Source organism: Aureimonas sp. SK2 (assembly GCF_029813115.1).
GTDB lineage: Bacteria > Pseudomonadota > Alphaproteobacteria > Rhizobiales > Rhizobiaceae > Aureimonas.
This window is the reverse complement of the sequence record NZ_JAPZDS010000008.1, coordinates 166,783-218,221: the sequence shown is the minus strand read 5'-3', so window position 1 is coordinate 218,221 and position 51,439 is coordinate 166,783. Positions and strand designations below refer to the sequence as shown.

The 51,439-nt window shown below is 69.1% G+C and carries 42 protein-coding genes and 1 riboswitch (1 of these 43 cut by a window edge); of the genes, 14 read left to right on the top strand and 28 right to left on the bottom strand.

The features are described 5' to 3' along the window. Window positions 1–76: 76 nt before the first annotated feature. Entirely contained in the window at window positions 77–706 is a 630-nt protein-coding gene (locus O5O54_RS12415) for a thiamine diphosphokinase (protein WP_279482093.1), read from the bottom strand. Window positions 707–804: 98 nt separating this feature from the next. Continuing rightward, window positions 805–909: riboswitch (TPP riboswitch) on the top strand. 53 nt (window positions 910–962) lie between these two features. On the opposite strand from O5O54_RS12415, the gene thiB reads away from it, so the two are divergent. The 4 genes from thiB to O5O54_RS12395 all read left to right on the top strand — a co-directional run bounded on the left by thiB (window position 963) and on the right by O5O54_RS12395 (window position 6,005). Further along, a complete protein-coding gene (gene thiB, locus O5O54_RS12410; protein ID WP_279482092.1) occupies window positions 963–1,976 on the top strand; it encodes a thiamine ABC transporter substrate binding subunit in 1,014 nt (337 codons plus the stop codon). Further along, a complete protein-coding gene (locus tag O5O54_RS12405) occupies window positions 1,952–3,595 on the top strand; it encodes an ABC transporter permease subunit (protein ID WP_279482091.1) in 1,644 nt (547 codons plus the stop codon). The genes thiB and O5O54_RS12405 overlap by 25 nt, the downstream gene beginning before the upstream one ends. Further along, window positions 3,592–4,308, top strand: a complete 717-nt coding sequence (gene thiQ / locus O5O54_RS12400) for a thiamine ABC transporter ATP-binding protein (protein ID WP_279482090.1) — start codon at window positions 3,592–3,594, stop codon at window positions 4,306–4,308. The genes O5O54_RS12405 and thiQ overlap by 4 nt, the downstream gene beginning before the upstream one ends. A 149-nt stretch (window positions 4,309–4,457) precedes the next feature. Beyond that, window positions 4,458–6,005, top strand: a complete 1,548-nt coding sequence (locus tag O5O54_RS12395) for a M48 family metalloprotease (RefSeq protein WP_279482089.1) — start codon at window positions 4,458–4,460, stop codon at window positions 6,003–6,005. A 73-nt stretch (window positions 6,006–6,078) separates the two neighbouring features. Here O5O54_RS12395 and O5O54_RS12390 read toward each other — a convergent pair whose 3' ends face one another. The 9 genes from O5O54_RS12390 to O5O54_RS12350 form a co-directional block, all read right to left on the bottom strand. Continuing rightward, a complete protein-coding gene (locus tag O5O54_RS12390) occupies window positions 6,079–6,945 on the bottom strand; it encodes an RNA polymerase factor sigma-32 (protein WP_279482088.1) in 867 nt (288 codons plus the stop codon). Between the two features lie 298 nt (window positions 6,946–7,243). Continuing rightward, the gene (locus O5O54_RS12385) at window positions 7,244–7,834 is read right to left on the bottom strand and encodes a CarD family transcriptional regulator (RefSeq protein WP_279482087.1); all 591 of its coding nucleotides are present in this window, start codon (window positions 7,832–7,834) and stop codon (window positions 7,244–7,246) included. A 418-nt stretch (window positions 7,835–8,252) separates the two neighbouring features. Beyond that, the gene (gene fdxA, locus O5O54_RS12380; protein WP_279482086.1) at window positions 8,253–8,591 is read right to left on the bottom strand and encodes a ferredoxin FdxA; all 339 of its coding nucleotides are present in this window, start codon (window positions 8,589–8,591) and stop codon (window positions 8,253–8,255) included. Between the two features lie 197 nt (window positions 8,592–8,788). Continuing rightward, window positions 8,789–9,097, bottom strand: coding sequence for an RNA-binding S4 domain-containing protein (locus tag O5O54_RS12375; RefSeq protein ID WP_407061699.1), 309 nt, complete (start codon window positions 9,095–9,097; stop codon window positions 8,789–8,791). A 9-nt stretch (window positions 9,098–9,106) separates the two neighbouring features. After that, on the bottom strand, window positions 9,107–12,349 hold the full coding sequence (locus O5O54_RS12370; RefSeq protein ID WP_407061703.1) for a helicase-related protein: 3,243 nt from the start codon (window positions 12,347–12,349) through the stop codon (window positions 9,107–9,109). Between the two features lie 60 nt (window positions 12,350–12,409). Then, window positions 12,410–12,754, bottom strand: a complete 345-nt coding sequence (locus O5O54_RS12365) for a PepSY domain-containing protein (protein ID WP_279482085.1) — start codon at window positions 12,752–12,754, stop codon at window positions 12,410–12,412. A gap of 143 nt (window positions 12,755–12,897) precedes the next feature. Further along, on the bottom strand, window positions 12,898–13,230 hold the full coding sequence (locus tag O5O54_RS12360; protein WP_279482084.1) for a PepSY domain-containing protein: 333 nt from the start codon (window positions 13,228–13,230) through the stop codon (window positions 12,898–12,900). A gap of 184 nt (window positions 13,231–13,414) precedes the next feature. Further along, the gene (phbB, locus tag O5O54_RS12355; protein ID WP_279482083.1) at window positions 13,415–14,140 is read right to left on the bottom strand and encodes an acetoacetyl-CoA reductase; all 726 of its coding nucleotides are present in this window, start codon (window positions 14,138–14,140) and stop codon (window positions 13,415–13,417) included. Window positions 14,141–14,312: 172 nt separating this feature from the next. Next, window positions 14,313–15,500, bottom strand: a complete 1,188-nt coding sequence (locus O5O54_RS12350; RefSeq protein ID WP_279482082.1) for an acetyl-CoA C-acetyltransferase — start codon at window positions 15,498–15,500, stop codon at window positions 14,313–14,315. Between the two features lie 302 nt (window positions 15,501–15,802). On the opposite strand from O5O54_RS12350, the gene phaR reads away from it, so the two are divergent. Then, on the top strand, window positions 15,803–16,396 hold the full coding sequence (phaR, locus tag O5O54_RS12345; RefSeq protein WP_279482081.1) for a polyhydroxyalkanoate synthesis repressor PhaR: 594 nt from the start codon (window positions 15,803–15,805) through the stop codon (window positions 16,394–16,396). A gap of 84 nt (window positions 16,397–16,480) precedes the next feature. On the opposite strand, the gene rpmF is transcribed toward phaR, so the two are convergent. Next, entirely contained in the window at window positions 16,481–16,666 is a 186-nt protein-coding gene (rpmF, locus tag O5O54_RS12340; protein ID WP_279482080.1) for a 50S ribosomal protein L32, read from the bottom strand. Between the two features lie 236 nt (window positions 16,667–16,902). Further along, on the bottom strand, window positions 16,903–17,586 hold the full coding sequence (gene mtgA, locus O5O54_RS12335; protein ID WP_279482079.1) for a monofunctional biosynthetic peptidoglycan transglycosylase: 684 nt from the start codon (window positions 17,584–17,586) through the stop codon (window positions 16,903–16,905). Window positions 17,587–17,755: 169 nt separating this feature from the next. On the opposite strand from mtgA, the gene O5O54_RS12330 reads away from it, so the two are divergent. From O5O54_RS12330 to O5O54_RS12320, 3 genes are read left to right on the top strand one after another with little or no spacing between them, the layout of a single operon-like run. Next, window positions 17,756–18,670 carry a polyprenyl synthetase family protein gene (locus O5O54_RS12330; protein WP_279482078.1) on the top strand — a complete coding sequence of 305 codons (915 nt, stop codon included), beginning with the start codon at window positions 17,756–17,758 and terminating at the stop codon, window positions 18,668–18,670. Then, window positions 18,667–19,380, top strand: coding sequence for an AzlC family ABC transporter permease (locus tag O5O54_RS12325; protein WP_279482077.1), 714 nt, complete (start codon window positions 18,667–18,669; stop codon window positions 19,378–19,380). Before O5O54_RS12330 ends, O5O54_RS12325 begins: the two co-directional genes overlap by 4 nt. Next, on the top strand, window positions 19,377–19,673 hold the full coding sequence (locus O5O54_RS12320) for an AzlD family protein (RefSeq protein WP_279482076.1): 297 nt from the start codon (window positions 19,377–19,379) through the stop codon (window positions 19,671–19,673). The genes O5O54_RS12325 and O5O54_RS12320 overlap by 4 nt, the downstream gene beginning before the upstream one ends. Here O5O54_RS12320 and O5O54_RS12315 read toward each other — a convergent pair. From O5O54_RS12315 to ispG, 3 genes are read right to left on the bottom strand one after another with little or no spacing between them, the layout of a single operon-like run. Then, window positions 19,670–20,122 carry a GNAT family N-acetyltransferase gene (locus O5O54_RS12315; protein WP_279482075.1) on the bottom strand — a complete coding sequence of 151 codons (453 nt, stop codon included), beginning with the start codon at window positions 20,120–20,122 and terminating at the stop codon, window positions 19,670–19,672. The two genes, O5O54_RS12320 and O5O54_RS12315, sit on opposite strands and share 4 nt — an antisense overlap. Window positions 20,123–20,130: 8 nt before the next feature. After that, a complete protein-coding gene (locus O5O54_RS12310) occupies window positions 20,131–20,979 on the bottom strand; it encodes a lytic transglycosylase domain-containing protein (protein WP_279482074.1) in 849 nt (282 codons plus the stop codon). After that, window positions 20,976–22,241: a flavodoxin-dependent (E)-4-hydroxy-3-methylbut-2-enyl-diphosphate synthase gene (gene ispG / locus O5O54_RS12305; protein ID WP_279482073.1), complete on the bottom strand. Its 1,266-nt coding sequence runs from the start codon at window positions 22,239–22,241 to the stop codon at window positions 20,976–20,978. Before ispG ends, O5O54_RS12310 begins: the two co-directional genes overlap by 4 nt. Before the next feature lie 203 nt (window positions 22,242–22,444). Between ispG and O5O54_RS12300 the strand changes: the two genes are divergently transcribed. Together O5O54_RS12300 and O5O54_RS12295 are read left to right on the top strand one after the other, a co-directional pair. Then, window positions 22,445–22,603 (top strand): hypothetical protein, encoded by a 159-nt coding sequence (locus O5O54_RS12300; RefSeq protein WP_279482072.1) that lies wholly within the window; start codon window positions 22,445–22,447, stop codon window positions 22,601–22,603. A gap of 89 nt (window positions 22,604–22,692) precedes the next feature. Beyond that, complete coding sequence (locus O5O54_RS12295) at window positions 22,693–22,851, top strand: DUF3309 family protein (RefSeq protein ID WP_279482071.1); 159 nt, start codon at window positions 22,693–22,695, stop codon at window positions 22,849–22,851. A gap of 28 nt (window positions 22,852–22,879) precedes the next feature. Here O5O54_RS12295 and O5O54_RS12290 read toward each other — a convergent pair whose 3' ends face one another. The 11 genes from O5O54_RS12290 to O5O54_RS12240 form a co-directional block, all read right to left on the bottom strand. Further along, a complete protein-coding gene (locus O5O54_RS12290; RefSeq protein WP_279482070.1) occupies window positions 22,880–24,091 on the bottom strand; it encodes an MFS transporter in 1,212 nt (403 codons plus the stop codon). Further along, window positions 24,088–24,933 (bottom strand): DeoR/GlpR family DNA-binding transcription regulator, encoded by an 846-nt coding sequence (locus tag O5O54_RS12285; RefSeq protein WP_279482069.1) that lies wholly within the window; start codon window positions 24,931–24,933, stop codon window positions 24,088–24,090. Before O5O54_RS12285 ends, O5O54_RS12290 begins: the two co-directional genes overlap by 4 nt. Before the next feature lie 54 nt (window positions 24,934–24,987). Next, window positions 24,988–28,452 (bottom strand): pyruvate carboxylase, encoded by a 3,465-nt coding sequence (gene pyc, locus O5O54_RS12280; protein WP_279482068.1) that lies wholly within the window; start codon window positions 28,450–28,452, stop codon window positions 24,988–24,990. A gap of 118 nt (window positions 28,453–28,570) precedes the next feature. Continuing rightward, window positions 28,571–28,966, bottom strand: a complete 396-nt coding sequence (locus O5O54_RS12275; RefSeq protein ID WP_279482067.1) for a VOC family protein — start codon at window positions 28,964–28,966, stop codon at window positions 28,571–28,573. Window positions 28,967–29,085: 119 nt separating this feature from the next. Beyond that, window positions 29,086–29,979 (bottom strand): DMT family transporter, encoded by an 894-nt coding sequence (locus tag O5O54_RS12270; RefSeq protein WP_279482066.1) that lies wholly within the window; start codon window positions 29,977–29,979, stop codon window positions 29,086–29,088. A gap of 287 nt (window positions 29,980–30,266) precedes the next feature. Beyond that, entirely contained in the window at window positions 30,267–31,343 is a 1,077-nt protein-coding gene (locus tag O5O54_RS12265) for a Gfo/Idh/MocA family oxidoreductase (RefSeq protein WP_279482065.1), read from the bottom strand. Beyond that, a complete protein-coding gene (locus tag O5O54_RS12260) occupies window positions 31,340–32,125 on the bottom strand; it encodes a ThuA domain-containing protein (protein WP_279482064.1) in 786 nt (261 codons plus the stop codon). Before O5O54_RS12260 ends, O5O54_RS12265 begins: the two co-directional genes overlap by 4 nt. Window positions 32,126–32,179: 54 nt before the next feature. Further along, window positions 32,180–34,888: a malto-oligosyltrehalose synthase gene (gene treY, locus O5O54_RS12255; protein WP_279482063.1), complete on the bottom strand. Its 2,709-nt coding sequence runs from the start codon at window positions 34,886–34,888 to the stop codon at window positions 32,180–32,182. After that, entirely contained in the window at window positions 34,885–36,747 is a 1,863-nt protein-coding gene (gene malQ, locus O5O54_RS12250) for a 4-alpha-glucanotransferase (RefSeq protein WP_279482062.1), read from the bottom strand. The genes treY and malQ overlap by 4 nt, the downstream gene beginning before the upstream one ends. Then, window positions 36,747–38,666, bottom strand: a complete 1,920-nt coding sequence (treZ, locus tag O5O54_RS12245; RefSeq protein ID WP_279482061.1) for a malto-oligosyltrehalose trehalohydrolase — start codon at window positions 38,664–38,666, stop codon at window positions 36,747–36,749. Before treZ ends, malQ begins: the two co-directional genes overlap by 1 nt. A gap of 147 nt (window positions 38,667–38,813) precedes the next feature. After that, a complete protein-coding gene (locus O5O54_RS12240; protein ID WP_279482060.1) occupies window positions 38,814–39,965 on the bottom strand; it encodes a putative zinc-binding peptidase in 1,152 nt (383 codons plus the stop codon). A gap of 199 nt (window positions 39,966–40,164) precedes the next feature. Between O5O54_RS12240 and O5O54_RS12235 the strand changes: the two genes are divergently transcribed. From O5O54_RS12235 to O5O54_RS12220, 4 genes are all read left to right on the top strand, one after another. Beyond that, a complete protein-coding gene (locus tag O5O54_RS12235) occupies window positions 40,165–43,488 on the top strand; it encodes a transglutaminase family protein (RefSeq protein WP_279482059.1) in 3,324 nt (1,107 codons plus the stop codon). Next, on the top strand, window positions 43,478–45,865 hold the full coding sequence (locus O5O54_RS12230) for a circularly permuted type 2 ATP-grasp protein (RefSeq protein WP_279482058.1): 2,388 nt from the start codon (window positions 43,478–43,480) through the stop codon (window positions 45,863–45,865). Before O5O54_RS12235 ends, O5O54_RS12230 begins: the two co-directional genes overlap by 11 nt. Before the next feature lie 8 nt (window positions 45,866–45,873). Next, the gene (locus O5O54_RS12225) at window positions 45,874–46,773 is read left to right on the top strand and encodes a transglutaminase family protein (RefSeq protein WP_279482057.1); all 900 of its coding nucleotides are present in this window, start codon (window positions 45,874–45,876) and stop codon (window positions 46,771–46,773) included. Window positions 46,774–46,882: 109 nt separating this feature from the next. Further along, window positions 46,883–48,025 (top strand): GGDEF domain-containing protein, encoded by a 1,143-nt coding sequence (locus tag O5O54_RS12220; protein ID WP_279482056.1) that lies wholly within the window; start codon window positions 46,883–46,885, stop codon window positions 48,023–48,025. A gap of 4 nt (window positions 48,026–48,029) precedes the next feature. On the opposite strand, the gene glgB is transcribed toward O5O54_RS12220, so the two are convergent. Beyond that, complete coding sequence (gene glgB / locus O5O54_RS12215) at window positions 48,030–50,255, bottom strand: 1,4-alpha-glucan branching protein GlgB (protein ID WP_279482055.1); 2,226 nt, start codon at window positions 50,253–50,255, stop codon at window positions 48,030–48,032. Then, window positions 50,252–51,439, bottom strand: partial view of a phosphotransferase gene (locus O5O54_RS12210; RefSeq protein ID WP_279482054.1) — the 3' portion only. Its footprint extends 300 nt past the window's final position; 1,188 of the gene's 1,488 nt are visible here — the last part of the coding sequence; its start codon lies off the right edge, out of view; its stop codon occupies window positions 50,252–50,254. The genes glgB and O5O54_RS12210 overlap by 4 nt, the downstream gene beginning before the upstream one ends.

Sequence of the window (51,439 nt, the reverse complement as noted above, 5' to 3'; positions counted from 1 at the left end):
CGCTCTATCCTGCTGAGCTATGGGACCCTGCGGCGAAGCATAGTCGATCGGTTGCGGGAGGGCCAGTGGCCTTGGCTCAGCGGCGCGCGGGGTCGGCCTGGAGGAGGAGAAGGGCTCGCCCCTCCCCGAGGTCGATCTCGATCTCGCCGGTGACCTCGTTGCTCTGGGTCAGGATGGAGGTGAAGGGGATATCGACGCGGTCGAGCGGGAAGCGCGCACCGCGGATCGAGAGACCGCGGAGGTCGGAGAACTTCAGGATCGAGAACTGGGCGCCGGCTTCGGCGGGCAGGGACTGCGAGCCCGGTCGGAGGGGCACACCCCATTCGAGCCCGTCGAACAGCAAGACGGGCCGTCCGGCTTCGCTTTCGCGCAGCGCGACGACGAGGTGGGAGAACACATGATCCGTGCGACCGCCGAAGGCGCCGACGAGCAGCACCGAGCTCGCTCCGCGCGCGAAGGCCTCGTCGATCGCGATCTCGCCGTCCGTCCGATCCTTGTCGCGCGGCCATTCATGCCGGGGCACGCCCTCGCCCGCGCCGCCCTCGTGCGAATCGAAGTCGCCGACCCAGAGCTCCGGATGAAGGCCAAGCCGGGCGGCATGGGCGATGCCGGCATCGGCCGCAATCGCGCGCGTTCCGGCGACCTCCGACAGGAGGCGGGGCGTGACGTGGATCGGACCGGCGAGAAGGACGGTGAAGCGGCTCATGGCCCTTGCGCATAGCCGATCGCGCCCGGGCTGGGGAGAGCGCCGCGCGACGGGCCTTCCGCCCCTTGCCCTCGCGCCCCGATCCGGGCAACGTGGCGCCCGCTTACACGGGGTGCCCAGACGGGCTGAGAGGCGCATGGCCGCGCCAACCCGCAGAACCTGATCCGGGTCGTACCGGCGGAGGGATGGGGGAGCTTTCGCGACGGATCGTCCGGCGAAAGGTGCTTCGGAACTCCGGCCAAGAGGAGTTCACGCCATGCGCCGTTTCCCCTGCTTCCTTGCCGCTCTCGCGCTCAGTGCCCCGCCCGTCGCGGCTTTCGCGCAAGGGACCGAGCGCCCGGTTCTCACGGTCTATACCTACGAAAGCTTCACGCCGGACTGGGGGCCGGGGCCGCGTATCGAGGCGGCGTTCGAGGCGGTGTGCGGGTGCGACCTGCGCTTCGTCGGGCTGGACGACGGCGTCGCGATCCTCAACCGGCTGAAGCTCGAAGGCGAAGGCACGCAGGCCGACGTCGCTCTGGGCATGACGGCCGAGCTGGTGCCCGAGCTGAAGGCGACGGGCCTCTTCATGCCCTCGAACGTCGACCTCTCGCCCCTCCAGGTGCCCGGCGGCTTTACGGACGACACGTTCGTGCCCTTCGACTATTCCTACCTCGCCTTCGTCTACGATTCGGAGACGATCGCCAATCCGCCGACGAGCCTCGCCGAACTGGTGTCCGGCGATCCCGAACAGAAGATCGCGATCCAGGACGCGCGCACCTCGACGCCCGGCCTCGGCCTCCTTCTTTGGATGAAGGCGGTGTTCGGCGACGAGGCGGAGGCGAAATGGTCCGAGCTGTCGCGCCGCATCCTGACGGTGACGCCCGGCTGGAGCGAATCCTACGGGCTGTTCACCAAGGGCGAGGTGCCGATCGTCCTGTCCTACACGACCTCGCCCGCCTACCATGCGATCGAGGAGGGCACCGAGCGCTACAAGGCGGCGAGCTTCTCGGAAGGACACTATCTCCAAGTGGAGCTGGCCGGCGCGCTTCGCACCTCGCGCCATCCCGAGCTCGCGCGGCAGTTCCTGGCCTTCATCCTGACGCCCGAGTTCCAGCGCATCATCCCGACCGGCAACTGGGCGCTGCCCGCCGCCCCGACCGGCGAGCCCCTGCCGGAGGCCTTCGGCGCCCTGGTCCAGCCTTCGCGCCCGCTGGAAATTCCGGCGGACGAGGTCGCCGCGAACCGCGCCGCCTGGACGGCCGAATGGCTTCGGGGCCTCGGCCGCTGAGCGAGGCGGCCATCAGCCCGACGGTGACGCCGGCGGACGCATCCGCCCGTCGGCGGCTGGGCCTTGCGGCGGCCGGGCTGGTGCTCGGCTTCTGCTTCCTGCCCTTCGTCCTCCTGCCGCTCCTCGCCGGCATCGTGCCGGCCTCGCCGCTGGAACTGCTGGCCGATCCCTATCTGCGCTCGGTCACCGGCTTCACCCTCCTCCAGGCCGCGCTCTCCACGCTTCTCTCGGTCCTGTTCGGCGTGCCGCTGGCGCTGGCGCTCCATCGGATGCGCTTTGTCGGGCGAGACATGATCCTGCGCCTGTTCTTCCTGCCGCAGGCGCTTCCCGTTCTCGTCGGCGCGCTCGGCCTGATCACGGTGTTCGGGCGCAATGGGATCGTCGCCGATACCTTTGCCGCCTTCGGCCTCGCCCGTCCCTCGATCTACGGGCTGACGGGCATCCTGATCGCCCATGTCTTCTTCAACATGCCGCTCGTCGCGCGCATCGTTCTCGGCGGGCTGTCGAGCGTGCCGGCGGAAAGCTGGAAGCTGGCGGGCCAGCTCTCGTTGTCGCGCTGGGCGACGTTCCGCATCATCGAACTGCCGGCGCTGGCACGCACGCTGCGGCCCGCCGCCGGCCTGGTGTTCATGCTTTGCGTGACGAGCTTCACGCTGGTTCTCGTCCTGGGCGGCGGCCCCGGCGCCACGACGCTGGAGGTCGCGATCTACCAGTCGCTGCGCTACGACTTCGATCCGGCGCGGGCCGTCACCCTGTCGGTCCTCCAGATCCTGCTCGTCGCGCTCCTGCTGCTGCCCTCCTTCGTGCGCGGCGGCACGGGCGACGTCGGCTTCGGCCTGGCGCAGGGATCGCGGCGCTTCGACCGCCCGTCTCTGCCGGCGCGGCTGTTCGACGGGATCGTCGCGACGCTCGCCATCGCCTTTCTTCTGGCGCCGCTCCTGGCCATCCTCTGGGCGGGGCTGCAGGCCGATCTCGGTCGCCTCCTCATCGATCCCGCTTTCCAGGCCGCGCTCGGGCGCAGCCTCGCCATCGCACTCCTCGCCTCCGCTCTGGGTCTAGCCTTGTCCCTGTGCCTCGCGCTGGCGGCGGCCGGCGCCGGGCGCGGCGGCGGGCTGTTTCTGGCTTTGTCCGGCAGCCTCGTCCTGGTCGTGCCGCCCATCGTGGTCGGTGCCGGCTGGTTCCTGACGCTGCGCGCGTTCGGCGACGTCGCGCGCTTCGCCCCGGCCATCGTCGTGATCGGCAACGCGATCCTCGTCGTGCCCTATGCGACGCGCATCCTGTCGCCCGAGATCGCGGCGGTCGGGGCACGGCACGGGCGCCTCGCGCGCGGGCTCGGCCTTCAGGGCCTGGCGCGCCTGCGGCATGTGGAAGGTCCGGCGCTTCGCCGTCCGCTGGCGCTGGCCGGGGCCTTCGGCATGGCTGTCTCGCTCGGCGATCTCGGCGTGGTCGCCCTGTTCGGCAATGCCGACCTCGTCACCCTTCCCTATCTCCTCCTCCAGCGCATGGGCTCATACCGATCCACGGATGCGGAAGGGCTCGCGCTTCTCCTCGCGCTCCTGTGCCTCGGGCTGATCCTCCTTGCGGAGCGTGGCCTCGGCGGACGAAAGCGTATGCCATGAACGCCATCGAGCTCGACGCCGCGACCTTCCGCCATGAAGCGGAGGAGATGCGCTTCGACCTTCATGTCGAGGCGGGCGAATGGCTGGCGGTGATCGGCCCGTCCGGCGCCGGAAAGTCGACGCTTCTCGACATCCTGGCCGGCTTCCTCGCGCCAAGCTCGGGGATCGTCCGGCTGGACGGGCGCGACGTGACGACCGTTCTCCCTGCCGAGCGGCCGGTCAGCATGGTGTTCCAGGACGACAACCTGTTTCCGCACCTCTCGGCCGAACGCAACGTGGCGCTCGGCCTCAGCCCCACATGGCGCCTGCCCGCCGCGGTGAGGGCCAGGGCGCGCGAGGCCCTCGCCAGAGTCGGCCTCGCGGGTCTGGAGGAACGCCGCCCGAGCGAACTGTCGGGCGGCGAGCGCCAGCGCGTGGCGCTCGCCCGCGCCTTCCTGCGCGAGCGCCCGATCCTGCTTCTCGACGAGCCGTTCGCTGCACTCGGGCCGGCGCTGCGCGGCGACATGCTGGATCTCGTCGCCGCGCAGCGGTCTCGGCTTTCGCGCAAGCCCACGATCGTCATGGTGACCCATCATCCGCAGGACGCCGCCGGCCATGCCGATCGCGTCGCCTTTCTGGAGGGCGGGCGGATCGTGCTGACGGGATCGCCGGCGGACGTCCTGTCGGGGCGCCATCCCAGCGTCGCCGCCTATCTCGGGCGAACGGAATCCTAATTTGGTCCCTTTCATGCCCCAGGGGACAGCGTGGAATCCGACGGCGTTTCCCGACGTCCTGTGACGTGGCGGCCATTTCACGGTTCCGCGATAATCGGGTAGACCGGAGGCGATCCCGAGCGGATCGGCATCTTGGGGGAAGATCGGGAATGCGGCACGAGGCGCGGCCTGACAGGACGGCACGGGGGGCACACGGGAACCGGCGCGGCTTGCGCGCGGGGCTCGCGCTGCCGCTCGCCGCGCTTCTAGCCGGCTGCACCACGCTGGGTGGCGGGCTGGAGGAGGTCGCGTCCGGCGCCGGCACCGAATCGAGCCTCGTCGCGCCAGTCAACCGCAATCCCGTCTCGTTCGAGGCGGTCCAATCCAACGACCCCCAGTCCACCATCGGCAAGTCGCAGCACCCGCGGATCCTGGCCGCCTATGGCGGGGCCTATTCGGACCCGAAGCTCGAGCGCATGCTGGCCGGCATCGTCGGCAAGCTGAACGCGGTGTCGAGCGATCCCGGCCGCGCCTATTCGATCACGGTCCTCAACTCGCCCAACATCAACGCCTTCGCTCTGCCGGGCGGCTATCTCTACGTGACGCGCGGCCTGCTCGCGCTCGCCAACGATTCAGCCGAGGTCGCGGCCGTGCTCGCGCACGAGATGGGGCACGTGAAGGCGAACCACGGCATCGAGCGCCAGCAACGCGAGGAAGCGGCGGAGCTCGCCGGCCGCGTGGTGACGGAAGTGCTCGCCAGCGACACCACGGCGGCGCGCGCCGCGCTCGCGCGCGGGCGGCTGAATCTGGCCAGCTTCTCCCGCAACCAGGAGCTGCAGGCCGACGCCATGGGCATCAAGCAGACGGGCGATGCCGGCTACGACCCCTATGCCGCCGCCCGCTTCCTGAAGGCGATGGACAGTTTCTCCTCGTTCCGCAACGCCTTCCAGGCCAGCAACCCGAACCTCGACTTCCTGGCCTCGCACCCGGCCGCGCCCCAGCGCGTGGAACTCGCGCGCCGCCATGCGTCCGCCTTCGGGCCGCCAGGCACGGGCGTTACCGACCGCGACCGCTATCTCGACGGCATCGACGGCATGCTGTTCGGGGATACGGCGTCGGAAGGCTACGTGCGCGGGCGGACCTTCTTTCATCCGGGCCTCGGCATCACCTTCAGCGTGCCGGACGGTTTCGTGATCGACAACACCGCCGAGGCGGTGCTCGCCACCGGACCCGGGGACACGGCGATCCGCTTCGACGGCGTCGCCCTGCCCGCCACGACCTCGCTCACCGACTATATCCAGAGCGGCTGGGTCGGCGGGCTCGACGCCGCCACGATCCGCCCCTTCCGCATCGGCGCTCTGGAAGCGGCCTCGGCGCAGGCCGTCGGCGGTTCCTATGTGTTCAACGTCACGGTGATCCGCGTCGGCGGACAGGTCTACCGCTTCCTGACGGCGCTTCCCGCCGACGCTTCGGCGCGCCTGCCGCAGATCGCCAACGGCATCGCCGGCTCGTTCCGCATGCTCGGGCCGGAGGAACGCGAGCAACTCAAGCCCCTGCGCGTGCGCATCGTCACGGCCCGCCCCGGCGACACCGAGCGCTCGCTCGCCGAGCGCATCCAGGGCATGGACCGCAAGGTGGAGATGTTCCGCCTCCTCAACGACCTGGAGGACGGCTCGGGCATCCGGACAGGCGGACGCTACAAGATCATCGCCGAATAGGCGGGTCGACACGGCACATGAAAAAGGCCGCTCCCGGGAGCGGCCTTTTTCATGACGGTTGCTATCGCCGCGATCAGGCGATGAAGGCCGCCTCGTCCGGGTTCGCCTGGAGGAGCGCCACGCGCAGCTTCTCCATGGCACGCGTCTCGATCTGGCGCACGCGCTCCTTGGAGATGCCGAGCTTGGAGCCGAGAGCCTCCAGCGTCGCGCCGTCGTCCTGGAGGCGGCGCTCGCGGATGATCTTGAGCTCGCGCTCCGACAGGACGCCGAGCGCCGAACGCAGCCACACCACGCGGCGCTCGTCGTCGATCGAGGCCGAGACCATCTCGTCCGGCAGCGGGTCGTTGGAGACGAGGAAGTCCTGACGGTCGGCGGAGCCGGACTCGTCCTCCATCAGCGGCGCGTTGAGCGAGGAGTCGGGACCCGACAGGCGCGAATCCATCAAGGCCACGTCGCCTTCGGAAACCTTCAGCGCCGTCGCGATCTCGCGATACATCTCGGTGGAGGAAATGCTCTCGGTGCCCTGATTGAGGCGGGCGCGCAGGCGGCGCAGGTTGAAGAACAGCGCCTTCTGCGCCGAGGACGTGCCGCCGCGCACGATCGACCAGTTGCGCAGGATGTAGTCCTGGATCGAGGCGCGGATCCACCAGGTGGCGTAGGTGGAGAAGCGAACCTCGCGTTCCGGCTCGAACCGGGCGGCCGCTTCGAGAAGGCCGACATGGCCCTCCTGGATCAGGTCGTTCATCGCCAGCCCGAAGTGGCGGAACTTCGCGGCCATGGAGATCACGAGGCGCATGTGCGCGGAGGTGATCTTGTGGAGGGCGGCCTGATCCTGATGCTCCTTCCAGCGCACCGCCAGTTCGTATTCCTCTTCCCGCTGCAGATAGGGAGCCGCCATGGCGGCCTGGATGAGGTGGCGACGCGTGGATTGGGATTTCATGGGTCCGGACCTTCCATGTCACGCAGGAACGCGATCGATTTCGGGCGCCGCGCCCCGACGGGACACCGCGCTCTCAGGCCGGTAACGGGTGGTTCGCGGAAACGTTCCCGAGGGGGCAAAGTTTTTTTTGCGAAATAGGCAGGGTCCCTTCCGAGGAAAGGGGCATTTGAAAAAAGTGGGGAATCGGCGGGAGTTACGGCTCGACCGCTTGACGATTCCTAGCACTGCCGCAGCGCAAAGAAAAGCCGGCCACTGAAAACAGGGGCCGGCTCAGCATTCGGTATCGAGGATCCGGAAATCAGGCGGCCTGTTCGGCCTCGACCTCGTCCTCTTCGTCCACGTCCGCCTCGTCGGCAACCTTGGCGCCGCGCTTCGGACCCTTGTTGAGGTTCAGCTCGATGAGGCGGACCGCCTCGGTCTCGCTCACCTCGTTGACGGCCGCGAGCTCGCGCGCCATGCGTCCCAGCGCCGCCTCATAGAGCTGACGCTCGGAATAGGACTGCTCGGGCTGCGAATCGGCGCGGTAGAGATCGCGCACCACCTCGGCGATGGAGATCAGGTCGCCCGAGTTGATCTTGGCGTCGTATTCCTGCGCGCGGCGGCTCCACATGGTGCGCTTCACGCGCGCGCGGCCTTGGACGACCTTGAGAGCGCGCTCCACGAAGTCGGTCTCGGACAGCTTGCGCATGCCGACGGCCTCGGCCTTGGCGACCGGCACCTTGAGGCGCATCTTGTCCTTCTCGAAGTCGATCACGAAGAGTTCGAGCTTCATGCCCGCGACCACCTGCTCCTCGATCGCAACGATCTGGCCCACGCCGTGCGCGGGATAGACGATGCTTTCGCCGGTCTTGAAACCCTGGCGCTGGGAGGTCTTCTTCTGAGTGCTCATACGCTGCGTAACTCCCTGTTGTGCAGAGCGGGGAAGATCGCTATGCACGAAACGACCCGAAGGCCGCGGATTGAGCATTCCGGTTTGGAGGCCGGCCGCAGTCCGGGACTTCGGGAAACTCCTTCGCAAACCCCATCGACGCCCGAAGCGGGCGCGAAGACGGGATGGAGCGGGAGGGGAGCCTTTCAGAAGCACCTTGGCCGCCGGATCAGGTCCTTCGACCTTCATCCGACGTTCGACTGTTGCACAAATAATACCCTATCGCGCTGGAAATTTCAACCGAAATGCGCATATGGCGTGCCGCGTCCTGCAACCCTTGCGGTGCAGCGCTTTGCCGCGCGCAATCCGGGCGAGCGACGGCGGGGCGACGCCGATATCCCTTGTGCGGGCAACGGCTTAATCGGAAATTTTGGGAGAATCAGTCGCCCTGGCCTGGCTCGGGCGAGAAGAACTTCTCGAACTTGCCCTCGACGCCGTCCATGGCCTTGGCATCCTCCGGCGCGTCGCGCTTCACGGTGATGTTGGGCCACTTCTCGGCATACTCGGCATTGATCTTCAGCCAGCTGTCGAGATTGGGCTCGGTGTCCGGCTTGATCGCCTCGGCCGGGCATTCGGGCTCGCACACGCCGCAGTCGATGCATTCGTCCGGGTGGATGACGAGCATGTTGTCGCCCTCGTAGAAGCAGTCCACCGGACACACTTCGACGCAGTCCATGTACTTGCAGCGGATGCAATTGTCGGTGACGACATAGGTCATGGCGAATTCCCGGAACTGATGGCCCGCAACGCCGGAAACAGGCGGATCGTTGCGGACGGCGGGCGCGGCCGGCCCCTCCGGACCTGGAACCGCTCCAAGGCGGGACGTATCGCCTCGCACTCCATGTTGCAAGAGCGAGAAACAGCGCCTCTTGCGCAAGGTGGAGAATGTCTTTCTCAGCCTGCACCTCGCGCGGTTCAGCCCTCCTCGGTCGAAGGGCCGGCAGGCGCCAGGGCGCGCGTCGGTGTCAGATCCTCGAACAGGAGCGCCGCTTCGGGCGCCGGTCCGCGACGCTCGCCCGAATCCAGCACCTTCAAGACCCGGATACGATCATGGACGGAGATCGTCAGGACGTCGCCCGGCCGAACCAGCCGGGCCGCGTGCGAGATCTTCTCGCGGTTGACGCGCACCGCGCCGGATACGGCGAGTTTCTGGGCGAGGCTGCGCGATTTGACGACGCGCGCGAAGAACAGCCACTTGTCGATGCGCTGCTCGCCTGCCGCCATGCGCCTGTCCTACTTGCCCAGCTTGTCCTTGAGCGCGGCGAGCTTGGCGAAGGGCGAATCAGGATCGATCGGCTTGTTTGCCCGCTCCGGCCGCCGCGCGTCGGCGGCGGGACGCGATCCCTCGCGCTCCTTGCCGAAGGGCGGACGTCCGCCCCGCCCCTGGCCGCCGCGATCCTCGCGCCGCTCCTCGCCTTCGCCACGCTCGCGCCGACCCTGGCCCGGCTTGCCGCCGTCGCGGCGCGGGAAGCGGCGCTCGCCGCCCTCCCCGTCCTCGCGCCGGCCGCCCCCGCCACGGTTCTGGCGTTGGCCGTTCCGCTCGCCCACCGTCTCGCCTCCGGCCGCAGCCTCGCCGCCGCGCCCGCCCTGGCCACGCCCTTGCGGACGCCCGTTGCCGCGCCCTTGCGGGCGTCCGCGATTCTCGCCGCGCGACGGCTTCCAAAGAAGCACCATCTTGACCGGCTCAGCCGCGGCACCGTCCTCGACGGCGGAAGCGGCCACTTCCGAAACCGGCTCGGCCTCGCCGGCCGGCGCCTCCGCCACGGGCTCAGGCGCCGTCTCGTCGGCCGCCTCCGGCTCGGGGGCCGCGTCCTGCGCCGGGGCCGGCTCGTCCTGAACGGCAGTCTCGGCCGTCGCCTCTCCCGGCTCCGCTGCCGCCGCTTCGCCCGGCACCGCCTCGGCGGGCGGCTCGGCCGAGGCCATTTCCCCCGCGGGAGCCGCCTCACTCGCAGCCTTGGCCACCTGCGCCTCGTCCTGGCGGCGCAGTTCCGCCTCGACGTCGGCCTGCGGCACCGCATGCGAGCGGTATCCGAGACCTTTGAGGATTTCGTCCATGTCGTCGGCCGTGGCGCCGAGGATCGACATCATGGCCGGCGTCACGATGAACTCGCGGCCGTTATAGGCGCCGTCCGGACGCTTCGGCACCGAAGGCGTCCAGGCAAGCGCCGGACGGATGAGGTCGGCCAGGCGCTCCAGGATATCGACGCGCACGGCGCGTCGGCCGAGCGGGCGATAACCCGACAGGGCGTAGAAGATGGGATCGAAGCTCGGGTCCGGCGCGACGGAGGTGCGGCCGGTCGCCAGGAGCTGCGTCACCTCGCCGAAGCCCGGCTTGTCGCGCCCGTCATGGGCGATGCCCCAGAGCAGCGTCATCAGCGCAGCGGGCGCCGGCTTCACGAGCGCCGGCACGAAGATGTGGTACGCGCCGAAACGCACGCCCAGACGACGCAGCGCCGCGCGCGCGTCCTGATCGAGGCCGCGCACTTCCTCGGCGATGTCGCGCCGCTGAAGGAGGCCGAAATTCTCGTAGAGGCGATAGGCGATGCCCCGTGCCGCCCCCTCGACGCCCTCGGCGTCGCGCAGATCGGCGAGCGGCTTGAGCACCGTCGACACCTGATAGGTGACGAAGCGCTCGGCGCGCTGGACCACCTTGTCGCGCGCAGGGCCCGCGAGCTGCTCGTCGGCCAGGAGCACGACGCGCGGCTTCAGGGGATCGTCGCCGGCGGTGAGCGAGGCGACGGGCGCGCCGAGCCAGCGCAGCAGCGCATCGGACCCGATCGCCAGATCGCCGTTCGGCGCGTTGGCGAAGCGCTCGGCCCGCTTGTCGTATTCGCCGCCCAGCGCCTTTTGCGCTGCGGCGCGAACGGCCTTGGCATCCGGGCCGTCGGACTTGGTGTCCGGCGTGAACCTGAACCCCTGCAGCTCACCGACCTCGTGGCCTTCAACGCGCACGGTGCCGTCGCTGCCGATTTCAGCTTCCATGAATGCGCTCTCTCTCAGCCGCCTCATCAGAACGCTTGTCCTGCGATCTACGAAGCGTTTCGTCAACCGCTCGTGCAGCGCGTCCGACAGACGGTCCTCGATTGCCTTGGTCTTTTCCTGCCAGTGTGTCGGATCGGCCAGCCATCCCGGACGGTGGGAAATGTAGGTCCAGGTCCGGATTTCGGCGATGCGCTGGGACAGGGTGTCGATGTCGCCCTCGGCCAGATCCGCCCGCCGGACCTGCTCGGCCATGTAGTCCTCGGCCACATGCCCGCGACGCACGAGGTCGCCGTAGATCGAGGCGATGATCTCGGCATGCTGGGCGGGGGCGATGCGTCGGTAGTCCGGCAGCTTGCAGGCCTCCCAGAGAAGCTCGACATTCCTGGCGCCTACGGCCTTCCCCATCACCGCCTCGTCGCGCGACAGGAACTCAAGCGCCCGCTGGTCCACGGCCGGCAGCGAGCGGGCGAGTTCCGGGCTCGGCGGAGCGGCGTCAAGACTGGCCTTCAGCGCATCGACCGAGGCGAAGTCGAGCGCGCGCGAGCGCCATTGGACGACCTTCACCGATGCGAAGTCGTGGGCCTCGATCGATTCGGCCAGCTCCTGCGGCAGCGGATCGACTCGGCCCGTCACGCCGAACGTGCCGTCGCGCACGTGCCGCCCCGCGCGGCCGGCGATCTGGCCGTATTCGGCGGGGTTGAGCTGACGATACTGGAAGCCGTCGTATTTCCAGTCCTGCGCGAAGGCGACGTGATCGACGTCGAGATTGAGCCCCATGCCGATCGCGTCGGTCGCCACCAAGAACTCGACCTCGCCGTTCTGGTAGAGTTCGACCTGCGCGTTGCGGGTGCGCGGGCTCAGCGCGCCGAGCACCACCGCCGCCCCGCCCCGCTGGCGGCGAATCAGCTCGGCGATCGCATAGACCTCCTCCGTGGAGAAGGCGACGATCGCCGAGCGGCGCGGCAGGCGAGTGATCTTCTTGGAGCCGGCATAGAGAAGCTGCGACATGCGCGGCCGCGTGACGCACTGGATACCGGGCAGGAGGCGCTCCAGCGCGCCGCGCATGGTGGAGGAGCCGAGAAGCAGCGTCTCCTCGCGCCCGCGCGCATGGAGGATGCGGTCGGTGAAGACATGGCCGCGCTCGAGGTCGGCGGCGAGCTGCACCTCGTCGATGGCCACGAAGGCGGCGCCCGGCTCGCGCGGCATCGCCTCGACGGTGCAGACCTGGTAGCGCGCGTTGGGCGGCTTGATCTTCTCCTCGCCGGTGATCAGCGAGACGGCGCCAAGGCCAACCCGCTCCACCACCCGTTGATAGACCTCGCGGGCGAGGAGCCGCAGCGGCAGGCCGATGACGCCCGACGAATGGGCCACCATCCGCTCGATCGCCAGAAAGGTCTTGCCGGTGTTGGTGGGGCCGAGCACGGCGGTGACGCCACGCCCGCCCGCCCCGGCTTCGGTTCGGCGCATCGGCTTGGCGGGGAAATGGCTGTCCATCATGATCGCACCATAGGTGGGTCGCGATGGACGAAACGCAAACTCCCCGCCGAACTTGTCTTAACGAACGTCGATCACGTCGCCCGTGCGGGCATCGATGATCACGGTCAGGTCGTCGCCGCGGCGGTCGGCTCCCTCGACGCGGAACGTGCGCCGCTGGCGGAACACGTCGTCCACCTCGCGCATGCCCTCGGAGCGGGCGATGCGCACGGCCTGCCGCTCGCTGATGCCCGGAGGTCCGCGGCGCGGCGGGGGCGACCGGTCGTAGTCGAAGTCCGGACCGCGCCGGTTGTCGGGCAGGACCCGAAGCCCGTTCGGCCCGAGTTCGAGGGTCTGCGCCGCGGCGGGCGCGGCCGCCGCCAGAAGCCCGGCGGCCAAGAGAATGGAAAAGCGCAAAGGCTTCATCACGGATGTCTCGCGAAACGGTGTCCCATAGGCGGCAAATTTGCCGGAACGCGTGGCGGCTTCAAGACCATGTGAAGGGCGTCGTGAAAAAAGGACGGGCCGCCGATGCGACCCGCCCTTCTCACTCTGCCTCGATGTCGGGATCAGCGGACGCCGATCACGTCGCCGCTGCGGCGATCGATGTCGACCTGGATGTCGTCGCCGCGGCGATCGACGCCGATCACGCGGTAGGAGCGGCTGGTGCGGCGAACGTCGTCCACCTCGCGCACGCCCTCGGCGCGAGCGATGCGCACCGCATCGCGCTCGCCGATCTCGCGGCCGCGACGGTCGTCGCGACGCACGTCGTCGCGGCGGCTGTTCGGGTCGACGATGCGCACGCCGTCGGGGCCGATCTGGATGCCCTGTGCCATGGCCGGAGCGGCGGAAGCGATGGCGGCAGCCGCCATGACGGCGATGGTGAGATGCTTGCGGATCATAAGAAATCCTCCACGAAACGGGAAGGCGCCCGGGATCGAAAATAAGTCGTGCGCCCGTTATCGCGGGGAAGAACACGGGAGAAACGCTTCGGTTCCTCCCGTGCGGCATCGAAGTCTCGGCGCGTCTCAGAGCTTGCCTGGAAAGTCCACCGGGTCGGCTCGCCGGGGACTTCCCGACGGGCTCTCAGTGGAAGTACTGGCCGCCGTTGATGGTCAGGGTCGAGCCGGTGATGAACCCGGCCTCGTCGGCCACGAGATAAAGGACGCTGCGGGCGATCTCCTCCGGTTCGCCGAGCCGTCCGACCGGGATGTGCGGCAGGATGCGCTCGTTGAGCACCTTCTCGTCGATCGCACGGACCATCTCGGTGCCGATATAGCCCGGGCAGATCGCGTTGACGGTGATGCCGGCGCGCGCGCCCTCCTGCGCCAGCGCCTTGGTGAAGCCGATGTCACCGGCCTTGGCCGCGGAATAGTTGGCCTGGCCCGCCTGCCCCTTCTGGCCGTTGATGGAGGAGATGTTGACCACGCGCCCGAACTTTCGCGTGCGCATGCCCTCCCAGACCTGCCGCGTCATGTTGAAGACGCCCGTCAGGTTGGTGCCGATGACTTGGTTCCACTGCTCCGGCGTCATCTTGTGGAACATGGCGTCGCGGGTGATGCCCGCGTTGTTGACGAGGATGTCGATCGGCCCGAGCGCGGCTTCCACGGCGGCGATGCCCTCGCCGCAGGAGGCGTAGTCCGACACGTCCCACTTGAAGACGTCGATGCCGGTCTCGGCCTTGAAGGCGTTCGCGGCATCCTCGTTGCCGGCATAGTTGGCGGCCACCTTGTAGCCCGCCGCCTTCAGCGCCTTGGATACCGCGGCGCCGATGCCGCGCGAGCCGCCCGTCACGATCGCAACCCTGCTCATGCACTTTCCTCCCTGGATCGATGCCCTGATGGTCGAAGCCCCGGCCGCGGCCGGAGCATCCATGTATGCGCGACAACCTGCCGGGTCCCGGAAGGGATCCGCGCCGGGTCGTCCGATGCGATTGTCGGAGAAGGAGGCCGCCCCGCGATGGGGCGCGGCGGCCGTCGATGGGTCAGCCGCGCTCGAAGCACATGGCGACGCCCATGCCGCCGCCGATGCAGAGCGTCGCGAGGCCGCGCTTGGCGTCGCGGCGGGCCATCTCGAAGAGCAGCGTGTTGAGGACGCGAGCGCCGGATGCCCCGATCGGATGGCCGATCGCGATCGCGCCGCCGTTGACGTTGACGATGTCCGGGTTCCAGCCGAGGTCCTTGTTGACCGCGCAGGCCTGGGCCGCGAAGGCCTCGTTGGCCTCCACGAGGTCGAGGTCGTCGATCGACCAGCCGGCCTTCTCCAGCGCCTTCCGCGACGCCGGGATCGGGCCGGAGCCCATCACGGCGGGGTCGACGCCGACCGTCGCCCAGGACACGATGCGCGCGAGCGGGGTCAGCCCCCGGCGCGAGGCTTCGGCCTCGCTCATCAGCACCGCCACCGCCGCGCCGTCGTTGATGCCGGACGCGTTGCCGGCCGTGACCGTGCCTTCCTTGTCGAAGGCGGGCTTCAGCTTCTGGACCTTGTCCAGCGTGGTGCCGGCTTTGATGTACTCGTCGTCCGACACGACCACGTCGCCCTTGCGGCTCTTCACCGTGAAGGGCGCGATCTCGTCCTTGAAGCGGCCGGCCTTCTGGGCCTCCTCCGCCTTGTTTTGCGATGCGACCGCGAACTCGTCCTGCTCGTCGCGCGTGATCTGCCACTGGCGGGCGACGTTCTCGGCTGTGTTGCCCATGTGATAGCCCTGGAAGGCGTCGATCAGGCCGTCCTTGAGCATGGAATCGACGAGCTTGAGGTCGCCCATCTTGGTGCCCACGCGCATATGCGCGACGTGCGGCGCCATGGACATGGACTCCTGGCCGCCGGCCACCACGATGCGCGCGTCGCCGCCCGCGATCTGCTGCAGGCCGAGCGCCACGGCGCGAAGGCCCGAGCCGCAGAGCTGGTTGAGACCCCAGGCCGTCGCCTCCTTGGGCACGCCCGCCGCCATGGCGGCCTGGCGCGCCGGGTTCTGGCCCTCGCCGGCGCTCAGCACCTGGCCCAGGATCACCTCGTCCACCTCGCCCGGCTCGACGCCGGCGCGCTGGAGGGCGGCGGTGATGGCGGCAGCCCCGAGCTCGTGCGCCGGCACGGAGGCGAAGGCCCCGTTGAAGGAGCCGACGGGGGTGCGCGCGGCGCCGACGATCACGATGGACTGTCCAGAAGAGCTCATGGAATGCCTTTCCTCCCAAAAGGATGCCTGCGGGCCTCGCCGCGCCGGCCGGACCTTATCTCGCAGACCCGTTCGGCGCCTGTCAAACCTTGCAGCTTCAGATTGCGGAGCCGCTCCCGTCCATTCGGCACACGTGCGACTCGTCCCCGGACGCAGGGTCCGACGATGAACGGCGAATGGTCTGCGGACAAACGAGGATGTGCGCTGCGGAACGTTTGGAAACGCAGCGAAACTGTGGCTAAGTCTTCGCAGAGGCAGCACGGCCACGGTCGGCTCGCCTGCCAGCATGTGGGAGAGAGCGGATGGCGCGCAGCAACGAACCGACGGTCATCAAGAAGTACGCCAACCGGCGCCTCTACAACACCGGCACGTCGATGTACGTCACGCTCGAGAACCTCGCCGCCATGGTCAAGGGCAACGAGGAGTTCGTGGTGCAGGACGCCAAGACCGGCGAGGACATCACCCATGCCGTCTTGACGCAGATCATCTTCGAGCAGGAGAACAAGGGCGGACAGACCCTCATGCCCATCACGTTCCTGCGCCAGCTCATCCGCTTCTACGGCGACCAGATGCAGATGGTGGTGCCCGCCTATCTCGAACAGTCGATGGCCGCCTTCCAGCGCGAGCAGGAAAGCTTCCGCGGCACGGCGGCCAACCCCTTGCAGATGATGGAAACCCAGGTGCGCCGCAACACGGAGATGTTCCGCGAGGCGATGGCCGTGTTCAACCCGTTCATGGCCAACGCGCTGGGTCCGACCGACGGCGCCAAGGGCTCGAATTCCGCCGCCGCCCCCGCTCCAGCCACGGCGCCGAGCCAGGACGATCTGGCCGCCATGCGCGAGCAGCTCGCCGAAATGCAGCGCCGGCTGGAAGCGCTGGACGCCAAGAAGGGCTGACGCCCGACCGGATTTCGCGAACAGAAAAGGGCCGGCGCGCGAGGCGACCGGCCCTTTTTCATGCGTGGAAGGCGCCTGAGACGATCAGGCGTTTTCCTTGACCGTCAGGATCTGCTTGCCGCGGTACATGCCCGTCTTCAGATCGATGTGGTGCGGACGGCGCAGCTCGCCCGAATTCTTGTCCTCGATGTAGGTCGGCGCGACGAGCGCGTCGGCAGAGCGGCGCATGCCGCGCTTGGAGGGGGAGGTCTTTCGCTTGGGGACGGCCATGGGTCTCTCCGTTCAGGTCGTCGGCTCGAGGCTCCGCGAAGGCGCCCGTGCCGTTCAATAGGTTCATCTTTGGCGAGCCGTCGGCGCGACGTGCGCCCGGCCCTTCCCGAACCGACGACCGGCGCCCGACCCTTGCCTCGGATCGATCCTGCCCTTCGCACTGACGGGAAATCGAGGGCTCGCATAGCAAACCCGGCCCGGTTTGCAAAGGGGCGGCCCCGCGAAAACCGCCAAGCTCATACGCCGTCGATGCAGCCGATATACTCGCCGGAGGCGCGTGCGCGCGCCTCCACCGTCCCCGCCAGGCGCCGCAGGCCGGCCGAGGGATTGGCGGGATCGCGGGTCAGTGGCGACGGCAGCGAGACGGCCAGGAGCGCGGCCTGCCGGGGGGTGAGCTCCGAGGGCGGCCGGTTGAAGTAGAAGCGCGAGGCCGCGCCAATGCCGTAGATCCCGTTCCCCCATTCGGCGATGTTGAGATAGATCTCCATGGTCCGGTTCTTCGACCAGACGAGATCGGCATACATCGCGAGCGGCAGCTCCAACCCCTTCCTCAGGTAGGACCGGCCGTTCCACAGGAAGAGGTTCTTGACCGTCTGCATGGGGATGGTGGAGGCGCCGCGGCTCGCCTCCCCGTCGCCGATCGCCTGATCCACGACGGTGCGCATGGCGTTCCAGTCGACGCCGCCGTGGAAGCAGTACTGCCCGTCCTCCGACATCATCACCGAGCGCACCAGCACGGGCGAAATCTCGGACAGGGGCACCCATTCGCGGTCGAAGGGCTGGAAGCTGAAATGCTCGGCCAGCATCAGGGTGGATACCGGGCGCACGAAGGGCAGCGCGTAGATCGGCACCAGCACCAGCGGGATGGCGGCCAGGAGCACGATCACGAACGCGGCGGCATGGATCATGCGTCGGATCATTCGTGTCCTGTCATCCCTGGAGCGCGACGGGCGGTGTCCGCCCTCCTTAGCAAAGCACGGGAAAGCGCGGCAACAACGCAGCTTTTCCCCTTGCCGCCTTGCGCGGGGATGGGCACACACAACCGCGCGAGCGAAAGACAGCCTGACGGCCGCAAAGGATGCGCAGATCATGAGGCAGACCGTGGATCCGTCCTTCGAGGAGCGCCTGTCGCAGGCCGCCGCGCGCACCGAATCGGGTCTGGCCGCCGCCCTGTCCGGCACGTCCTTGCTTCTGGCCGGCGCACCGGAACGGCTGCTCGCGGCCATGCGCCACGGGGCTCTCGACGGCGGCAAGCGGCTGCGTCCCTTCCTGGTGGAGGAGGCGGCGCGCCTCTTCGGCGCCGAGCCCGCCCAGGCCGCGCCCGTCGCACAGGCGCTGGAATGCATCCACTGCTATTCGCTGATCCACGACGACCTGCCGGCCATGGACGACGACGACCTGCGCCGCGGCCGCCCCACCGTCCACCGCGCCTATGACGAGGCCACCGCGATCCTGGCCGGCGACGCGCTTCTGACCCTCGCCTTCGGCCTCCTGGCGGAAGGCGAGGCGTCGATCGAACCCGCCGCGCGCCTGACCCTGATCCGCCTCCTGTCGCGCGAGGCGGGAGCGGCCGGCATGGCGGGCGGCCAGGCGCTGGACCTTGCGGCCGAGACGACCACGCTGGACGAGGCCGAGATCGCCCGCATGCAGGCCATGAAGACCGGCGCGCTGATCGCCTTCGCGGCGGAGGCGGGGGCGGTGCTGGCCGGTGCGGCGCCGGCCGACCGCCGGGCGCTGCGCCGCTTCGGTGAGATCGTCGGCCTCGCCTTCCAACTCGCCGACGACCTTCTCGACGAGACGGCCGATACGGCGACGCTCGGCAAGGCAGCCGGCAAGGACGCCGCCCGCGGCAAGAAGACCCTGCCAGCCCTTCGCGGCATCGACTGGACCCGCGCCGAGCTCGACCGGCTGGTGGCGGAAGCCGAGGCACTGCTCGAACCCTTCGGAACGCGCGCCGATACGCTTCGCCAGACCGCCCGCTTCGTCGCATGGCGAGCCAAATGAGCGAGAGCCCAGCGCCGGACGCCCGTGGCGGCGAGATCGCCGACGCATTGCGCGAGGTTCTGCCCGTCCTCGTCGCCATCGTCCCCTTCGGCATGGTGTTCGGGGCACTGGCGATCGACGCGGGGCTGACGGCCCTTCAGGCGATGGGCTTCTCCGCCGCGATCTATGCCGGGGCCTCGCAGCTCGTGATCCTCCAGCTCGTGGCGCTCGGCACGCCGCTCTGGTCGATCCTCGTCGCCGTGGTCGCGCTGAACTTCCGGCACGTTCTTTATTCCGCCTCCATCGGGCGGCGGCTCGGGCGCTTCGACACGGCCGAAAAGGCGCTCGCCTTCTATCTTCTGGTGGACCCGACCTTCGCCGCCGCCGAGGAGCGCGCCGCCCGTCGCCCGCTCACCAAGCGGTTCTACTTCGCCTATGCCGGGGCGCTCTACCTCGTATGGCTCGTCGCCACCTATGCCGGCATCGTCTTCGGCAAGCTGATCGGCGACCAGCGGGCGATCGGGCTCGACGTGCTGCTGCCGATCTACTTCCTGGCGCTGACGCTCGGCTTCCGCAGGCGGGACGGGTTTGGCGTCGTCTTCGCATCGGCCGCCATCGCATCGGTCGCGGTGTACCTGACGCTCGGCTCGCCCTGGCACGTGACGCTCGGCGGCCTTGCCGGCATCGCGGCGGCGGTTCTGCGCACCCCGTCGAAAAGGGCCGCGCCGTGAACGACATTTGGCTCCTCGCCCTTCTGGCCGCCGTCCTCACCTACGGCACGCGCGTCGCCGGCCATCTCGTCCTGTCGCGCTTCGAGCGGATTCCGCCGCGTGTCGAGGCCGCGCTCGACGCCGTGCCTCCGGCCATGCTGATCACCATCGTCACGCCCGTCTTCGTCGACGGCGGCTGGCCCGAGCGGCTGGTGATCGTCGGTTCCGGTCTCCTCTCGCTGCGCCTGTCGGTTCTGGCCAGCGTCACGATCGGCGTCCTCGCCATGGCGCTCCTGCGCCATTTCGGGCTCTAGCTCGGCATCCAGCCATAGAACACGATCGGGTCACCGAAGCGGGGATGGGTGTCCGTGCGCAGAAGCCTGAGGCCGTTGGCCTCGTAGAACCGGCAGGCGCGGGTGTTGGTCGGACGCGTGAAGAGGGTGAAGCCGCCGGGCATCGCACGCTTCGCCTCGTCCAGAAGCCGCCGGCCGATGCCGCCGCCGAGCGACGCCGTGTGCACGAAGAGTTCGGCGAGCACCTGCTCGTCCGGGGTCATCGCGACGAAGCCGACGATCAGTCTCGAGCGCTCGGCGACGACGATCCGGCAAAGAACCGCAAGATGGGTCGCGACACGCGGCGTGAATTCGGATCGAGGCGGCAGCGAAGGCGGTCCGACACCGGGCAGGCTCGCGCCGGCGTGCCATATCTCGGCGACCGCATCGACGTCCTCCGACCGATAGGCGCGCAAGGAGACCTCGACCATGCCGCCTCCTACCGGTTGCGCGTGACGACGCAGGAGCCGCCGACGCCGCGATATTTCGCGCAGAAGCTTTCCGCCTGACCGCGCGTATCGGCGCCCACGCGAACGGCCGTGATGCGCCGCGGCCCGGAGATCGGCCGCGTGCGCATCACGATCGGCTCGACGCCGCCGAGCACGCCCGGATACTGGTCCTGCAGCTTGCGATAGATGCGCACCGCGATGGCCTCGTTCGGGTGGCCCGCGACCTGAGCGCCCCAGGGCCGCATCGGCGCGCTCTCGGCCACGGCGAAGACCGCGCGGGTCGGCAGGATCGGCAGGCGGCGGCAGGCGCTCGCAAATTCCAGATCGGCCACCAGCGGCTTTACCTCGGCCTCACGCTTCTCCTCGCGGAACCAGGCAGCAGGTTGGGCCGTGATCGACAAGACGTAGTCCTCGGTCTCGTAAGGCAGGCGCCCGCCTGAGACCATCCAGCGCTTCACGCGGTTGATGCCGCCGTTGTAGGCCGCCGCGGCCAGGCCCCAGGAGCCGAGCTCGGCGCGCAGGTCGCGAAGGTAGGTCGCGGAATGGCGCAGCGCCTGTTCCTTGTCGTAGGGGTCTGCGAGGCCCCGCTGCTTGGCGGTGTAGGGCATGAACTGCGCGATGCCCTGCGCTCCGACCGGCGAGCGCGCGCCCTCGTCGAAGCGCGATTCCTTCCAGATCAGCCGGGCGAAGAAGTCGGGCGCCATGCCGACGGCCGCCGCGTTCTCGGCGATCAGGTCGCAGATCCGCCCGACACGCGGGTCGGTCTTCGGCTCGGCGGCCGAGGCGCCGGCGAGACCCAAGGCCAGAACGGCCGCGACGAGGCCGAAGCGCCGCCTCATTCCGCCGCGGCGGCCCGCCCGAAGCGGCGGTCAATATAGGCGAGCACCATCTGGTGGAACTCCGCGGCGATGTTGGCGCCGCGCAGCGTCGCGACCTTCTCGCCGTCCATATAGACCGGCGCGGACGGCACCTCGGCGGTACCGGGCAGCGAGATGCCGATATCGGCGTGCTTGGATTCGCCCGGACCGTTCACGATGCAGCCCATCACCGCCACCGACAGCGCCTCGACGCCGGGATAGCGTTCGCGCCAGACCGGCATGTTCACGCGGATGTCGGTCTGGATCGTCTCGGCGAGTTCCTGGAAGAGCGTCGAGGTCGTGCGCCCGCAGCCGGGGCAGGCCGCGACGATGGGGATGAACTGCCGGAAGCCCATGGTCTGCAAGATCTCCTGCGCGACCTGCACCTCCTTGGTGCGGTCGCCGCCGGGCTCGGGCGTCAGCGACACGCGGATCGTGTCGCCGATGCCCTCCTGCAGGAGGATGCCGAGCGCCGCCGACGAGGCGACGATCCCCTTCGACCCCATGCCGGCCTCGGTCAGGCCGAGATGCAGGGCGTGGTCGGTGCGGCGCGAGAGGTCGCGATAGACGGCGATGAGGTCCTGCACGTTGGAGACCTTGGCCGAGAGGATGATCCGCTCGCGGGCGAGGCCCGTCTCCTCGGCGAGCGCCGCCGAATGGAGGGCCGACTGGATGATCGCCTCGCGCATCACCGCGCGCGCGCCGAGCGGCTGGTCGAGCTTCGAGTTCTCGTCCATCAGCCGCGTCAGCAGTTCCTGGTCGAGCGAGCCCCAGTTGACGCCGATCCGCACCGGCTTGTCGTGCCGGATCGCCATCTCGATGATGTCGACGAACTGCCGGTCCTTCTTGTCCTTGAAGCCGACATTGCCGGGATTGATGCGGTACTTGGCCAGCGCCGCCGCGCAGTCGGGATGGTCGGCGAGCAGCTTGTGGCCGATATAGTGGAAGTCGCCGACCAGCGGCACGTCGATCCCCAGCCGGGCCAGCCGGTCGCGGATGCGCGGCACGGCGGCGGCCGATTCGTTGCGGTCCACCGTGATGCGCACGATCTCCGAGCCCGCCTTCGCAAGCTGGGCGACCTGCGCCACCGTCGCATCGACGTCCGCCGTGTCGGTGTTGGTCATCGACTGGACGACGACCGGAGCCGGGCCGCCGACGACGACGCCGCCGACATCGACGCCCACCGTGCGGCGGCGCGGAAGGGGGTCGGCCAGGACCGGTTCGACGGGGGCTTGCAGCGTCATCGGAATCCGTCTCGAGGGTCGTGGGGCGGAGGCCGTGCGACGGCCCGCCCGAGGCAAGGGAGATCGAGGCCTATATCGCCGTTCGGAGCGCCCAAGAAAAGAGGATCATCGTGTCGCGACCGTGACATGGGCCATGCGGGGCTTGCGGGACGCTCGCCCTCCCCCTATCCCGGCCGCCGAATGCCCCTCACCTAGGAGATCCGATGACGCCCGGCGCCGCCTTTGCCCTGTTCGCGCTCGTGATGCTGGCCGCCTTGGTGCCGGTGTGGCCCTGGTCGCGGAGCTGGAGCTACCGCCCCGCCATCGCCTTTGCCATGCTTTTTACGTTCTTTGTGGTGATCTGGGTCACCGTGCTGATCTGAACCGTGATGGTTCCGTCACGGAACTGCGGAACCCCTGCGACATAACGTCGTTGTGATGAGGTGCAGTCTCGCGTCACAGGGAGTTTCGCATGTCTCTCGGCACCATTCTCCTCATCATTCTAATCCTGCTTCTGATCGGCGCCTTTCCGGGCTGGGGCTATTCGCGCGGCTGGGGCTATGGCCCGAGCGGCATCCTCGGCTTTCTGCTCGTCGTCGTCCTGATCCTGATCCTTCTGGGACGGATCTGACCATTCCCCGTTCAGCCGTCGGCGGACGTCAGTGTGCCGACGGCCGATCCGCGCCTCGCGCAAGAGGCGACAGCGCGAGAATGGCGAGAAGGCAGATGCTGAGGCCCAGAAAGACCGCCTGAAAGCCGAAATGCTCGGCGAGATAGCCGATGGCCGACGGCGCGATCAGAATGCCGGAATAGCCGATCGTGGTCGCCATCGAGATCCCGACACCCGGCTTCAGCCCCGGCACGTTGCCGGCTGCCGAGAAGGCGATCGGCGCGATGTTGGACAGGCCGATGCCGAGCAGGGCGAAGCCGAGGATGGCCACCGCGAGGTTGGGCGCCAGACCCACCACCTGGAGCGCGCCGATGCCGGCGAGCGCCGAGAGGCGCAGCGTGCGCACCGCGCCGAGCCGGTCGCGGATCCCGTCGCCGAGGAACCGGAACAGCGCCATCACCGCCGAGAAGGCCGCAAAGGCGAAGCCGGACATGGCGACGTCGGCGCCGAGTTCGGAGCGCAGGTAGATCGCGCTCCAGTCGATCGTCGCGCCCTCCGGCACCATGCCGAACAGAGCACAGAAGCCGATGCCGAGCACGGCCAGCCGCGCTGCAGAAGGCGCAGGGCCGGCCTCTCCAGCCTCGGCCGTCGGCGCCGCCGGGCCGCTCGCCTCGCGGTCTTCCAGCATGACCCGTCCGATCGGTACGAGGGCGACCAAGAGGATGGCGGCGACGAGCAGGAAGTGTCCGACGCTTCCCAGCGCCACGATCAGGAAGCCGCCGGTCGAGGCGCCGATGAAGCCGCCGACCGACCAGAAGCCGTGGCAGGACGACATGATCGCCCGCGAGCCCCGCCGCTCGACGGACACGGCATTGGCGTTCATCGCGACGTCCATGCCGCCCATGGCGGCGCCGAAGAGAAGAATGGCGACGGCGCCGACCGCCACGCTCGGCGCCAGGACGAGGACGGGCAGCGACAGGGCAAGGATCGCGTGCATGGCGAGCGTTGGCATGCGCGAGCCGAAACGCGCGGTTGCGGCGCCGAGAAGCGGCATGGCGAGCACGGCGCCGATGCCGAAAGCCAGGATCATCAGGCCGAGCTGCGCCTCCGACAGGCCCAGCCGCTGCTGGAACAGCGGAATCTGCGGCGTCCAGTTGCCGAGCACGAACCCGTTGGCGAGGAAGGCGCCGGCCACGGCCAGCCGCTCGCGCGGCCAGGCGTCGCGCCAGGATGCGGGGCGACGAAGCGCGTCGGCGGTCATGAGCGTGTTCCCAGGCTGGCGCGCGCCGTCTCGGCGCGGGTGATGGCGGTGCCGAGCGCCTCGAAGGGCGCAAGCGCGTCGGCGGGGCAGTCGTGTTCGACGAAGAGGTGCACCCGCCGATCGATCGGCGCGACGAAGAAGGATGCGGCCGTGCCGATCTTCTCGTTGGTGGCGGCGAGCGCGATCTCGCCGGCCCGCGCGGCGAGCAATGCCTTGAGGTCGGCCTCCTCGAGATCGTGGGAGGTCACGCCCGCCTCGGCATCCACGCCGCAGACCCCCAGCACCAGGACGGAGGGCCTCATCCGCTCCGCCTCGCGCAGCGTCTGCGCGCCGAGACAGGCGCCGCTCGCCGGATCGAGCCGACCGCCGAGCAGCACCACGGAGATGCCCGGCCTGTCCTGCAGGGAGCAGGCGATCGACGGCGCATTGGTGATGACGGTGATGCCGGAATCCGCCGGCAGGGCCTCGGCGACGGCGAGATTGGTGGAGCCGGCGTCGATGAAGACGGACGAACCCGGCATGATCGTGCGCGCGATCGCACGACCCAGCAGGGTCTTGCGGTCCCTGCCCTGCGCCCGGCGCTCGCTGAGCGATCCGTCCAGCGGAGCCGGCGGCAGCGCGCCGCCATAGACCCGGCGGCACTCGTCCCGGGCGGCGAGTTCGCGAAGATCTCGGCGCACCGTATCCTCGGAGACGCCGAAGTTGACGGCGAGCTGCGCCGCCAGGACGCGCCCGTCCCGCTGCAGCCATTCGCGGATCACGGCCTGGCGCTGTTCGGCCAGAAGGTTCGGCAGAATTTCGCCCATGAGGCCCCCTTCCCCGGAGACCTCATGCACGTTCATGCACGTTTCGTCAAACGGGACAGACCCGGCAGAAGGCCGGGTCGCCCTGCATCGTCAGGCCGCCGCGAACACGACGAGGAGGTCCTTGGCGTCGATCTGGTCGCCGGCCCTGACGTGGACGGCCTCCACCGTGCCGTCGGCTTCGGCGTGGAGCGCGGTTTCCATCTTCATCGCTTCGATGGAGAGGAGGACGTCGCCGGCCTTCACCGTTTGTCCCGGCCGCACGGCGAGCGTCGAGACGACGCCGGGCATCGGGGCCGCGACATGGGCCGCGTTGCCGGGTTCGGCTTTCGGGCGAGCCGCGCCCGAGCCCGAGCCCTTGGCCCGATCCGGCACCTTGATCCGGCGCGGCTGGCCGTTCAGCTCGAAGAACACCGTCTTCTTGCCCTTCTCGTCCGTGTCGGCCGAGCCGAGCGAGCGGATGACGAGCGTCTTGCCGGGTTCGAGGTCGACGAGAATCTCCTCCTCCGTCTCGATGCCGTAGAAGTAGTTCGGCGTCGGCAGGGTCGAGACCGGGCCGTAGGTGTCGGCGGCCATGGCGAAGTCGGTGAAGACCTTCGGATACATCAGGTAGGAGGCGAACTCCTGATCCGTGACTTTCCGACCGAGCTTCTCCTCGATCTTCGCACGCTCGGCCTCGAGATCGGCGTCCGGGATCAGCGAGCCGGGGCGCTCGGTGATCGGGGCCTCGCCCTTCAAGGCCTTGCGCTGCAGCCCTTCTGGCCATCCACCCGGCGGCTGGCCGAGATCGCCGTGCAGCATGGAGACGACGGAGTCCGGGAAGGCGATGTCGCGCGACGGGTTCTCGACATCGGCGACGGACAGGTCCTGCGCCACCATCATCAGCGCCATGTCGCCGACGACCTTGGAGGACGGCGTCACCTTGACGATGTCGCCGAACATGAGGTTCGCTTCCGAATAGGCCTTGGCCACCTCGTGCCAGCGCGTGTCGAGACCGAGCGAGCGGGCCTGTTCCTTGAGGTTGGTGAACTGGCCGCCCGGCATCTCGTGGAGATAGACCTCGGACGCCGGCCCCTTCAGGTCGCTCTCGAAGGCGGCGTACTGGTTGCGCACCGCCTCCCAGTAGAAGGAGATGCGGCGGATCGCGTCCTGGTCGAGGCCGGGGTCGCGCTCGGCCCCCTTCAGCGCCTCGTTGAGCGAGCCGAGGCAGGCCTGGGAGGTATTTCCGGAGAGCGCGTCCATCGCCGCGTCCACGGCATCGACGCCGGCATCTACGGCTGCAAGGATCGTCGCCGCCGCGATGCCGGACGTGTCGTGCGTGTGGAGGTGGATGGGCAGGCCCACCTCCTCCTTCAGCGCCTTGATCAGTGTGCGCGCGGCGGCGGGCTTCAGGAGGCCCGCCATGTCCTTCACGCCGAGGATGTGGGCGCCCGTGCGCTCCATCTCCTTGGCGAGATCGACGTAGTATTTGAGGTCGTATTTCGAGCGGGCGGGATCGAAGAGGTCGCCCGTGTAGCAGATCGCGCCCTCGCACAGCTTGCCGGATTCGATCACCGCGTCGATCGAGACGCGCATGTTCTCGACCCAGTTCAGGCAGTCGAAGACGCGGAAGAGATCGACGCCCCCGCTCGCGGCTTCCGCCACGAAGCGCTTCACCACGTTGTCGGGATAGTTGGTGTAGCCGACGCCGTTGGAGCCGCGCAGCAGCATCTGGAGAAGGATGTTGGGCGCATTTTCGCGGATCAGCGCCAGCCGCTCCCACGGGTCCTCGGTGAGGAAACGCATGGCGACGTCGAAGGTCGCCCCACCCCAGCATTCGAGGCTGAGGAGCTGCGGCAGCGCGCGGGCGTAGGCATCGGCGATGCCGACGATGTCGTGGGTGCGCACGCGCGTCGCGAGAAGCGACTGGTGCCCGTCGCGCATCGTCGTGTCGGTGACGAGCACTTCCCGCTGCGCCCGCATCCAGTCGGCGAAGCCCTTGGCTCCGAGTTCTTCGAGCTTCTGGCGCGTGCCAGGCTGGATTGGCCTGTCGAAGCGGGGTGCGACGGGCTTTCGCGCATCCGCCGGCGGCTTCGGGCGTCCGCGCGTTTCGGGATGGCCGTTGACGGTGACGTCCGCAAGATAGGTCAGGAGCTTCGTCGCGCGATCCCGGCGCTTCACCTGTGCGAAGAGTTCCGGCGTCGTGTCGATGAAGCGCGTGGTGTAGCTGTTGTCGGCAAAGGACGGGTGCGTGATGATCGCTTCGAGGAAGGTGAGGTTGGTCGCCACACCCCGGATGCGGAACTCGCGCAGCGCGCGATGCATCCTCGCGATCGCCTCTTCCGGCGAAGGCGCCCAGGCCGTGACCTTCTCCAGAAGCGGGTCGTAGAAGCGGGTGATGACGGCGCCGGAATAGGCCGTGCCGCCGTCGAGCCGGATGCCGAAGCCCGTCGCGCCACGATAGGCGGTGATGCGGCCGTAATCCGGAATGAAGTTCTGCTCGGGGTCCTCCGTCGTGATGCGGCACTGGAGGGCGTGGCCGTTGAGGCGGATGTCCTCCTGCCGCGGAACGCCGCTTTCGAGCGTCCCGATCGCATGGCCGTCGAGGATGTGGATCTGCGCCTTGACGATATCGATGCCCGTCACCTCCTCGGTGACGGTGTGCTCGACCTGGATGCGCGGGTTCACCTCGATGAAGTAGAAGGCGCCCGTGTCGGCATCCATCAGGAACTCGACGGTGCCGGCGCCCACATAGTTCGTCGCCGCGCAGATCGTCCGGGCATATCCGGCGAGTTCGCGCCGCCTGGCGTCGTCGAGATAGGGCGCGGGCGCGCGTTCCACGACCTTCTGGTTGCGGCGCTGGATCGAGCAGTCGCGCTCGAAGAGGTCCACCACCGTCCCGTGCGTGTCGCCGAGGATCTGCACCTCGACATGGCGGGCGCGCTCGACGAGCTTCTCGAGATAGACCTCGTCCTTGCCGAAGGCGGCCTTGGCCTCGCGCTTGGCCTCCGTCACCTCGCGCGCGAGGTCCTCCGCCTTGCGGATGGCACGCATGCCGCGCCCGCCGCCGCCCCAGGACGCCTTCAGCATCAGGGGATAGCCGATCCCGTCGGCCAGCCGCTTCACCTCTTCCATGTCGTCGGGTAGCGGATCGGTCGCGGGCACGACCGGCACGCCGACCTCGACCGCGAGGTTGCGCGCAGCCACCTTGTTGCCGAGCCTGCGCATCGTGTCCGCCGTCGGGCCGATGAAGGTGATGCCGGCCTCGCGACAGGCGTCGGCAAATTCCGGGCTTTCCGACAGAAGGCCGTAGCCCGGATGGATCGCGTCGGCGCCGGACTCCTTGGCGACGCGGATCACCTCCTCGATCGACAGGTAGCTCTCGATCGGCCCGAGATCGCGGGAAAGGTGCGGCCCCCGCCCGACCTGGTAGCTCTCGTCCGCCTTGAAGCGATGGAGGGCGTACTTGTCCTCCTCCGCCCAGATCGCCACGGTCTTCAGACCGAGTTCGTTGGCCGCGCGGAACACGCGAATGGCGATCTCGGAGCGATTGGCAACCAGAATCTTGGATATGGGCACGAGCGCTCCCCCCGGAACGAGTCACTTGATGGTCGGCGAGCTAATTACAGAACGGCGCCGGTTGCAATGCAACAACGCGGCGCCGCACCGCGCCGAGGGAGAACGCGTCCTTTCGCCGTCAGGCGAAACGCCAGCTCCGCTCGAGCACCTCGATCTTGTAGCCGTCGGGATCGCTGACGAAGAAGAAGCGCGCCTTGCCTCCGGACGAATGCGACAGTTCGCGAATGGGTTGCGGCTGGAGGCCTTCCGCCTCGAAGCGCGCATGTTCCGCGCCGAGGTCGGCCACGCTGACCGCCAGATGACCGTAGCCGTCGCCGAGATCGTAGGACCGGTCGCGATCCTTGTTGATCGTGAGTTCCAGCTCGAAGCCGCTTTCCGGGTTGGACACGTAGACCAGCGTGAAGGTTTCGAAATCCAGCCGGTCGGCGACCGCCAGCCCGAAGGCGCGGGCGTAGAAGTCCACCGAGCGCGCTTCTTCGCGGACACGGATCATCGAATGAATGAGCTTGGCCATGATGCCTCTCCTGCAGAACCGGTTCGGCTGCGGGAGATAGGCCGGTCACCCCACAAGAAGAAGCCCGCCGGCGCGGAGACGCGGGCGGGCTCGGGTTTCATTTCCAGAGGGCGGGCGTGTCAGGCGCGCAGCAACCGGGCACGCCAGCTTCGGGCGGGCGACTTGGCGTCGGCCGAGCCCGCGCCAAGCGTCGAGAGGCCGCAGAAGCCGACGAGCGCCATGCCGGCGACGGCGATCGGGTCCGGCACCTCGCCGAAGAACAGGGCGCCGAGCACGGCGGCCCAGACGATCTGACTGTACTGCGTGGGCGCGATCCGGCTGGCCTGGGTGACGCGCGCCGCCATGACGATCGCGATGTGGCCGATGCCGGCGCACAGGCCGCCGAAGACGAGGATCGGCACGTCCGCGACGGACGGGACCACGAAGTTCGGGATCATCAGGACGCCGTTGACGCCGATCGCCGCCAGAAGCACCGCTCCGACCAGCGTCAACCGCTTCTCCGTCGGTCCCAGCGTGCGCAGGATGATGACGGTGAGCGCGCCGACGAAGGCGCAGGCGAGCGCCGCCAGATGCCCGAGCGACAAGGCGTTGAAGCCCGGCCGAACGACGAGGAGCACGCCGGCAAGGCCGCCCAGCAACGAGGCCCAGCGCCCGAGCCCGACGACCTCCTTCAGGAACAGCGCCGACAGCACGGCCACGAAGACCGGCAGGAGGAAGATCAGCGCGTAAGCCTCGGCCAGCGGCAGCGAGACGAAGGCGTAGGTGGCTGTGATGCCGCCGATCGTGCCGGTGGCCATGCGGGCCAGCACCAGCCAGGGGCGCTTGGGGCAGACGATCGAGCGCCAGGTGTCCTCCGGGCGCTTCGAAAGCAGAGCCGGAAACAGCGCGAAGAGGGAGATGAAAAAGCCGATCTCGAAGACCGGCATATGGGAGGCGCCCAGCGCCTTGGCGGCGGCGTCCGAGCAGGAATAGGCGAGGTACGCGAGGAACGCGAGAAGGATTCCGGTATGCATCGCAGTGCGGCTTCGAGGGTGCGGGAACAGGGACGAGCCGGCGTCGCGATCTGGCGATCGTTTGCCCCGGAGGGCGCGTATTCGTGTTGAGGGCGGTCGGCATGCGCAACATCGCGCATGTCGGTTGATAGTCCGTTTATGTGCACCGCCGCAACGGCGCCAAATCCCTGTTTTCGATCATCTTCTTTTACCGGCGGGCATGCCGCGTGATGGTGGTTCGATGCCATCGCCCATTGCGGCGAAATCGTGAAACCGGCGTGACGCGCAAAAGATTTTCGCGCTGTTGCTCAACCTGCCGAGTGCGGCCGCTCGACCTCCAGCCAGCGTCCCTCCGCGTCGGAGACGAAGCACAGGTCGAGCAGTTTCTGAACCTCCGCCGCATGGTGGAAGTCCGGCTGCCCGTTGACGCCCGACATCAGTGCCATGGCGAAGCGATGCTCGTTGCGCGGGGTGACCGGGCAGTCCACGAGGCGCCAGGTCTGCGTCTCGATATCGGCTCCGAGACAGGCCTCGAGGCGCGAGTCGAGATGGTTGGCCCAGATGCGCAGGGCGCCCGTCTCGCCGTAGATGGCGAGGTTCAGGTCGTTGAGCTTGCCCGTAGCGTAGCGCGTCATGTGGACGGTGCCGAGCGCGCCGTTCTCCATCTCCACCGTCATCGCCACGCTGTCGTTGACGTCGAACGCATAGGCGCCGATCCGGCCCCCTTCGGCCTTGTCGTAGGTCTTCATCCGGGCCTGGAGCGCGGCGACGCCGAGACCCGTGCCGAAGCAGGCGAAGTCGAGAATGTGGATGCCGATATCGCCGAGCACGCCCTTGGAGCCGTGGGCCGACGACAGGCGCCAGAGCCACCGCTCGTCGCTGCGCCAGTCGCCCCAGTGCGGGCTGGTCAGCCAGCTCTGGAGGTAGCTCGCCTCGAAATGGCGGATCGTGCCGATGCGCCCCTCCTCCACCATGCGCCGTGCCATCTGGAGCGCATGGGCGTTGCGGTAGGTGAGGTTGACCATGTTGACGAGACCGGCGCCCTCCGCCGCCTTCGTCATTTCCAGCGCATCCGGGTAGTTCACCGCCAGCGGCTTCTCGCAGAAGACCGGCTTGCCGGCGGCGATCAGCTGGAGGCTCGTCGCCTTGTGCACGCCGTCCGGCGTGGAGTTCACGGCGGCGTCGAACTCACCCCAGGCGATCGCCTGGTCGAGCGAGCCGAAGGCTTCCGGGATCGAATGCTCGTCGGCGAAGAGGCGGGCGCGCACCTCGTTGGTGTCGACCGCCGCCGCGAGCCTGCAGCCGGGGATGGTGGCGAAGTGCTCGGCATGACGATGCGCGATGCCGCCCGTGCCGAGGATCAGGATCCGCTTCTCGGCGCTCACCGGAAGCCCTCCTCGCCGGCCTCGTGCAGCGAGAGGCCCTTCTTCTCGATCCTCTCTCGCGCCTGATCGATCGGAACGTTGGGCGCGTTGGAGACGTCCTTCCAGGGCTTGGCCGGGTTGTAGGCCCAGCGCACCGCATTTCGCAGGACGGTCTGGATCTGGGCGTCATGATAGATCGGATAGGTCTCGTGGCCGGGCTCGAAGTAGAAGATGCGCCCCGCCCCGCGCTGGTAGGTGAGGCCCGACCGGAACACCTCGCCGCCCTCGAACCAGGAGACGAAGACCGTCTCCAGCGGCTCCGGCACCAGGAACGGCTCCCCGTACATCTCGGAGTTCGGCAGCTCGATCGCCTTGTCGATGCCTTGGGCGATCGGGTGCGAGGGGTTGATCACCCAGAGCCGCTCGCGCTCGCCCGCCTCGCGCCAGCGGAGCGAACAGGGCGTGCCCATCATCCGTTTGAAGATCTTTGAGAAATGGCCGGAATGAAGGACGAGGAGCCCCATGCCCTCGTTCACGCGCTGCTGCACGCGGTCGACGATCTCGTCCGACACGCGTCCGTGCGCCTTGTGCCCCCACCAGACGAGGACGTCCGTCTCGTCGAGCCGCGACTGCGGCAGCCCGTGCTCGGGCTCCTCGAGGGTCGCCGTCGTCGCCTCGATCCCGCCGTCCTGCGACAGCGCGTCGGCGATCGTGCGGTGGATGCCGTCCGGATAGATGGAGCGGACTGCCGCGTTCTCGTGCTCGTGGAGGAACTCGTTCCAGACGACGGTGCGGATCGGCATGGCGTGCTTCCTTCGCGCGGTGCGGGAAGCGGGCGGATCGGCCCGCCCGCTCGTTCAGTCGGCTATCAATAGCGCGACCGGAAGGTCCGCCAAGAGCGCCGACAGCGGCAGTGACGCCGCGCCGGAGACCGATTTCAGGTTGAGGATGTCCTCGAAGCGCGCGCCCGAAAGCTGCGAGGGCAGGCGCACGGCCGTGTCGCCCCAGGCCTCGGGACTGGGCATCGGCACCTCGGCGCCCTCGCCGAGGAGCCCGAGCGTCAGGCGCGGCGCGACCGTGATCGCGAAGCGCCCTTCCCCGTCGGCCCGGGCGAAGGCCACCACGTGGTCGCGCTTCTCGCCGGTCACGTCCAGCGGCAGATAGCGGCCGGTGGTGAAGAGCGCCGGCGCCTTGATCCGGGCCTTCAGCGCCGCGGCCGTCAGCTTGGCCTTCACCCGTCCGTCGCGCCAATCGGGCAGAGCCTCGGCGATGCCGTGTCCGTCGGTCATGGCGGCTTCGCGCGCCTTGAAGTCGATCTTGCGCCGGTTGTCGGGATCGACCAGGCTGAGGTCGTAGAACTCGGTGCCTTGGTAGATGTCGGGCACGCCCGGCGCCGTGAGCTTGATCAGCGTCTGAGACAGCGAGGTCAGCGCGCCCGCGACGACGAAGGGCTGAACCTCCCGCCAGAAGCTGGCGAGGAAGGTGCCGCTCTCGGCCTTGGAGAGAGCCGCCTCGACGAAGCCCTTGAGCGCCCCCTCGTAGGCTTCGTCGGGCGCCGTCCAGGTCGTGTAGCGCTTGGCCTCGCGCGCGCCCTTCTCGGCGAAGGCCGCCAGACGTTCGGACAGTTCCCGGCGCATCGCCTCGTCGGCGGGATCGAAGTCGGCGGGGATGACGCCGAGCAGCGCCTGGTAGAAGCCCCATTCGATGGCCGGGTCGGGAGAGACCAGCCCCTCGCGCACATCCTTGCGCCACGGGGCCATCGCCTTCGCCGCCTTCGCGACGATCCCGGCCCAGCGCTCCGGCGCCTCGCTGATCGCGTATTGGCGAGCTCGGGCGTCCTCGCCGCGTTTGGTGTCGTGGGTGGACGAGGCCATCAGGCCTTCCGGCTGGTCTTCCAGACGGATCGCCATCTGTTCGTGGAAGGCGGGAACGTCGGCGCCGTAATGGTCGGGCTCGCCGCCCACCTCGTTCAGCGCGATCAGGCGGTTGTAGCGGTAGAAGGTCGTGTCCTCGACGGCCTTGGCCATCACCGCGCCCGTCGTCTGCTGGAAGCGCCGGGCGAAGGTCAGCGCGCCGGTCACGTCCGGGCCGTCCTCGAAGTCGAGCTTGAGAAGGCGTCCGACAAAGGCGACCGGCCGGTTCGCCTCCACCTCGCGCCGCGCCTGCGCAAGCGCCACCGCATCGTCGATCACCCGGATGTCGGGCTCGGGCACGCCGTCGACGCTCGCATAGGTGCGGTAGACGGGCAGCGCCGCAGCCACTTCCACGATCGAGCGCGTCATCGCATCCCGGCCGAAATCGCGCGTGTCGAGATCGCGCGCGGCGACCGAAAGGGCGGTGTCGGTGAGGAAGGCGAGCTCGCCCGCGAGGTTGTGGCTGAAGATCAGCCGCTTCTGCTCGACGATCATCTGGCGGAGGTCCTCCTCCGTCCCGACGAAGTCGGCATAGCCTTGCGTCATCGCCGCCTCTTTCGAGGCATCGATGTAGAGGCCCGAGAGCGCGGTGATGAACTCGTAGCCCGTGGTGCCGGCGATGTTCCAGGAGCGGCGCAGGCGCTCGGGGCCGGTCAGGATCTTCTCGACATGGATCTTCACGTCGCGCCCGATCGTCTCGAAGGCGCGGGCGAGGTCGGCGAGGTAGTTCTTCGGATCGGCGACGCCGTCGACATGGTCGATGCGGATGCCGTCGAGGCGCCGCTCGCGGGCCAGCCGCAGGATCGTGCGGTGCGACTCGCGGAAGACCCGGCGCATCTCCTGACGCACGCCGATGAGGTCGGCGATCTCGAAGAAGCGGCGATAGGACAGCTTTTCGCGCGCCAGCCGCCACCAGGCCAGGCGCCAGGCCTGCGCCTCGTGCAGCTTGTGGAGCGCATCCCGGTCGGCATTGATCGCCTCGACGCCCCGCTTCAGCGCGGCGAGGAAGCCGGGGTCGGCGACATGCTCGGCGAAGCGCTCGGTCAGTTCCTCGCCGTCGGCCGGCACGGCGGCCGAGAAGCGTCGGACCATGCGCTCGCGCTCCTCGTGCTCGACGAAGGCGAAGAGATGGCTCAAGGATCGCGGATCGAGCGGCAGCTCGTAGCCGCCGGCCGAGAAGCGCAGCTCCCGGCGCTCCTCGTTGTAGACCACCGACAGGTCGCCGTCCTTCAGCGCCTCGCCGTAGGGTTTGCCGAGCGTGGGCACGAGGATCTTCTCGGCCTCCCAGGAAATGTCGAAGGTCTCGGCGAAATGGCTGTCCCGCCCCCAGCGGAGGACGTCCTCCCACCAGGCGTTGGCCGGCGAGACGCCCATGTGGTTCGGCACGAAGTCGAGGATCAGGCCGAGATCGGCCGCGCCCAGCGCGTCGGACAGCCTGGTGAAGCCCGCGTCGCCGCCGAGATCGTCCTCGAAATGGTTGTAGTCGACGACGTCGTAGCCGTGGGTGGAGCCGGGCGATGCCTTAAAGATCGGCGAGGCGTAGAGGTGGCTGACGCCGAGCGTGCGGAGATAGGGGATCAACCCTTCGGCCTCCCCGAAGCCCGTGCCCTCGCGAAACTGGAGGCGATAGGTTGCGACGAGGGGTCGGCTCATGCGGTCTCCGGTCTTTCCTGGCGCATCGCGCGCGCCATCGCCTGGAAGCGCTCGTCCGAGCCGAGGTCCTCGAGGGGGACATCGGAGCGGATGCGCCAATTGGGATATTCGTCCATCGTGCCGGGCAGGTTGGGCTGGCGCTCGGCGAGCACCATGTCCTCGACCTGCATGGCGAAGAGCATGGAGCCCGTGCGCGCCCCGAAGCGGTGCACGGCGAGCGCGAGGTCCTGGCCGAGGTCGGGCGGCAGTTCGCCCTCGTCGCGGGCGGCCGCCATCAGGTCGGGCGGCAGGAGGTTCTCGTATTGGAGGGCCGCGAGCAGGGTCTTGCGCTCGCGGGCGCGGGAGGCGAGGTCGCGCTGTGTCGCCTTCTCGTCCTGGCGCCCGGTCTCCGAGCGCAGCTTGATGTCGGCGCCGCGCCACCAGCCGGCGAGCGTCGCGAGATCGTGGGTCGAGATACAGGCGAGCGAGCGCTCGGGATACTCGCCCGTCGCCTTGAACAGCCCGTCCTCCCAGCGCTCGAAATAGAGCACCTTGTAGGCGAGGATGTTGGCGTCGTGCATCACGTCGCGGAAGCCCTCCGGCACGGTGCCGAGATCCTCGCCGATGACGATGCAGCCATTGTCCTGCGAGACGCGCGCGACGGCATCGACCATCGCGCCGAGCGGGTAGCGCATGTAGCCCCCGCCTCCGGATCGGGCCTCCTCGGGGATCCACCAGAGCCGCGCGAGGCCCATCGCGTGGTCGATGCGGATCGCGCCGGCATGCTCCATCAGCGCGGCATAGGCGGCGCTGAGCGGGGCGTAGTTGCGCTCGGCCAGCGCACGGGGCGAGAGGGGCGCGAGACCCCAGTCCTGCCCGTCCGAATTGAACATGTCCGGCGGCGATCCGACCCGCGCCTCGCGCACCGTCAGGTCCGGATCGGCCCAGGTCTCCGCCCCGTCGGGCGAGACGCCGACAGCGAAGTCGAGATAGAGGCCGATCGCCATGCCCGCGGCCTTGGCGCGGCGCTGCGCCTCCGCGAGCTGGCGGTCGCACTGGAACTGCAGCCACTCGTGGAAGCGCACGTCGTCGGCGTGGCCCGCCTCGAAGGCGCGAACGGCCTCGCCCGAGCGCTTGTGGAAGGCGTCGGGCCACTGGTGCCAGCCGGCGCTGCCGCCCTCGGCCCGCATGTGCGCCGAGATGGCCTCGAACAGGGCGAAGTCGCGAAGGGCGTCGCCGCCCTTTTCGAGGAAGGCCCGGAAGTCGGCATCCGCGTCGAGCCCGCCCCGCGAGGCCTCATAGACCGCCCGCAGGAGGCGAGCTTTCAGCGCGCCCATCGCCCCATAGTCGACGAGATCGCCACCCAGCGCCTCGAACGCGTCCGGCATCTCCTGCCGCGCCGCCTCGATCGCCTGCGCGCCGCCCGGCAGGGCATCGACCGCGAGGTAGAACGGGTTGAGGAAGCGACGGGTGGAGGGCGAATAGGGGCTGTAGCGGCCGGCATCCGACAGGAACAGCGCGTGGAGCGGGTTGACGCCGACGAAGCTCGCCCCTTCCGCGCCCGCGATCTCGGCGAGGTGGCCGAGATCCACGAAGTCTCCTATGCCGAGGCTCCGGGCCGAGCGCAGCGCGTAGAGCTGGCAGGTGACGCCCCACCGCTTCCGCCGGTCGGCGCCCTCCGGCAGCGAGCAGGCCAGCGACGGCCGATGCTCGGCCTCGGCGAAGGAACCCGCCTCGCCCGTTTCCGGATCGACTTTCAGCACCTTGAGGAGCGCCGCCTTGGCGGCGTCGGGGATCTCCTTCGCCTCGCCGAGTTCGGACTTGTAGCGGATCTGGATGCCGTGGCTTTCCGCCAGCCGGTCGAGCGCGTTCCCGGCCATCAGCGCACTCCCGAGAAGAGCTGCGCGTCCGACAGGGCAAAGAGCACGGTCATTCCCGGCAGTTCGCCCGTGCCCAGCGTCTCCGGCGCCGACTTGTGGTTGGTGTAGACGATCTCCGAGCCTGCGATCCTCGATGCTTCCGCGCTGTCGGGCATCGTCCAGGCGTCGTCCGACAGGTTGGCGAAGAGGTGGTAGACGCGGCCCGGCTGCAGCTCCCACGACACCACCAAGCGAAGGCCCTCGGCGAAGAAGCGCCCGCAGCCCCCTCGCGCGCCGTCGAGGAGCGGCATCAGCACGTCCTGTCGCTGCTTCAGAAGCTTGGTCGTCACCTGCATGCGGCGGCGCTGGATCGGGCGGGTCACGAGATCCCAGTCGATGCGCGAGATCTCGAAGGTGCGTTCGAGGTTGGGGTCGGGGAACACCTCGGCGGCCTCCTCGTCCTCGAAGGCCGCGAACTTGCGGAACTCCTTGCGCCGCCCGAGCGACACCGCGCTCGCGAGCTCGCCGTCGAAGTCGGTGAAGAAGCAGAACGAGTTGCAGTCGCCGAACTCGTCGCCCTGAAACATCAGCGGGATTTGCGGCGACAGGAGGAGGATCGCCTGCACGCAGTCGTAGACGCGCGCCGAGGAGAGCGAGCGGAGCCGATCGCCGAAGGCGCGGTTGCCGATCTGGTCGTGATTCTGGATGAAGTTGACGAAGGCCGTCGGCGGCAGGTGGCCGGACGGGTTGCCGACTTCCCGGTCGCGATGCTCCGACATGTCGCCCTGGAACACGAAGCCGGTTGCGAGCGAGCGCGCCATCTGCTCCGCGCTCTTGGGTGAGTAGTCGGTATAGTAGGATTCCTGCTCGCTCGTCGCGATCACGTGGGCCGTATGATGGAAGTCGTCGTTCCATTCGCCCGACACGAGGGGAATCGAGCCGTCGTCCGCGCGCTCGATATGCCAGGTGATGTTGCGGTCGTCTTCCGTCGTGATGTGGACATGGCGGTCCGTGACGACCTCCCGCACGCGGGCGGCCAGTTCCTTCACCAGCGGCACGTCGGTCGTGTCCTTGATCGAGTCGATCGCATCCAGCCGCAGCCCGTCGATCCGGTATTCGGTGAGCCAGTAGAGTGCGTTCTCGATCATGAAGTCGCGAACCGGCTTCTCGTCATAGGCGATGGCGGCGCCCCAGGGGGTCGAGATCTCCTCGTGGAAGAACTCCGGGATGTAGGACGGGATGTAGTTCCCGTCCGGCCCGAAGTGGTTGTAGACGACGTCGAGGAACACCATCAGCCCGCGCTCGTGCGCCGCGTCGACGAGGCGTTTCAGCCCTTCCGGCCCGCCATAGACCTTATGCGGACAGTAGAGCAGCACGCCGTCGTAGCCCCAGCCGCGCTGGCCGCCGAACTGGGCGACGGGCAGGAGCTCGATCGCGGTGACGCCGATGTCGCGCAGGTGTTCGAGCTTGGGGATGATGGCATCGAACGTGCCTTCCTCGGTGAAAGTGCCGACATGCAGCTCGTAGAAGACGCATTCGTGCCAGGGCCGGCCCTTCCAGTCGGCCGTGCGCCACTGGTGCGAGCGCGGATCGACCAGGCGCGACAGCCAGTGGACGTCGCCGGACTGGGCGCGGGCGGCGGGGTCGGCCACCAGCTTCTCGCCGTCGATCCGGTAGCCGTATGACATGCCGGGGCCGACGGAGGTCGCCACCGTCTCCCACCAGCCGTCGTCACCCTTCGTCAGCGGCTGGAAGTGGTCGGGCTCGTTGCTGTCCACCTCGGCGACCGCGAGTTCGACGCTTTGGGCGCTCGGTGCCCAGAGCCGGAAACGGCTGCCCTCGGGCGCATAGCGCGCGCCCCAGCTCGTATCGAAGGAGAAGGTGTCGCCGCCGCTCATGCCCGCCGTGCCCCATGCCGATGCGAAGAAGCGGGCAGCCATGCGCGCCCGCGTGGGTGGCGCCCTTTCGAGCCGTTGCCGGCCGTCGAGGCGCCGTTGCGTTAAGTGGAGCGGGGGAGCCGTCCGGCAGGGGCCGGACGGCGGTTTATTGCATAGCGGGATGACGATGCCGCAGCCGGCTGCGCCGGATCAGGCGGCCGCCGGCTGCTCGGCCGATGCCGCCGCGCCGCCCGCCTGCGTCACGACCGGCGCCGCCCGCTCGGCGGGACGGGCGGCATGGCCGACCCGGCCGTGGACGAGGTCGTGGATGAAGCCGAGCTTGGCGACCACCGTCGGCGACAGCACGAAGGGGTAGAGGTCCTGCAGGCCCATGGCGCGGTTCATCGAGTTCAGCGCCTGACTGACCGCCAGCCAGCCGTCGTTGATCTCTTCGATCGTGGTGGCGTCGTCGTAGACCTTGAAGTCGAGATCCGTCGTCAGGATGCCGTCCCGGTCGAGCCGCGGGTGGATGGTCATGCCCCAGGATCCGGCGACCTCCAGCGAATCCACGATGTGGAGATAGTGCGCCCAGGTCTCGGCGAAGTCCTCCCACGGGTGCACCGCGGCATAGGACGAGACGTATTCCTCCTGCCAGTTGGGCTTCGGCCCGTTGGCATAGTGGGTCTTGAGAGCCTCGCCGTAGTCCTGGCTGTCGTCGCCGAACAGGGCGCGGCATTCGTCCAGCGCGCCGCCGTCGCGCACCAGGATGTCCCAGTACCAGTGGCCGACCTCGTGACGGAAATGGCCGAGCAGCGTGCGGTAGGGCTCGCCCATGGCCGTGCGGCGCTTCTCGCGCTCGGCGTCGTCGGCTTCCGCCAGCGCCACGGTGATGACGCCGTCGGCATGGCCGGTCATCACCTTCTCGCCCGTCGCCGGGTCGTCGGCGAGGAACTTGAAGCCGAGGCCTTCCGGGTACTCGGCGCGCGTGTAGAGCGGCAGCCGGAGCCGCAGGAGCGTGTAGAAGAGCCGGTGCTTGGCCGCCTCCATCTTGGCCCAGAGCGCCTGGTTGTCGGGGTTCGACAGGTCCGGCACCATCATGTTGTGCCGGTCGGCGAGGCAGAGCAGTTCCTCGCTGTCGGCCGGCACCAGCCAGTTGCAGACGCCGTACTGGTAGTTGTCGCAGTAGCGCCAGTGCGAGCCGTCGCTGCCGCGCCCGACCGAGACGAAGTCGGTGCCCGTCGGCTCCAGCGCCAGGACGCGGTTGGCGCGCGGCTCATAGCCCAGCGCATGACCGCAGCGCTCGCACAGCACGTTGTTGAAGAACACGACCTGATCGCAGGACGGGCAGGAAAACAGCTTCATGTCGATCCCTCGCGGCGCCCGATGTCGGGCGGGGCGGTTGTGTGGCGCGGTAACACGGTCGCGCACAAAGGGTTCCCGCGACCGGAAGAGAGGGAATCGCCGGTGAAATCGAAATCTGCCGCATTGCAGCAGTTCCAGAGGGCGCGGGCTTTGCATAGACTGGCGGACGGTCGAATCCACCAGCCATGTCCGGGAACCGATGCCGATCCTCGCTGCGCTCCGTCACCTGACCCACTATCGATACGACCGGCCGGTCACCTTGGGGCCGCAGACGATCCGGCTCCGGCCCGCTCCCCATTCGCGCACCCGCACGCCGGCCTATTCGCTGAAGATCGAGCCGGCCGGCCACTTCATCAACTGGCAGCAGGACCCGTTCGGCAACTGGCTGGCGCGCGTCGTCTTCCCCGAAAAGGCGCGCGAGCTGCGCATCGAGGTCGACCTCCTCGCCGACATGACGGTCTACAACCCGTTCGACTTCTTCGTCGAACCCTGGGCGGAGACCTATCCCTTCGCCTACGGCGACGATCTGGCCACCGACCTCAAGCCCTATCTTCAGACGGAAGCGGCGGGGCCGCGCCTCCAGTCCTTCCTCCATTCGGTGGACCGCAGCCCGACGCGCACGATCGACTTCCTGGTCGCGCTGAACCGCCGCGTCGAGGAGGCGATCGACTACACGATCCGCATGGAGCCGGGCGTCCAGACGCCGGAGGAGACGCTGGAGAAGGCGTCGGGCTCCTGCCGCGATTCCTCCTGGCTCCTGGTCCAGGCCTGTCGGCATCTCGGGCTCGCCGCCCGCTTCGTGTCGGGCTACCTGATCCAGCTCAAGCCCGACCTGGTGGCCCTCGACGGCCCCGCCGGCACGGCCTACGACTTCTGCGACCTCCATGCCTGGGTCGAGGTCTACGTGCCCGGCGCCGGCTGGATCGGCTTCGACCCGACCTCGGGCCTGATGACCGGCGAGAGCCACGTGCCGCTGGCGGCAACGCCGCATTACCGCTCGGCTGCCCCCATCGTCGGCGGCGTCGACCCCGCCGAGGTCGAGTTCGACTTCGACATGAGCGTGACCCGCATGTCGGAGGCGCCGCGCGTCTCCAAGCCCTTCTCCGACGAGAGCTGGGAGGCGCTGGACGCCCTCGGCCGGGCGGTCGATGCCGATCTCGAGGCGATGGACGTGCGCCTCACCATGGGCGGCGAGCCGACCTTCGTCTCCATCGACGATTTCGAGAGCGAGGAATGGAACGCCGAGGCGACGGGTCCGAAGAAGGCGGGCCTCGCCGACGGCCTCCTCCGCCGCCTCCAGGCGCGCTTCGCGCCGGGCGGCTTCCTCCATCACGGCCAGGGCAAGTGGTATCCCGGCGAATCGCTGCCGCGCTGGACCTATTCGATCTACTGGCGGCGCGACGGCAAGCCGATCTGGCGCGATCCCGCCTTGCTCGCCGCCGACGGGGCGCCGCCGGCGGGCGCCACCGTCGAGGGCGCCGAAACGCTGATCCGCGGCGTCGCCGAGCGGCTGGCGATCGACCCGGCCAACGCGCTGCCGACCTTCGAGGACCCGTCCTACTGGCTGGCCCGCGAGGCGCAGTTGCCCGAGAACGTGACACCCGGCGATTCCCGCCTCGACGACGCGGAGGAGCGCTCGCGCATCGCCAAGGTCTTCGACCGGGGCTTGGGGAGGCCGGTCGGCATGGTCCTGCCGGTGCAGGCCTGGCAGGCGCTGCCCTCGCGCTGGATGTCGGAGCGCTGGTCGACGCGGCGCGGCCACGTCTTCCTGGTGCCGGGCGACAGCGCCATGGGCTACCGCCTGCCGCTCGCCTCGCTCGCCTATCTCCCGCCGGGCCGCTACCCCTACACCCATCCCGCCGACCCGCAACAGTCCTTTCCGCCGCTTCCCGAGCCGGAGGCCCTCGGCCAGGTCCAAGCTCGCATCGAGAAGCAGGATCCAGCGCCGGTCTGGAATCCGCCCGAAGCCTCCGCGCAGGGCGAGATCGGCGGCTCCGTGCGCACCGCGCTCGGCATCGAGCCGCGCGACGGGATCCTCCACGTCTTCATGCCGCCGCTCGAAACGGTCGAGGCCTATCTGGACCTTCTCGCGGCCGTCGAAGACGCCGCACGGGCGCTCGGCCAGCCGGTCCGCATCGAGGGTTACCCGCCGCCCTTCGACCCCCGGCTCGACGTCGTGCGCGTTGCGCCCGATCCCGGCGTCATCGAGGTCAACGTCCATCCGGCTCGCTCCTGGAGCGAAGCCGTCGAGATCACGACGGCGGTCTATGACGCGGCGCGCCAGTCGCGGCTCGGCACCGACAAGTTCATGGTGGACGGGCGCCATGCCGGAACGGGCGGCGGCAACCATGTCGTCGTCGGCGGCGCGACGCCGGCCGACTCGCCCTTCCTGCGCCGCCCGGACCTTCTGAAGTCGCTGGTGCTGCAATGGCAGCGCCACCCGTCGCTCTCCTATCTCTTCTCCGGCCTCTTCGTCGGACCGACGAGCCAAGCGCCGCGCATCGACGAGGCCCGCCACGACCAGCTCTACGAGCTGGAGATCGCCATGGCGCAGGTGCCCGGCCCCGGCGAGGGCGCGCCCCCGCCGCCCTGGCTGGTGGACCGTCTGTTCCGCAACCTCCTGGTAGACGTGACCGGCAACACCCACCGCTCCGAGATCTGCATCGACAAGCTGTATTCGCCCGATGGCCCGACGGGCCGGCTCGGCCTCGTCGAGTTCCGCGGCTTCGAGATGCCGCCGGACGCGCGCATGAGTCTCGCCCAGCAGCTCCTGATCCGCGCCATGGTCGCCGCCTTCTGGCGCCGCCCCCTTTCGGGCCGCTTCGCGCGCTGGGGCACGCAGCTCCACGACCGCTTCATGCTGCCCGAGTTCATTTGGGCCGACTTCCTCGCCGTCCTCGGCGAACTTGGGGCCGAGGGCTATCCCGTCCGCTCCGAATGGTTCGAGGCGCAATGGGAGTTCCGCTTCCCCTTCTGCGGCAAGGTCGAGCGCGAGGGCGGCGTCTCGCTGGAAATCCGCCAGGCGCTGGAGCCCTGGCACGTCATGGGCGAGACGGGCGCGATCGGCGGCACGGTGCGCTTCGTGGACTCCTCCGTCGAGCGCCTGCAGGTGAAGCTGTCGGGCTACGATCCGTCGCGCCACACCGTCACCTGCAACCGGCGGCCGGTTCCCCTCGCCCCCGGCATCGACGGCGGCACGGCGGTCGGCGGCGTGCGCTTCAAGGCTTGGCAGCCGGCGTCCGGCCTCCACCCGACGATCCCCGTCCACGCGCCGCTGACCTTCGACATCTTCGACCGCTGGTCGAACCGCTCGCTCGGCGGCTGCGTCTACCACGTCGCCCATCCCGGCGGGCGCAACTACGACACGTTCCCCGTCAACGCCTACGAGGCCGAGGCGCGGCGTCTGGCCCGCTTCGAGGACATCGGCCACACGCCGGGCGGTTTCCGCCCGGCGCCCGAAATCCCCGATCCGAGCTTCCCGACGACGCTCGACCTCCGGCGGCCGGCCTTCCTTGCGCTCTGACGCGTCCCAGCGGCAGTCGCAGTCGCAAGGCGTGCGGACGTCCGACAGCGGGCCGCCCTGGCGCCCCCTGCCCGGCGCCTTCGACGAGATGGCCACTCCGGACGGCCGCCTTCGCCCCGCCTATCGGCCGGTCATGGAGGCGCTCGGCGAACTCACGCGGCCAGAGCGCGAAGCGCGGTTCGCAACGGCCGAGCAGTACCTGCGGGAGGCCGGCGTCTACTACCGCGCCGGCGAGGACGGCGGCGCTCGCCTCTGGCCCCTCGCCTTCCCGCCCTTCGTCATCGACCCCGGCGAGTGGCGCACCTTGGAGCGCGCGCTGGTGCAGCGCGCGACCTATCTCGAGCGGCTGATCGCCGACCTCTATGGCCCGCGTTCGCTGGTCCGCGAGGGCGTCCTGCCGGCCCGCCTCCTCGGCCACAATCCGGAGTTCCTTCGGCCACTGGCAAACCAAGGACTGTCGGGCAAGTCGCTCGTCCGCTTCATCGCGGTGGATCTCGGCCGCGGGCCGGACGGCAGCTGGCGCGTCCTCGGAGACCGGGCGCAGGCGCCGTCCGGCGCCGGCTTCGCCCTGGAGAACCGGGTCGCCACCGCCCGCGCCCTGCCGGACCTTGCCCGCCAGCTCCACCTGCGCCGTCTTGCCGGCTTCTTCGCCCGGTTCCGGGAAGCGCTGGAGGCGCTCAACGACCAGGAAGGCGCCCGGATCGGCCTCCTGACGCCCGGCCCGTTCAACGAGACCTATTTCGAGCACGCCTATCTCGCCCGCTATCTCGGCTTCCATCTCCTGGAGGGCGGCGACCTCGTGGTGCAGGGCGACGAGGCGAAGCTGCGCACCGTGGAGGGGCTGAAGCCCGTCTCCGTCCTGTGGCGGCGTCTCGACGCCGACTATGCCGACCCGCTGGAACTCCTGTCGCAATCGCGGATCGGCACGCCGGGCCTCCTGCGCGCCGTGCGCGCGGGCCATCTCGACCTCGTCAACGCACTCGGCTCCGGCATCCTCGAAACCCCCGCTTTCGCCGCCTTCGAGGGCGCGATGGCCGAACGGCTGCTCGGCGAGCGGCTGGCGCTCCCTTCGGTCGACACGCTCTGGTGCGGCGATGCCGGGGGTCACGCCGAGGCGCGATCCGACGGCGACTGGAAGCTCGGTCCCGCCTTTCCCGGACAGGCCGGTCTGTCCCCGTCCGATCTCGATCTGCCCTGCACACCGGACGACGCGGTCCATCTCGTCGCGCGCCGGGTTCCGCCGCTTTCCTGCGTTCCGATGGAATCGGACGGTGTGTTCGTCGCCCGGCCGGTCACACTGCGCGTCTTCCTGTCCCAGTCCGCGACGGGATGGGAGGTCATGCCCGGCGGTTTCGCCCGCGCCTCCAACGCGCCCGGCGACGCAGTGCCGGCGATCGGCACCGGCGGGCGGTCGATGGACGTCTGGATTCCCGGTGACGAGCCGGATGCGCCGATCACGCTTCTGTCGCCGGGAAACACCTTCCGCCGCCGCCTGCCGGGCTCGCTCCCGGCGCGCGCGGCCGACAACCTCTTCTGGCTGGGCCGCAGCGCCGAGCGGACGGAGATCGCGATCCGCCTCTGGCGCGCCACACTGGAGCGGGGCGCCGAGGAGCGCGAGACCCCCGTCGATGTCGCGCGCCGTGCCCTTCTGACACGGTCCGGGGTTACGGCCGACGATCCGCTCGCCGGTCTCCACCGGATCGCCCGCTCGGCCTTCGACATCGCCTCGCGCATCCGCGACCGCTTCTCGCCCGATGCCTGGCGGGTTCTGGCGGAGGTCGCCGACCTACTCGGCGAAGCGCGGCGGGAAGCGGCCCCCGTCGATCACCCGAGCCTCGCCGGCCGGCTCCTCACCCGCCTTGCCGGCTTCTCCGGCCTCGTCGAAGAGAACATGTACCAGTTCTCCGGCTGGCGCTTTCTCCAGTGCGGGCGGCGGATCGAGCGCGGCGAAGGGACCGCCGCCGCCTGCGCCGACTTCCTGGCCGCCGGCGGCGAAGGCGTTCTCGAAGCGCTGCTCGAATTCACCGACAGCCGCCTCACCTATCGCCGCCGCTTCTCCGTCGAACTCCAGGGCGAGACGGTGCTGGATCTCGGAATCCTCGATCCGCTCAACCCGCGCTCCGTCGCCTATCAGGTGGCCGCCGTGCGTCGGACCATGGCCGACCTGCCCGGCATCCATGCGGGCGAAAGCCTCGACGGCGGCGCCCGCCGTATCGCGCGTCTCGACGTGCGCCTGGAAACCGCAACCCCGGCGGAGGTGACGCCGGCCTTCCTGCGGCGCGTGGCGCAGGACCTGCGCGACATTTCCGACCTTCTGTCGGAACGCTACTTCGCCGTCGCGCCCGAGGGCGCGATCGAGCGTTTCGGCAGCGAATAGGCCCTTTCGTGATCTACGACATCCGTCTCCTGATCGCCTACCACTATCCCGGACTGGTGAAGGACGCCCGCCACATCCTGCGCGTCGAGCCGCGGGAGGATCGCGGCCAGCGCGTCCTCGCGCGCCGCCTCGGCGTCGAGCCGGCGCCCGGAGAGCTGCACGAGGAAGCCGACTTCTTCGGCAACCGGACGGCCCACCTCCTCCTGCCCCGTCCGCACGACGAGCTGCGCATCGAGCTGACGACGCGCGTCCTGGTGGAGCGCCGGGCGCCGCGCCTCGAGCGGACGCCGCCGCCCGCCGCCATCCGCCGCCTCGTGGCCGGGAGCCGCGACCCGGACGGCGGCAGCCCGGTCCATTTCGGCGGCGCCGGCCATCTCGTCGCGCCCTCCCCGGCCGTCGCCGCCTATGTCGCCGAGACGCTGGACGCCGACGCGCCGATCGGCCTCTCCCTCCTGGCGCTGGCCCGACGCATCCGGGCGGACTTCCGCTTCGAGGCCGGCGTGTCGTCCGTGGGGACGGGTGTCGAGGAGACCTTCGCCACGCGGCGCGGCGTCTGCCAGGACTTCTCCCACATGATGATCGCGGGGCTGCGCGGCTGCGGCATCCCCGCCGCCTATGCCAGCGGCTTCCTGCGCACCGAGCCGCCGCCCGGCCGGCCGCGCCTTGAGGGCGCCGACGCCATGCATGCCTGGGTCGAGGTCTGGACCGGCCCGGACGAAGGCTGGATCGGCTTCGACCCGACCAACGGGTGCCTAGCCGGCGACGACCATGTCCTCGTCGCGCTCGGGCGCGACTATGCCGACGTCGCGCCGATCGACGGGGTTCTGATCACCGCCGGTCCGCAGCGCCATCGTCACGCGGTGGACATGGTGCCCGTGAAGCCGGACGACGGCGCCCCGGCCCGCTAACGCTTCCTTAAGGACGCGCGGATCGATCGCGCGTTCTCCGGGACCCCCTAAACGATTCATTGTGCCGTGCGCGCGCAGAGTCCGGCCCGAAGCTGAGGGCTGTGGTTCCATGCAGGTCGATCTGTTCACGATATACGTGCTGTGCGGCGCCGTCCTGTGCGTGGCGAGCGCCCTGGCCTTCGGTGAAAGCCTGTTCAACGAACGTCGCAAGGGGGTCCTGCGCGTCTGGGCTCTTGCCTATCTCCTCCTGTTTTTTGGAACGGTCCTCGTCTCATGGCGCGAGAGCATCCCGGCAATTCTGGGATCCGGCCTGTCCAATCTCTGCCTCTTCGCCGGCTACGGGCTGATGGTCTCCGGCATCTCGAAGATCGGCGGCCGATCCGTCGCGCCGCCCGCCCTTCCGGTCGTCGGGGGTGCCCTGCTCTGGCTCTGGGTCGGTCCGAATCTGCCGCTCCCGATATGGCACGCCATGGCCTCTCTGGTGATCGCGACCATCCAGTTCGCCGGCATCACCGCACTCCTCGCGCCCTCGCTCGCGCCCTTGCGCTCGCGCCCGCTGGCCATCGCGATCTTCGCCATTCACGGCGCGCTCTACATGTCGCGCGTGATCGCCATGCCGATGCTCGACAGCCAGGCCGATGCGGCCTTCATCCAGTTGTTCGCGCTGATCACGATGGGAGAAGGCGTGCTCTATGCCGTAGCCGCGCCGATCGCGCTCCTCGCCATGGTTCGGGAGGAAGGGGAGAACCGGCTCCTCGCGGCTTCGCAGACGGACTTTCTCACCGGCCTGGCCAACCGCCGCAGCTTCACCCGGCAGGTCAACGCGGCCACGGAGGCCGGGGCGCCGGCCGGGATCATGCTCCTTTGCGACCTCGATCACTTCAAGGCCGTCAACGACACCTACGGCCACCAGACGGGCGACGAGGTGCTGCGTCTCTTCGCCCGCGTCGCCGAAAGCGAGATGAAGTCGGCGGCCATCATCGGGCGGCTCGGCGGCGAGGAGTTCGCCGCCTTCATCCCCGCCTGCGACATGCGCGAAGGCCACAACATGGCCGATCGCCTGCGCCAGCGCTTCCACCAGGCGGCCGCCGCAGCCAAGAACGGCCCCACGACGGTGACGGTCAGCATCGGCGTCGCCTCCAGCATGGAACGAAGCTACGAGGCGACCATGGCCGCCGCCGACCGGGCGCTCTATCTGGCCAAGCGGCTCGGCCGCAACCGCGTCGAGCAGGAGACGGCGCTGGCCGCCTGACGCGTCAGCCCTCTCGCGGCACCAGCACCACCGTCGAGAGCGGCGGCAGGCTCAAGGACAGCGAGAACGGCCGGCCGTTGGCGTGGATCTCCTCCGCCTCCTTGCCGCCCATGTTGCCGACGTTCGACCCGCCGTAGATCTCGGCGTCCGTGTTCATCGCCTCGGCCCAGAAGCCGCCGTGCGGCACGCCGATGCGATAGCCGTGATGGACGTTGGGCGTGAAATTGCAGACCACCAGCGCCGCGCCGCCGTGCTTGTCCTTGCGCAGGAACGACAGGATCGACTGGTCGACGTTGGACGTGTCGACCCATTCGAAGCCGTGCGGGTCGCAGTCGTTCTCGTAGAGCGCGGGCGTGCTGCGGTAGAGCGCGTTGAGGTCGCGGATCAGGCGCTGCACGCCTTCGTGCTCGCGATACTGGAGGAGGTGCCAGTCGAGCGACTGGTCGTGGTTCCATTCCGCCGCCTGGCCGAACTCGCCGCCCATGAAGAGCAGCTTCTTGCCGGGATGCGTCCACATGAAGCCGTAATAGGCCCGGAGGTTGGCGAACTTCTGCCACCAGTCGCCCGGCATCTTGCCGAGGATCGAGCCCTTTCCGTAGACCACCTCGTCGTGGGAAAGCGGCAGGACGAAGTTCTCCGAATACGCATACACCATGCCGAAGGTCATGTGGTGCATGTGGTATTTGCGGTTGATCGGGTCCTCCTGCATGAAATGCAGGGTGTCGTGCATCCAGCCCATGTTCCACTTGAAGTGGAAGCCGAGACCGCCGGCATAGGTCGGGCGCGACACGTCGGGGAAGGCGGTGGACTCCTCGGCATGGGTCGAGGCGTTCGGATACTGCCCCCCGACCTGCTCGTTGGTCTCCTTCAGGAAGGCCATGGCCTCGAGGTTCTCGCGCCCGCCATGGATGTTGGGCTCCCATTCGCCGTGGCTGCGCGAATAGTCGAGGTAGAGCATCGAGGCGACCGCATCGACGCGCAGACCGTCGACATGGAAGCGGTCGAGCCAGTAGAGCCCGTTGGCGACGAGGTAGTTCTTCACCTCCGTCCGGCCGTAGTCGTAGATCAGCGTATTCCAGTCCTTGTGGAAGCCGCGGCGCGGGTCGGCATGCTCGTAGAGCGCCGTGCCGTCGAAGCGGCCGAGGCCGTGGACGTCGGTCGGGAAATGGCCGGGCACCCAGTCGAGAAGGACGCCGATGTCGGCCTGATGCAGCGCATCGACCAGACGGGCGAAGCCGGCCGGATCGCCGAAGCGCGCGGTCGGGGCGTAGAGGCCGATCGGCTGATAGCCCCAGGAACCGTAGAACGGATGCTCGGAGACCGGCATGAACTCGACATGGGTGAAGCCCATGTCCTTCACATAGGCGGTGAGTTCGACGGCCAGCGCGTCGTAGTCGAGGAACGTGTCGCCCTCGCCCCGCTTCCACGAGCCGAGATGCACCTCGTAGATCGAGACCGGCTTCTCGCGGCCCTGCCAGTCCTGCGGCTTGGCCCGAAACGCGTCGTCGTTCCACTCGTGCTCGACGAGGCCGTCCACGATCGAGGCGGTGGAGGGCGCGAGTTCCTGGCGGAAGCCGACCGGGTCGGCCTTCAAGGGCAGGACCTCGCCGTGCTTGCCGATGATCTCGTATTTATAGACCTCGCCACGCTGAAGGCCGGGAATGAAGATCTCAAAGACGCCGGTATCAAGGCGCTTGCGCATGACGTGGCGGCGCCCGTCCCAGGCGTTGAAGTTGCCGACCACCGAGATGCGCCGCGCGTCCGGCGCCCAGACGGCGAAGGCCACACCCTTCACCCCGTCCATTTCGCGGGGATGCGCGCCGAGCTTCTCGTAAAGCTTGTAGTGGCGCCCTTCGGCCAGAAGATAGGCGTCGAAGTCGGAGAGGAGCGTGCCGAAGCGGTAGGGGTCGTCCTCCTCCCAGGTCACGTCGCCATGGCCGAAGCGGAAACGGTGGGTCGGCACGTCACCGGCGATGAAGCCCGAGAAGAGGCCGTCCACCTCGCCGCGCTCGAGCGCCCCCAGCACGTTGCCGGACGTGTCGATCACCTCGGCGCGCTCGGCGCCGGGGCGCATGGCGCGGATCACCGCGCCCCCTTCGGCGCGGTGGATGCCGAGCACCGCGAACGGATTCTCGTGGCGGCCGACGCCCAGCGCCCGGGCTTCGTCGCCATGCAGCCCGTGGTCGACGCCGGACGGCGCGGTCGAGGGAGAGGTTTCAGTCTGGCTCATCGGACGACCTGACGCTTTTCGAGAAGGGAAACGATGCCCCGGAGGGGGATGGACAGCCACGCGGGCCGCATGGCCGCCTCGTAGCGCAGTTCGTAGAAGGCCTTCTGCAGCACGAAGAGATCGAGGAGCCTGCGGTTCGCCTCGTCCACCAGGGACACGCCGCTGGCCGCCTCCCAGGCCTTGAGGAAATCCGCGCTCGTCCGCGCGGCCCAGGCATCGGCCGCCTCGCGCGCCGCTTCGCCCGCTTCCGCTCCGAGACGGTCGCGCGCGGCGAAGGCGGCGTAGTCGAAGGATCGCAGCATGCCCGCGACGTCGCGCAGCGGCGAGGTCTTGGCGCGGCGCTCGTTGAGCGGCCGGCCGGGCTCGCCCTCGAAGTCGAGGATCACCGCGTCCTCGCCCGACACCAGAACCTGGCCGAGATGGTAGTCGCCGTGAATGCGCGTGCGCCAACCACCGCTCGGAACCGCCGTGAAGCCCGCGAACCAGCCGTCGATCTCGGCGCGCGCAGCCAGAAGCCGGTCGATCTCGCCCTTCAGCTCCGGGCTGCGCTCGGCTTCGCGGGCGAGGACGTCCAACGCCTCGCCGGCTTCATGCCGCGCCTCGGCGACGATCTTCTGAAGCGAAGCGGCGTCGAGGGCTTCCGGGTCGAAGGCGGGATCGCCGGTGCGGGTCGCCAGCGCGGCGTGCATCTCGCCCGTGCGCCGGCCGAGCGTGCGGCCGGCGTCGAAGGTCTCCGCCGGCGCGGGAGCACCGGACAAGGCGGCCACGAGGTCGTCGGTCACGACGGCCCAGGCATCGCCCCGGTTGGCGACCCGCTCGAACAGCGCGGCGACCGCCGCGTGGCTTCCGTCCGGCCGGCGCAGCTCCAGCGAGCCGTAGAGCGCCGGCGCGCCGGTGAAGCCGGTCTTCTCGGTGAGGAACGCGGTGACCTCCAGCTCCGGCTGCTCGCCGTCGCGCAGGCGGCGGTAGAATTTCAGGATGCCGAGGCGGCCGATGCCGACCGAGGTGTTGGACTGCTCGCCCGACAGGACCTTGATCTCGGACGCCGGCACGCCCGCGACGGCGGCCAGACGCTCGGCGGCGGCCTGGCTGCGATGGACGACGAGGGCGCCCTCTCCCTCGCCGCCCTTCGCGAGACAGGCGACCACGGCCGCCGCGAAGGCCGGATCACGCGCGGCATCCGC

Excerpts from the sequence above, each read along its gene's own strand:
- O5O54_RS12415 (WP_279482093.1), bottom strand. The coding sequence starts at position 706 with ATGAGCCGCTTCACCGTCCTTCTCGCCGGTCCGATCCACGTCACGCCC.
- thiB (WP_279482092.1), top strand. The coding sequence starts at position 963 with ATGCGCCGTTTCCCCTGCTTCCTTGCCGCTCTCGCGCTCAGTGCCCCG.
- O5O54_RS12405 (WP_279482091.1), top strand. The coding sequence starts at position 1,952 with ATGGCTTCGGGGCCTCGGCCGCTGAGCGAGGCGGCCATCAGCCCGACG.
- thiQ (WP_279482090.1), top strand. The coding sequence starts at position 3,592 with ATGAACGCCATCGAGCTCGACGCCGCGACCTTCCGCCATGAAGCGGAG.
- O5O54_RS12395 (WP_279482089.1), top strand. The coding sequence starts at position 4,458 with ATGCGGCACGAGGCGCGGCCTGACAGGACGGCACGGGGGGCACACGGG.
- O5O54_RS12390 (WP_279482088.1), bottom strand. The coding sequence starts at position 6,945 with ATGAAATCCCAATCCACGCGTCGCCACCTCATCCAGGCCGCCATGGCG.
- O5O54_RS12385 (WP_279482087.1), bottom strand. The coding sequence starts at position 7,834 with ATGAGCACTCAGAAGAAGACCTCCCAGCGCCAGGGTTTCAAGACCGGC.
- fdxA (WP_279482086.1), bottom strand. The coding sequence starts at position 8,591 with ATGACCTATGTCGTCACCGACAATTGCATCCGCTGCAAGTACATGGAC.
- O5O54_RS12375 (WP_407061699.1), bottom strand. The coding sequence starts at position 9,097 with ATGGCGGCAGGCGAGCAGCGCATCGACAAGTGGCTGTTCTTCGCGCGC.
- O5O54_RS12370 (WP_407061703.1), bottom strand. The coding sequence starts at position 12,349 with ATGGACAGCCATTTCCCCGCCAAGCCGATGCGCCGAACCGAAGCCGGG.
- O5O54_RS12365 (WP_279482085.1), bottom strand. The coding sequence starts at position 12,754 with ATGAAGCCTTTGCGCTTTTCCATTCTCTTGGCCGCCGGGCTTCTGGCG.
- O5O54_RS12360 (WP_279482084.1), bottom strand. The coding sequence starts at position 13,230 with ATGATCCGCAAGCATCTCACCATCGCCGTCATGGCGGCTGCCGCCATC.
- phbB (WP_279482083.1), bottom strand. The coding sequence starts at position 14,140 with ATGAGCAGGGTTGCGATCGTGACGGGCGGCTCGCGCGGCATCGGCGCC.
- O5O54_RS12350 (WP_279482082.1), bottom strand. The coding sequence starts at position 15,500 with ATGAGCTCTTCTGGACAGTCCATCGTGATCGTCGGCGCCGCGCGCACC.
- phaR (WP_279482081.1), top strand. The coding sequence starts at position 15,803 with ATGGCGCGCAGCAACGAACCGACGGTCATCAAGAAGTACGCCAACCGG.
- rpmF (WP_279482080.1), bottom strand. The coding sequence starts at position 16,666 with ATGGCCGTCCCCAAGCGAAAGACCTCCCCCTCCAAGCGCGGCATGCGC.
- mtgA (WP_279482079.1), bottom strand. The coding sequence starts at position 17,586 with ATGATCCGACGCATGATCCATGCCGCCGCGTTCGTGATCGTGCTCCTG.
- O5O54_RS12330 (WP_279482078.1), top strand. The coding sequence starts at position 17,756 with ATGAGGCAGACCGTGGATCCGTCCTTCGAGGAGCGCCTGTCGCAGGCC.
- O5O54_RS12325 (WP_279482077.1), top strand. The coding sequence starts at position 18,667 with ATGAGCGAGAGCCCAGCGCCGGACGCCCGTGGCGGCGAGATCGCCGAC.
- O5O54_RS12315 (WP_279482075.1), bottom strand. The coding sequence starts at position 20,122 with ATGGTCGAGGTCTCCTTGCGCGCCTATCGGTCGGAGGACGTCGATGCG.
- O5O54_RS12310 (WP_279482074.1), bottom strand. The coding sequence starts at position 20,979 with ATGAGGCGGCGCTTCGGCCTCGTCGCGGCCGTTCTGGCCTTGGGTCTC.
- ispG (WP_279482073.1), bottom strand. The coding sequence starts at position 22,241 with ATGACGCTGCAAGCCCCCGTCGAACCGGTCCTGGCCGACCCCCTTCCG.
- O5O54_RS12300 (WP_279482072.1), top strand. The coding sequence starts at position 22,445 with ATGACGCCCGGCGCCGCCTTTGCCCTGTTCGCGCTCGTGATGCTGGCC.
- O5O54_RS12295 (WP_279482071.1), top strand. The coding sequence starts at position 22,693 with ATGTCTCTCGGCACCATTCTCCTCATCATTCTAATCCTGCTTCTGATC.
- O5O54_RS12290 (WP_279482070.1), bottom strand. The coding sequence starts at position 24,091 with ATGACCGCCGACGCGCTTCGTCGCCCCGCATCCTGGCGCGACGCCTGG.
- O5O54_RS12285 (WP_279482069.1), bottom strand. The coding sequence starts at position 24,933 with ATGAACGTGCATGAGGTCTCCGGGGAAGGGGGCCTCATGGGCGAAATT.
- O5O54_RS12275 (WP_279482067.1), bottom strand. The coding sequence starts at position 28,966 with ATGGCCAAGCTCATTCATTCGATGATCCGTGTCCGCGAAGAAGCGCGC.
- O5O54_RS12270 (WP_279482066.1), bottom strand. The coding sequence starts at position 29,979 with ATGCATACCGGAATCCTTCTCGCGTTCCTCGCGTACCTCGCCTATTCC.
- O5O54_RS12260 (WP_279482064.1), bottom strand. The coding sequence starts at position 32,125 with ATGCCGATCCGCACCGTCGTCTGGAACGAGTTCCTCCACGAGCACGAG.
- treY (WP_279482063.1), bottom strand. The coding sequence starts at position 34,888 with ATGAGCCGACCCCTCGTCGCAACCTATCGCCTCCAGTTTCGCGAGGGC.
- malQ (WP_279482062.1), bottom strand. The coding sequence starts at position 36,747 with ATGGCCGGGAACGCGCTCGACCGGCTGGCGGAAAGCCACGGCATCCAG.
- treZ (WP_279482061.1), bottom strand. The coding sequence starts at position 38,666 with ATGGCTGCCCGCTTCTTCGCATCGGCATGGGGCACGGCGGGCATGAGC.
- O5O54_RS12240 (WP_279482060.1), bottom strand. The coding sequence starts at position 39,965 with ATGAAGCTGTTTTCCTGCCCGTCCTGCGATCAGGTCGTGTTCTTCAAC.
- O5O54_RS12235 (WP_279482059.1), top strand. The coding sequence starts at position 40,165 with ATGCCGATCCTCGCTGCGCTCCGTCACCTGACCCACTATCGATACGAC.
- O5O54_RS12220 (WP_279482056.1), top strand. The coding sequence starts at position 46,883 with ATGCAGGTCGATCTGTTCACGATATACGTGCTGTGCGGCGCCGTCCTG.
- glgB (WP_279482055.1), bottom strand. The coding sequence starts at position 50,255 with ATGAGCCAGACTGAAACCTCTCCCTCGACCGCGCCGTCCGGCGTCGAC.